The following is a 57,671-nucleotide window of genomic DNA, read 5'->3' as shown; positions in this document are numbered from 1 at the left end:
GCGTCACTGGTTGGTTCTTACGACGCCGGGCTGGCAGGCGTTTGCGGAATGACTTCGAGGAGGAAGTTTGCTTAGGGACACCCATGGGGGCTGGACGTACGGCAAGACGGGCATCTGGCTCATCGGCGCACGGGGATCGGTGGCAACTACCGCAGTGATGGGCCTGGCCGCCATCGCGGCCGGGCTGGCGAAACCGCTGGGATGCGTCACGGAACATGGTGATTTTCGCGGCGTGCACCTCCCGAACTACGCAGACCTTGTGGTCGGCGGGCACGACATCAGCGGTGTTTGCATGGCCAAGCGGGCGGAGAAACTTGTTGATGCCGGCATGGTCCCCGGCGAGCTTTTTGAATCAGTCCGGCCCCAGCTCCTTGACGCGGACAGCCGGGTGCGTCCCGGGTACGACCCCGTCGGAGGAACAGAGTCGCAGGCTGATGCTGCGCTTCGTCTGTCCGGCGACATCCTTGCGTTCCGGGAGATAAACAGCCTGCAGCGGGTCATCGTCTTGGACGTCGCCTCGACAGAGGCGCCGCCGGACCACCTCGACGAGTTCGACGACGTCGGCCTCCTGAAAGCGGCCCTGCAGGACCCCGCACGGTCCGTCCTGCCCGCCAGCTCGGTAGCGGCCTATGCAGCGGTTCTGGCGGGCTCGCCCTATATCTGCTTCACGCCGTCGACGGCGCTGAACATTCCTGCGCTGCACGAGCTTGCCGGAGCGGACGGGGTTCCGACAGCCGGACAGGATGGCAAGACCGGCCAGACCTGGCTGCGTTCGGTACTGGCTCCGGCCCTGTCCGCACGCGGGCTGCGGGTGCTCTCGTGGGCTGGAACGAATTTGCTGGGCGGCGGTGACGGCGCCACGCTTGCGGACAGCAGGGCAGTTTCCGCGAAGCTGCAGTCAAAGAACCGGGGGTTGAGGGAGCTCACTGGAGGTGCGGCAACTCCGCTGCACATTGACAACGTGCCGGACCTGGGCGAGACCAAAGTGGCCTGGGACCACATCCACGTCGAAGGCTTCCTGGGCTCCCGCCTGACGATCCAGACAACCTGGAGCGCCTATGACTCCATGCTGGCAGCTCCGATGGTGCTGGACCTCGCCCGGCTAATGGCACTCGCCGACGCCGCCGGAGAAACCGGGCATGTTGGTGCCCTGGGCTTCTTCTTCAAAGACCCCTGGGGCAGCGACGAGCATTCCTTCGCGCAGCAGACGAACAACCTGGTGCAGTGGGCGCATGGCGCCAGCGGCCGCCTTACTGCCAACACGGACGGTGATCAGCCGTGACCCGGTTCGGTGATTATCTCGAGCTGGTCCGGGCTCCTGCTGTTCTCACCGTCCTGGGCGACACCGTGGCAGGCGGCGCTGCTGCCGGCCGCGCCCTGAGCGGCCGGTGGATGTGGATGCCTCTGGCGAGCGCGTGCCTCTATGCCGGGGGAATGGCCCTGAACGACTACGCGGACCGCGACGTCGATGCCCGCGAACGACCGAAGCGCCCCATCCCGTCCGGAAGGGTAAGCGCCGGAAGTGCCCTGGCCGCGGCCTCTGCCCTCACCGTCGCGGGACTCGGGTTGTGTGCCGCGGCCGGTGGACGGAGCGCACTGGCTCTGGGGATCCCGCTCGCGGCGTCCATCTGGACGTATGACCTCATCGCGAAGGACCACGCGCTCATAGGAGCACTCTCGATGGGCAGCTGCCGGGCCCTGGACGTCCTGATGGGCGCGGGCGCAGGTCATGTGAGGCCGGCACTCGGGGCGGCGGGCATCATGGGCGGCCATACCGTCGCCGTGACGCTCCTTTCCCGCGGTGAAGTCGAAGGGACAGACGCCGTGATCGCTTCCGGCGCCGCCGCAACCACCGGACTGGTTGCCGCCGCAGTCGTGGCCGGCTCGTCCGGACCGCCGGCCAGGATGCTTGCCGTTCTCGCTGCCACTGCTGCCTATGCCGCAAGATGTGGGCCCGCCCAGATAAGGGCAGCGCGGAGTCCGGCGGCATCAAACGCCTTGGCCGCGACCCGGGCCGGCATCCGCGCGATGATTCCGCTCCAAGCAGCGCTCGCGGTTCGGTACGGACATCCGACGGCTGCAGGTGCACTGGTTGCAGTGGATGTCCTGGGCAAGATCCTCCGGTCCCGTCCCAACGGCAGGAAGGTGAGCGAGTCATGACCGTCACGCCATCGTCAGTTCCCTTCAGCATCGGGTACGGCACCAACGGCTTCATGGACCATCCCCTGCCCGACGTACTCGAGCTGCTGCACGAACTCGGCTACGGCTCGGTGGCCCTGACGCTCGGCCATCCCCACCTTGACCCGTTCGCCCCCGACCTGGAAGCCCGGCTGAGCTGGCTGCGCAGCCGTCTCGAAGAGCTGGAGCTTCGCCTGGTCATAGAGACGGGAACGCGTTTCCTGCTCAATCGCCGAGAGAAGCACCGCCCCGCTCTCGTTGACGAAGAGGCTGCAGCCCGTGTCGATTTCCTGCGCCGCGCGGTAGACATCGCGGCGGTGCTCAACGCCGAATGCGTCTCCTTCTTTTCGGGGATCCTGCCTCCGGGAGTCAGCACCGAGTCCGGTTGGCAGCGGCTGCAGACCCGGGTTGCTGAGGTCCTGGAGCATGCCGCCGAAAACGGGGTCGTGCTCGCCATTGAACCGGAACCCGGGATGCTCGTTGAGACGGTCGCTGATGCGCTCGAGCTTCGGACCCGGCTCGGCAATCCGGAAGGGCTCAGGGTGACCGTCGACATCGGACACTGCGTGGTGGTTGAGCCCGGAGGCGTGCGCGGTGCGCTGATGGAAGCTGGAGCGCTGCTGGCCAACGTCCAGCTCGACGACATGAGATCCGTGGCCCACGAACACCTTCCGTTCGGGGAAGGGGAGGTCAACGTTCCGCTGGCTCTGGCAACGCTGGCGGAGCTGGATTACCGCGGCGTGGCCGCCGTGGAGCTGCCCCGCCACTCCTTCGATGCTCCGAACCTGGCTGCCCGGAGCATGGCCGCTCTGCAGGGCGCCTGGCGGGAAGCGCAGGCCGGCAAGGCCGCGGAGGAGTGGCTGCTGGAGAGCACGGGCAGGATCGCCGAAGATCCCAGTGCCCTGCCGGGGATCTTCGCTGCAGCCGGTCGCAGGGTGGGCCGCAGCCCGGTGCATCCGGACACCGATCCCACGGGGGTTCTCCATGGCAGCAGCAGCGATTATGCCCGCGGTGAGCTCATTCGGCGCCTGCAGGAGTTCCTCCCGCCGGAAGACCTGGCCGGGACCGTCCTGTCGCTCTACGACCGGGGGGACTCCTCGGAACGGCGCGGAGTGCTTCGGGGGCTGGGGTCACTGGCAGCGCAGGATCCGGACCTGCCGGCTCCGGTCGTGGCAGCGGGCCTGCGGCTGACGGTCGAGGCGCTGCGGACCAACGAGACCGGCCTCGTCGCGGCCGCCGTCGGCCCCTTCGCCGCTGCCCACCTTGATCAGCACAACTGGCGCCACGCAGTCCTGAAACTGGTCTTCATGGGCGTCAGCCTTGCGGCCGTCACCGACCTGAACGATCGCGCCGACGCTGAACTGGCGCGCATGGCCGCCGATTTCGCCGCCGAACGGCAGGCAGCGGGACGTCCGGTACCTGACGACGTCGTTCTCCTGCTGAACCGTGCAGCCAGCCCCTCCGTCTCTCGCAAGGAGTCCTAGCCATGCGTATTTTCGACCCGCATATCCACATGACCAGCCGCACGACCGACGACTATGCCGCCCTCTACGCGGGCGGGGTGCGGGCACTGGTTGAGCCCGCCTTCTGGTTGGGGCAGCCCCGGACCAGCGTCGGATCGTTCATCGACTATTTTGATTCCCTGCTGGGGTGGGAACGGTTCCGGGCTTCCCAATTTGGTATTCGCCACCACGCCACGATCGCCCTTAACCCCAAGGAGGCAAACGATCCCAGATGCGTCCCCGTCCTGGACGAGATTCCCCGGTACCTGGCGAAAGAAGGCGTCGTTGCCGTCGGGGAGATCGGCTTTGATTCGATGACCCCGGCGGAGGATGAAGCCTTCATCCGCCAACTGGACCTGGCCCACGAGTTTTCCCTTCCTGCGCTGGTGCACACCCCGCACCGGGAGAAGCTCCTGGGCACGCGCCGGACACTGGACATCATTCGTGAGTCGGCGCTTGCTCCTTCGATGGTGGTGGTGGACCACCTCAATGAGACGAACGTGGGCATGGTGAAGGACGCCGGAGCCTGGATGGGGTTCTCCATCTATCCGGACACCAAGATGGACGAAAAACGCCTGGTCGCGATACTTCACGAGTACGGAACGGACAAGGTGCTGGTTAATTCTGCGGCGGACTGGGGCAAGTCCGACCCGCTCAAGACGGTGAGCACGGCGAAAGCCATGCTCACCGGTGGATTCACGGCGGACGACGTCGAACGGGTCCTGTGGCAGAATCCGGTCGACTTCTACGGCCAAAGCGGCCAGCTGATCCTCGATCCGATCCCCGGGTTTGACGGCGCGGAGCTGGGCGGAGCCGGGGCGACGTTCGAAGGCAACTCACTGCTGCGGGGTGTCCGCGCCTAATGCGGCTTTCCTACTGCACCAACGTGCATCCGGCGGAGGACCTTGACGGGGTAATCCGGCAGCTCCGCGACTACGCCGGCCCTGTCCGCCGCAGAGCAGGCCTGGACGTTCTCGGCGTCGGGCTGTGGCTGCCGGCAGGCCTCGCCAGCCGTCTGGCGGGAAGCGCCGGGGACATCGCGGTGCTTCGGGAGGTCCTCACCGAGCAGGGCCTGCACATCCACACCCTGAACGCCTTTCCCTACGGCGGCTTCCACAACGAGGTTGTGAAGACGGACGTCTACAAGCCCACCTGGGCACAGCGGGAGCGGCTGCAGTACACGCTGGAGTGCGCCGAGGTCCTCGCCGCCCTGTTGCCGGAAGACACCCCGGGGTCAATCTCCACGCTGCCTCTGGGCTGGCGTGATCCCTGGACGGCCGACGACGACGCCGCCGCCACCGTGGCGTTCGCTGAGCTGTGCGAAGGGTTGCGAACGCTGAAGGAGCGCACGGGAAAGACGGTCCGGATAGCTGTGGAACCGGAACCGGGCTGCGTGCTCGACACCGTCTCGGATGTTGCAGGATGGCTGGCGGCACGCATCCCGAGAGGCATCGACCCCGAGTACGTCGGCCTGTGCATAGACACGTGCCACCTGGCGGTGTCCTTCGCCGATCCGGCCGCCGCCGTCCGCAGCGTCGGGGCAGCAGGCCTGCGCATCGTCAAAGTCCAAGCTTCCGCCGCACTGCACGTGGCCGCGCCCTCGGACGAGGCCGCCCGCAGCGCGCTCGAGGCGTTCGCGGAACCGCGCTACCTGCACCAGGTCCGGGAGCTGGGACGCGACGGGACCGTGTTGATGGCAGACGACTTGCCGCAGGCGCTGAACGGGCTGCCGGGCAGAGGCCCCTGGCGAGTCCATTTCCACATGCCGCTGCACCTGGTGCCGGACCTTCCGCTGGAGACGACGGCGGAAGTGCTGGAAAGAACCGTGGCTGAAGTCAGCAGCCTGCCGTACGGGCACGAAGTGCACCTGGACATTGAAACCTACACGTGGAGTGTCCTGCCCGGGAAACAAACCGATCTCGTGGAAGGAATAGCAGGAGAAATCGCCTGGGCCCGGTCCCACCTGTTGGCCCCGGCGCCGTCCTGACGACAGCCATGCATGCCCCACTACATCTAAGGAGAACCCTTGAAACCGGTACTGCTGCTCGACGTCGTGGGGCTCACTGCCCTGTCACTGCGGCACATGCCCCGCCTGTCCAAACTCGCTGCCGCGGGGTGGTCCTCCGAACTGGCCACCGTCCTTCCGGCCGTCACCTGCACGGTCCAGTCCACCATGCTCACCGGCCTGGCGCCGTCGGAACACGGGATTGTCGGCAACGGCTGGTATTTCCGTGAACTTGGGGACGTCTTCTTTTGGCGCCAGCACAACAAGCTGGTCGCCGGAGAAAAGATCTGGGAAAGTGCCCGGCGCAAAGAACCGGATTACCGCGCCGGCAACATTTGCTGGTGGTACGCCATGGGCATGTCAACGGACCTGACAGTGACTCCCCGCCCGATCTATCACGCGGACGGAAGGAAATCGCCGGACGCCTACATCCGTCCGCCGGCGCTGCATGAGGACTTGGTGTCCCGGTACGGCGAGTTTCCGCTGTTCCAGTACTGGGGCCCGGGCGCAGGCATTCAATCCACGCAATGGATCGTTGAGTCGACCCGGCACGTTCTGCGAAGCCAGGCACCGGAGCTCCTCATGGCGTATCTTCCGCATCTCGATTATGACCTTCAGCGTTTCGGCCCCAACCACACCCAAGCCGCCACCGCCGCTGCCGAGCTTGATGCGGCACTGGCTCCCTTGCTGGACGAAGCCCAGGCCCGCGGGTACGCGGTCATCGCCGTAGCCGAGTACGGGATCGAAGACGCACATCTGCCCGTGGACATTAACCGAGTCCTGCGCAGGGAGGGCTTGCTGGAGGTCTATGTACAGGACGGGAAGGAGCAACTGGATACGTGGGCCTCCCGCGCCTTTGCCGTCGCAGACCACCAGGTGGCGCACGTTTACGTCCAGGATGCAGGCGACGTGGCCCGCACAGCGGATATTCTCAGGGCGACCCGGGGGATCGATGAAGTCCTGGACCGGAATGCCCAGGGGAAGTACGGGCTGGACCATGAGAGGTCCGGAGAACTCGTCGTTATTGCCGAGCCGGGCGCCTGGTTCACGTACTATTTCTGGCTCGACGATGCCCGTGCGCCCGAATATGCACGCGGCGTCGATATCCATAGAAAGCCGGGGTATGACCCGGGCGAACTCTTCTTCGACCCGGCTGACAAGCTGGCGAAGGCCAAGGCGGGCCTGAACCTGATCAGGAAAAAAGCCGGGCTGCGCTATGCCATGAGCACCGTGCCTTTGAACCCAGGGCACGTCCGCGGGACTCACGGGAGGCTTCCCGGCTCTCGAAACAGCACGCCGATGGTGATCTCTTCCGAAGAACGAATGCCGCCTTTTGCCGAAGAGCTGCTGCGCCGAGGGAAACCCGTCCCTGCTGCAGCGGTCAAGTCCCTCGTCCTCCAAACACAGGGACTGCCCGAATGACCAGCTGACTTTTGTTTGTCTAACAACAATCCCCGAAACTCGATTCCAACCCTACAGGGGCGCTCTTGTTGTGCCCGGGCGAGTGCGTGTGCCGGGAGCACATGAAAAATGAGTGACTTTGTTCTTTCAAACCACTAGCGATTCCAGAAGGCCTCCGTTAGCGTTCAACGAACCTGACTCGGGCTGGTCCGGGTCCCTCAATGGCGAGAAGAGAGAGCGATGACAGTCACAAGACGCGGGTTAGCTCAATCACCCGGGCATCCGACGGATGCCAGCAAAACTTCGGCCAAGCGTGCACGGCGCGGCAGCATGGCGCTGGCGCTGGCCGCGCTGATGGCCGTATCGCTTGCGGCAGCTCCGGCACAGGCGAAACCGCGGCCGGGGGCGCCCGAAGCGCCTCCGCCGGACTCGGCGTTCCAAAAAGTAACCCTGAACGACTTCCCGGGCGAACCCGTCGATCTCGCGGTGCTGCCCAATAAGGACGTCCTGCATACCACCCGCCAGGGTGAGGTATGGCTGAACGACGCCGCCACGGGCCTGAATACCCTGGCGGGGACCCTCGACGTCTATGAGCACGACGAAGAAGGTTTGCAGAGCATCGCGATTGATCCGAAGTTCGGGAAAAGAGGCCACAACTGGGTCTACATGTACTATTCCCCGCCCCTGGATACGCCGGTTGATGATCCGGCAACCCCGGGTGTCAACGAGGGCGATGCGCCTGCCACGGGTACGCCCGCGGATTTTGAGCCCTTCAAGGGATACCTCCAGCTGTCGAGGTTCCGGTTCGACGGCTCCACCATCAACCTGGCCAGCGAACAGCGGATGCTGGAGGTGCCCGTAGACCGCGGCCTCTGCTGCCATGTCGGGGGCGACATCGTTTTCGACGCCCAGGGGAACCTTTACCTCTCCACGGGTGACGACACCAATCCCTTCTCGTCCGGCGGCTACAGCCCGCTCGACGAACGGCCCGAAAGCAACCCGGCGTACGATGCCCAGCGGACCTCCGGCAACACAAACGACCTCCGCGGCAAGGTGCTGCGGATAACCCCCCAGAGAGACGGCGGATACACTATCCCCAAGGGAAACCTCTTTCGGCCAGGAACTCCTCTCACGCGTCCCGAAATCTACGTGATGGGGCTGCGTAACCCGTTCCGCATTGAACTGGACCGGAAGACCGGCGAGCTCTTCATCGCGGATTATTCACCCGACGCCGGCAGCGCCGACCCACTCCGGGGTCCGGCGGGAACCGGCAAATGGGCAGTTGTGACCAAGCCGTCCAACTACGGCTGGCCCTACTGCGCCACCGCAGAGCTCCCTTACGTGGACTACGACTTCGCCACCAATACCTCCGGTGCGGCGTTCAACTGCGCGGCACCCGTAAACGAGTCGCCCAACAACACGGGTCTGCGCAGGCTGCCCCCGGTGGCCCAGCCTGAGGTCTGGTATTCCTACGACGCTTCCGAGAACTTCCCGGAACTGGGCTCCGGCGGAATCGGCCCGATGGCCGGCCCGGTCTACGATTTCGACAAGAAGGCGAGCAAGGGACGGTCGTCCGTGGCCTGGCCGAAATACTACGACGGCAAGTCGTTCCTGTACGAGTGGACACGTGACTACATCAAGGCGATGACCATGAAGAGGGGCGAGCTCGCCTCGATCGAGGACGTCGTCAGCTCAATGGTGGTCGACAACCCCATGGATATGGAGTTCGGCCCTGACGGCGCGCTGTACGTACTGGAGTACGGTGACGGGTATTTCGGTGAGAACCCGGACGCCCAGCTCTCCCGCATCGACTACATCGGCGAGGGCGGGAACCACAGCCCGGTAGCCGTGGCTTCCGGTAATCCCACCGTGGGCCTGCCTCCCCTGACCGTCCAGTTCTCCAGCGCGGGCACCACGGACGCGGACGGCGACAGGCTGCGCTACGCATGGGACTTCAATTCCGATGGCGTGGTGGACTCGCGGAATCCCAATCCGACGCACACCTATGAAGAGATCGGAACCTACAGGGCAAGCCTCCAGGTGACCGATCAGGGTGGCAAGCACAGGGGCAAGTCCTCGTCCGCGGAGGTTGTTGTTGAAGTAGGCAACCAGGCGCCGGTGGTGGAGTTTGTGACGCCTGTCGCAGGTCAAACCTTCCAGTTCGGTGACACCGTCAGCTACGAAGTTGTCGTCACCGACGACCAGCCTGTGGATTGCTCTCAGGTCCAGGTCACCTACATTCTGGGTCACGACGCCCACGGTCACCCGCAAACGAGCACCACGGGCTGCACCGGGACCATCACCACCACCGTGCCTGAGGGGCATGATCCCGGCGTCGACAACCTGTCGGGCGTTTTCAGTGCTTCCTACACGGATGCGGGTGATGGTGGAACGGGTCCCTTGACCGGAACCGCCGAAGTTGTTCTGACTCCCACCAGCTAGCGTTGCTGCGGGACGAAGGAACTCGAGTCCCCGGAAAAGGAGCATAAGCAGGAAAGGACCCTGTGCCGGGAAACCGGCACAGGGTCCTTTCCCTTGACCCTGTTATTCGCCTGCCTGTGATTCGCCCGCCGGCCCCTGCAGGAAGCCTGCCGGGTCTGACAGCAAAGGTTCGAAAACCAGCTCCGCTGCTCCTATCAGGATGGGATCGTCCCCAAGCGGAGCAAGCTCAATTCTCACGTTCTCCCATGGCCCGCGGATGCCGGACCCGTGCAGCGCCTCGTCCAAGGCGCCCGGTGCTGCACGGACCAAGATGCGGAGGAACCCTCCCAAAACCACAACTGAGGGGTTGACGAGGCTGATCACTGTTTTCAATCCCACAGCGAGCAAGCCGACCTGCTGCTGGATCACCGACCGCACCTCATCACCCGCGGACCCGTCCTGAAGCTTCTCCATGAGGATTTCTTCGAGGTTCTCGGTCTCGCCGGGCGGCAGACCGATGGCTTTGATAAGCGCTTCCCTGGTGACCTCGGCCTCGAGGCAGCCACTGGAGCCACAGGTGCAGGCGGCACCATTTGTGCGCACATGGGTGTGGCCCAGCTGTCCGGCGAACCCGGTTGCGCCCCGCACCAAATGGCCGCCGCTCATGATTCCGCCGCCAATCCCGCTTGCCCCGCCGTAGAGGTACACCAGGTCCGGAACGTCCTGCCCGGCTCCGAAGGCAGCCTGCGCAATCGCCCCCACTACGGCGTCGTTGGCGCTGACTGTCCTCAGCTGGAGCGCGTCGCTGAGCAGGGCGGGAAGCGGCTCGTCACGCCAGCCGAGATGCGGTGCCTCTATGACTTTTCCGCCGCCGGGTTCCACCAGCCCGGGAATGGCGAGTCCGACACCCACGACACGGTGCCCGGGCGGCAGTGCAGTACGCATGCCTGAGTAGACCGCGGACACAATGTTTACCACTTCGACTGCTGACGGAGCCCTGACAGTGTGGAAACGGACTGCGTTGACGATGCGGCCGCCCAGCGAGACCAGGGCGACGCTGACGACGTCGACGTCCGGGTTGACGGACAAGGCCAGGGTGGCGGGGCTCGGCTCGATCATGATGCTCGGACGGCCGTGCTGCTGGGCCTGATCAATGTCGCTTTCGATCACCAGCCCCAGCTGTGAAAGCTCAGAGACCAGCGCCCCAATGGTGGAACGGTTGAGTCCTGTGGTCCGCGTGAGCTGGGCACGGGATACGCCGGCCGTGGAGTGCACGAGCTGCAGGACTGTGGACAGGTTGTGCTGGCGGCTCGAATCGCGATTGCTGCCGAGGTACGTGCGCGCGGTGTTCTTGCCCTGTGCCGCGGCAGTCATGCGGCAGGTGTTCGTGAGGTCGGATTCCAGGCCTGCATATTCTGCCCCCGTTGTAGGTCCCTCTGGCGGACGGCGCCAGAACCGGACTAGTTTCCCATAGTATTTCTGCTCGCAGGTACCAGCTCGGAAACACCACCTCCGCAAAGGAGGCTCAAAGCGAACGAAGACCGTCAACCACCGAAGACAGAAGTCCTTCCAAGGTCTCGCCGAGCCCAGCCGGCACTTCCTCTCCCAATTGCTTGAGGGCGGACTGGGCATGCTCGGATGCCAGTTGGACAGCGTGTTCCCGCGCCCCGCATTCCGTCAGCAGGGTACGGACTCTTTGCGCCTCCGCAGCCGTCATCCGGTCGGATCCTATGAGTTCCGCAATCCGCCCCCACTGAGGTTTCGTCGCCGCGTAGGAGAGCATGGCTGTCCGTTTGCCTTCCCTGAGGTCTCCCCAGTTCGTCTTTCCGGTGTGCTGTTCCTGCCCGAAAACCCCGAGGACGTCATCAGCAATCTGGTAGGCAATTCCGGCGTCGCGTCCGAAGGCTGCGAGTGTTGCTGCAACGGAGGCCGCGGCTCCCGCCAGCACCGCGCCGGCCTGAAGCGGGGCTTCAAAGGAGTAGACGGACGTTTTTCGGCGGGCCACCGTCCGGATCTCCTCCGGCGAGGGCATCTCCACGGCGCGGGCGAATTCGACATCCAGGAGTTCTCCGCCGATCGAGGAGAACACTGCGTAGTCCAGGATGCCGTCGAGTTTCTCCCGGACCTTGGCGCACGTTTCGACGCTTCCGTGGAGGCGGTAGGCCCCGGCAAGGACCAGGTCTCCGGCAAGGAGTCCGGATGTCATGCCGGCATGCTGGGCGGCCGAGGCCGAAGCGCCTGCGCGCCGGGCCTTGTTGCTGTAGTGCCCGGAGACGTTGGGAACGCCGTGCCTCATGATGTCCCTGTCGATGACGTCGTCATGGATGAGGAACGCATTGTGGAGGAGTTCATAGGCGGCTGCGAGCCTGGCCGCGGCGGCGGGCTCCGTTCCTCCCAGCTGGCGGTAGGCCAGCAGAAGAAGACGCGGGCGAAAGCGTTTTCCGCTGGCGGCGCTCCGTTCGATGGCTTCCCAAAGGCTGAGGTAGGCCGGATGGACGGAGACCGCGCGCAGCTTGGCGTCCGTGAAGAACCAGTCCAGCACTTCTTCAACCAGGTCCAGATCGGCATCCGTTTCCAGTGCGTACTCTGTGTTAAGGAAGTTCACTGCTGCGCCCCCTGCTTGTTCTTCGCTGCCTGCCGATGCCCGCTGCCGATGCCGTCGCTGCGTGCGTGAGACTAGCCTCCCCGCTTGGATGGCCGCCCGGCGGCGAAACGCTGCTGCAGGAGGACCGCGACCACGATGATCGAGCCTTTCACTATGGCTTGGACGGAGGTGTCCAGGTTGTTTTGCGTAAAGACGTTGGTGAGGGTGCTGAAGATGAGCACACCGAGGACCGTGCCCATAATGGTTCCGCGGCCGCCGATAAGCAGGGTTCCTCCTACGACGACGGCGGCAATCGCGTCGAGTTCGTAGAGCAGGCCGTGGGTTGAGGTGCCTGCCGTTGTTCGGCCGAGCATCATCACTGCGGCAATGCCGGCGCAGAGCCCGGAGAGAACGTAGAGCGTCACCAAGTGCCGTTTGACCTTTATGCCTGCGAGCCGGGACGCTTCGCGGTTTCCTCCAATCGCAACGGTCCTCCGGCCGAAGGTGGTGCGGTTCAGCAGGAACCAGCCCGTCGCAGCCGCCACGATGAAAATCCACACGAGAACCGGAACGCCGAGGAACTCGCCCCTCATGACCTTGAGGAAGTCCCGGTTCGTCACGATTTGGGTGCTCCGGCCTGAGATGAGTTCAGCCAGGCCTCGTGCCGCCACAAGCGTCGCGAGCGTGGCGATGAAGGCCACCACGTTTCCGTAGGCAATCACCACCCCGTTCAACAGCCCGACTCCCGCGCCGACCGCGAGTGGGACCAGGACCATGATCAGCCACGATGATTCGGTTGCCGCGAGCTGGACGCTCTTCAGGCTGGCGACCACCGTGGCCAGGCCCATGACGGACCCCACGGAAAGGTCGATGCCCCCGGCGGTAATGACGAAGGTGACGCCAATGCTGATGACGCCGATGACGGACGCAAGCCGCAGGATGGTGAGCAGGTTCTCCACATTCAGGAACCGGTCGCCACTGGTGACCGCGCCCACCACGAACAGCAGGGCCAGCGCAATGACCAGACCGAGGCTGCGACCCACGGAACCGCCAAGGGCACCTTTCAGCGGGTTCGTCCTGGCTGGGCTGGAGCCGCCGGGCGGGGTGTCAGCTGGATTAGCGACAGTGGTGTTTGGCTCGCTCACGCGGCACTTCCCTTCATAATCAGGTCGAGCACGCCGTGCTCGTCAATGTCGCTTGGGTTGGTTTCGGTGAGGACGTTGCCGTCATCGATGACGAGCACCGTATCCGCAAGCCCCAGCACTTCCTCGATCTCGCTGGAGATGACGATAATGGCTGTTCCGTCCGCGGCGAGCCGGCGGATCAGGCTGTAGATTTCCGCCCGCGCACCGACATCGACGCCACGGGTCGGTTCGTCGAGCAGTAATACCGGAGTCCCGTGCACCAGCCAGCGGGCAAGGAGGATCTTCTGCTGATTACCGCCGGAAAGGGTGCGGGTGGGGCGGTCCGGGTCGGCCGGCCGCAGTTCCAGGGCGCTGATTTGAGCTCGGGCAGCGTCCCGTTCGGCTTTCTCGTTGAGGTAGCCGGCACGTGCGAACCGTTCGAAGGTGGACAGCGTGACGTTCTTGAAAAGCGGCTCATCCAATATCAGCCCCTGGCTTTTCCGTTCTTCCGGGGAGAGCCCGATCCCGGCGTTGACGGCGGCGCTTACCGAGCCGGGGCGGATCCTCCGGCCTTTAACCGAGACCCTGCCCGACGTTGCTTTCCGGACCCCGCAGATGGTTTCCAGAATTTCGGAACGCTTGGATCCGACCAGTCCGGCGAAGCCCAGGATTTCACCCGCCCTTACCTGGAAGCTGACCTTCCGAAAGAGCCCCTGCAGCTCCAGGTCTTCCACGTCGAGCACGACCGGCGCGTCCGGATCCACCGGTTTCCGTTCGGGAAAGACGTTCTCGACGTCCCGTCCCGTCATGAGCCGAATCAGCTCGGATCTGGAGGTTTCCTCAACCTGAAGCCCGCTCGCAGTGCTCCTTCCGTCCTTGAGCACTGAAATCCGGTCACCGATCTGGCGGATCTCCTCCAGGCGATGGGAAATGTACACCACCGCGATCCCCTGGGTGGTGAGCTCCCGCACCACGCGGAAGAGGTTGGCCACCTCTCCCGAATCGAGGACGGCACTTGGTTCGTCCATGATGATCAGCTTGGTGTCGCGGGACAGTGCACGCGCCAGGCTGACGATTTGCTTGTTTGCGGCCGACAGCGTCCCCACCTCGACGGAGGGTGAGAGCCGGCCGTGTCCGAGCCGTTCCAGCAATGATCGAGTGAGGGCATTGACCCTCCTGACGTGGAGGATCCCTGCGCTGGCCTTTTCATGGCCGAGAAAAATGTTCTCGGCCACCGTCAGGCCGTCCACCACGTCCAGTTCCTGGTACATCGTTGCAATGCCCAGGCCCAGGGCCTCTGTGGGATGCGAAAGCGAGACCTCCCGGCCTTCCCAGAGGATCACGCCTCCCTCCGGCTGATGCACGCCGGAGAGCGTCTTGATCAATGTGGACTTCCCGGCACCGTTTTGGCCCATCACGCAGTGGACCTCTCCGGGGCGCACCTGCAGGTCCACGCCTTTGAGTACCTGTACTGCACCGAACCGCTTCGTGATGCCGCGCACCTCGAGCAAAGGGGGCTGGTCTCCATCGAACATGTGAGGAACCTAACACATTATGTCGGTGCTCGGTATAAGGTCGTCGATTATTTTCGATCTTCTGTTATTGTGATGCAGGTCACGCAAAGTTGCGGCTTCAGAGGTGGCCGTGTCCTTGGCGAAGACGCACCTACTCAATGAGGAGACACAGATGCCCGCAGTTCTTAAGAAACGGAAAATGCTCATCACCACCGGTGCCTTCCTGGCTGTAGGTTCGCTGGTCACCGGGTGCACAGCCGACGGCGATGAAGGTGACAGCCAGCCCACAAATGCATCGGTTGAAGGGAACCAGGCCGAGGGGGACACGGTAGTCATTGGATTCTCGGGACCGGCTGCCGACCACGGTTGGCTCGGTGCCATCAACAGCGCTGCTCTCGCGGCGGCAGAGGACCTGCCGGACGTGGACCTGAGAGTGGCCGAAGGCACCAACGATGCCAACCTCCAGATCAGCCAGGTGGAACAGTTCATCAACGACGGAGTTGATGCCATTGTGTTGCTGCCGACCGACGGTGCGGCCCTGACCCAGGTCGCAACGCAGGCCACCGAGGCCGGTATTCCGGTGATCAACGTTGACCGTGAGTTCTCCAGCCCTTCCGCAGCCCGCGCCACCGTCCTGGGGGACAACTACGGCATGGGCGTGAGCGCCGGGAACTATATTTGCGAGAAGCTCAGCGGGAACAGCGATGCCGTCGTCGCCGAAATCGCCGGCATTGACTCGCTGCCCCTGACGCAGGACCGCAGCCGGGGCTTCGCGGATGCCCTTGAGACCTGCGGGCTGGACGTGGACAACCGGGTCGCCTCGGACTTCACCGTCCAGGGCGGCGAAGCGACCACGTCGCAGCTGCTGTCCGCCGCCCCGGAAATTGACGCCATCTGGAACCACGACGACGATCAGGGCATCGGGGTCCTGGCGGCGATCGACAACGCCGGCCGGGATGAGTTCTTCATGGTGGGCGGTGCCGGATCAGCAAACGCCATGCGCGAGATCCAGTCCGGGGAAAGCGTCCTGGAAGCCACGGTGATCTATCCCTCCACGCAGGCGGCGGACGGAATTCGCCTGGCCAGGCTGATCGCCCAGGACAAGGCAATGAGCGACCTGGTGGAAGTCGAAGTCCCGAAGCGCATTGTCCTGAATGCTCCGGTGGTCACCCAGGAAAACGTCGACCAGTATCTGCCCACCGCCTTCGAATCCTAGGACCTGGAGGCGGGGCGCCCTTGTTGCGGGTGCCCCGCCGCCGATCCTGGTTCCTAACAGCCGCGGAATAAGAGGAAAAATGTTGAACGACGTACCGTCCCTGAGGGTTGCCATGATTGGCCACGGCTTCATGGGTGCGGCCCATTCGCAGGGGTGGCGGGTGGCGCCGCGGTTCCATGATCTGCCGGCCGCCCCGGAGATGGCCCTGTTGGTGGGGAGGAACAGCACAGCGGCTGAGTCCGCTGCCCGCAAATGGGGCTGGGCTGAGGTCGAAACGGACTGGCGTGCCGCCGTAGCGCGCGACGATATCGACGTCGTCGACATTGTCACCCCCGGTGCGTCCCATGCCGAGATTGCCATCGCTGCCCTCGAAGCCGGCAAGCACGTGCTGTGCGAGAAACCGCTTGCCAACACCCTTGAAGAGGCCGCCGCCATGGCGGCCGCTGCGGAGGCCGCGGGCGGCAGCGCGCTCGCCATGGTGGGCTTCACGTACCGCCGCGTGCCGGCGGCAGCGTTCGCCAGGGAACTGGTGCAGTCCGGGGCCGTCGGAGAGATTCGGCAGGTACGCGCCGCCTACCTGCAGGATTGGCTGGTTGACCCGGAAGCGCCGTTGACCTGGCGCCTTCAGAAGGACCAGGCAGGCTCCGGGGCCCTGGGCGACCTGGGCGCCCACGCCGTCGACCTCGCGCAGTTCATCACCGGCCAAAAGATCGCTGCCGTCAGCGGCACCCTCCACACCTTTGTCCATGAGCGGCCCTTGCTGGGCCGCGCTTCAGGGCTGGCCGGGACGGCAGCTGAGGAGAGGGGCGCCGTCACGGTGGATGACCTGGCGCTCTTTCACGGCCGGTTCGACGGCGGTGCCGTGGGCTCCTTCGAAGCGACCCGGATGTCCACCGGGCGCAAGAACGCACTCCGGATTGAAGTCGCCGGCTCGCGCGGCGCCATCAGCTTCGATCTGGAAAAGATGAACTCGCTGGGTTTCTATGACGCAACAGCTCCCGCGACGCGCCAGGGGTTCACCGACATCATGGTCACCGAGCCCGAACACCCGTATATGTCCGCGTGGTGGCCCACCGGACACATGCTCGGCTACGAGCATGGCTTCACGCATCAGGTCAAAGACTTCGTGGAAGCCATAGCAGCGGGGCGCCAGCCGGAGCCCTCGTTCGCCGACGGACTGCAGGTGCAACAGGTCCTCAGCGGAGTCGAACGCAGTGCGGCAGCCGAGAGCATCTGGACCAAGACGACCGAAATCTGACCAGGGCCGAACACCGACGTCCGGTCCAATACCCGAGGAGAAATTCCATGACACGCAATTTTACTCTGTTTACCGGACAGTGGGCGGACCTTCCGCTCGAGGAAGTGGCCAGGCTGGCCTCATCCTGGGGCTACGACGGGCTTGAGATCACCGTTGCCGGCGACCACCTCGACGCCTGGCGCTGGGACGACGAGGACTACGTTGCCGAAAAGCTGGAGCTGCTTGAGAAGTACAACCTCAAGGTCTGGACCATTTCCAACCACCTCAAGGGGCAGGCCGTCTGCGACGATCCCATCGACTTCCGCCACCAGGCGATCGTCGGATCGCGGGTCTGGGGCGATGGAGACCCGGAAGGCGTGCGGCAGCGTGCGGCGGAGGAACTGAAGAACACTGCTCGGCTGGCGCGTGCACTGGGCGCGGACACTGTTGTCGGCTTCACCGGCTCCTCCATTTGGCAGTTCGTGGCCATGTTCCCGCCGGTCCCGCAAAGCGTGATCGATGCCGGTTACCAGGACTTCGCGGACCGCTGGAACCCCATCCTTGACGTGTTCGATGAGTGCGGTGTCCGATTCGCGCACGAGGTCCATCCCTCGGAGATCGCCTACGACTACTGGACCACGGTCCGGGCCTTGGAGGCAGTGGACCACCGGCCGGCCTTCGGGCTGAACTGGGATCCGAGCCATTTCATGTGGCAGGGCATTGATCCAGTGGGCTTCATTCGGGACTTCAAGGACAGGATCTACCATGTGGACTGCAAGGACACCTTGCTGAACCTCAGCGGACAACGGACAGTGCTCGGGTCCCACCTGCCGTGGGGCGATCCGCGGCGCGGCTGGGACTTCGTCTCGGCCGGACGGGGGAGCGTCCCGTGGGAGGCCAGCTTCCGTGCCCTGGCCGCCATCGGCTACGACGGTCCGATCTCCGTGGAATGGGAAGACGCGTCGATGGACCGTTTGCACGGCGCACCCGAAGCGCTGGCGAAACTGCGCGCCTATGACTACCCGCCGCCGTCGGCCTCCTTCGACGCCGCGTTCGGCACCCAGGACTAGCGGCTCCGGCTCCGGCAGCGACACTGGTCCGGCTCGGCTACGCCGGACAACGGTGCGGGTCAGCGGTTCGAACCTGTCGGCAGGCAACAATGTCCGAAGGGTCCGATAGTGTCGGTTTCAGCGGGCATGAAGGCGTGCCGGTGAACCACAGACGGGTCGGAACGGGCTGGTCGGAACGGGGAGTCATGGAATCCAAGCAGACCGTGGAGCACCTGGACGTGCTGATTGTCGGTGCGGGACTGAGCGGGATTGGTGCCGCTTGCCGCCTGCGCACCGACCATCCCGGCCGTTCCATTGCGCTTTTCGAGTCGCGCGGCCGCTCCGGCGGCACCTGGGACCTCTTCCGCTATCCGGGAATCCGCTCCGACTCCGACCTCTACACCTTCGGTTATGATTTTCGGCCGTGGCGGGAGGAGAAGGCCATTGCCGATGGCCCGAGCATCCTTCGCTACCTTGAGGAAACCGCTGCGGAGTACGGCGTTGACGCGCTGATCCGCTACCACCACCGGGTCGTCTCGGCGGACTGGTCCGGCCGGGACGCGCACTGGAAGGTGCGCGTGGAACACACCAGGGTGCCGGGGACGCACCCGGACGGCACTGACCAGGAACCGGTGGGAACCGGGGAGTTCAGCAACTTCACCGCGGGCTGGATTTTCAATGCCGCCGGCTATTACCGCTACGACCGGGGCTACACTCCGGATCTCCCCGGAGCGGAGTTCTTTTCGGGTCCGATTGTGCACCCGCAGCACTGGCCCGAAGACCTGGACGTGGCCGGAAAACGCATAGCGGTAATCGGCAGCGGCGCCACCGCCGTCACCCTGGTGCCGGCACTTGCCGCCCGCGGGGCACAGGTAACGATGGTTCAGCGCACTCCCTCCTATATCGTCCCGGTCCCGGCGGAGGATCCCCTTGCGCGCCGACTGCGCGGCGTCGTCGGCCCGGACCGCACCGGGCGGATCATGGCCGAGGTCAGCGCCCGCCGGCAGCGGGCCATCTGGTCCTTCTGCCAGCGCTGGCCGCGCGCCTCCCGGAGGGTCATCCGAGCAATCCAGGGCAGGGTGGTTCCGCCGGGGTTTGATGTGGACGCGCATTTGAACCCGCCGTACGGTCCGTGGGACCAGCGGCTGTGCGCGGTGCCGGACGGCGATTTCTTCGCGGCCCTGCGCGGCGGTCGGACAGAAATGGTCACCGGCCAGGTTGCACGGTTCACCGGGCACGGGATCGAACTGGCGTCGGGGCAGGAAGTGGAGGCCGACGTCGTCGTGACCGCCACCGGGTTCACCATCCAGATCCTGGGCGGCATGGAACTGCGCATCGACGGTGTGCCGGTGGACCTTGCGGCGACGGTGGCGTACCGCGGAATCATGCTCAGCGGGGTGCCCAACATGGCCTTCGCCATCGGCTACACCAATGCTTCCTGGACGCTCAAGGTGGGGCTGCTGGCCCAATGGTTCGTGCGGCTGCTGACCCATATGGACCGGCACGGTTACACCGCCGCGGTTCCGGAGGCGCCCGCCGGCCTTCAGACGCGGCCGCTGCTGGACTTCGGCGCCAGCTACGTCCAACGCAGTCTGGGCACCCTGCCCCGGCAGGGGACCGAGGCGCCGTGGCTGATGAGCATGAACTTCCTGGCCGACCGCAGGGATCTGCAGCACGGTGCGCTGGTCGACAAGCATCTGCGTTTCACCGGGCCGGAGGGCTTTGATCCGCGGGAGGAACCTGCAGCGAGGAAAGCCGAAGCCGACCAGTTCGCCACTCTCGGAACCGGCGTGCGGCTGTGTTACCGGGTCAACGGGCCCGACGACGGCGAACCGGTGGTCCTCATCGCCGGCCTGGGCTTGGACCTGACCTCGTGGCCGGCCGCGTTCGTTGACGGCCTGGCCGCTGCCGGCTACCGCGTGATCCGGCCGGACAACCGCGACGGCGGCCGCTCCAGCCGGATGCGCACACCCGCTCCAACCCTGCTGGACCAGGTGTTGGCGCGTCCGGTGGCCGGCGCCTACCGCGTGGAAGACATGGCCGACGACGTCGTCGGGCTGCTTGACTGCCTGGGTCTGCCGCGCGCCCATCTCGTGGGAATGTCGTTGGGAGGAATGATTGCCCAGGCTGTGGCCGCCCACCATCCGGACCGGACCCTGACCCTGACCTCCGTTATTTCCACCACCGGAGCCCGCAAAACCGGTGCGGCAGCGCTGTCCACCAAGCGGCGCTTCGCGGCCCGGCCACCGGGGACCCGCGACCAGTTCATCCGTGCCCGGGTAAGCATGATGCGGCATCTGGCCGGGCGGACCCATCCGGCCGACCCGGCGGCCGAGGCCGAAATGGCGGGTCTGGCCTGGGACCGGGGTGCATTCCCGGACGGCGGATCTGCGCGGTCGCGGCAGCTCGGCGCCATCAACGCCTCGCAGGACCGCACGCGCGATCTGGCCCTGATCACCGCGCCCACCCTGGTAATCCACGGAGACCGGGATCCCATCGTGCACCCCAGCGGGGGAGTGGCCACTGCTGCTGCAATTTCCGGCTCACGCCGTGTGACGATTCCCGGAATGGGCCACTATCTCCATCCGGCCGTGCTGCCCGAGCTGCTGCGGCTGATCACCGGGCATCTGGCGGCAGAACGGCGGGTGGCAGCAAAAAGCTCACTGCAGCCGCGGCGGCAGTGAGCCAGTTACAGTCCGGCGGTCGAACCTACTGGCCCATGCCGGGGTGCACGGGAACGAAGTTGATCTTGTTGTTGTCCAGGACCCGCTTCTTCGCGATGCGGGTGAATCCCTTGGCATCCAGGTTGTTCTTGAGGCGGAAGTCCGCCAGGGCGGCGTCGTACGCCTTGTTGATCGTTGCACCGGAGATTTCCTCGGTGGTTCCGTCGGCGAAGGTGATGGTGACGGACGCCGACTGGGGGAAGTGGCGTTCCATGTGGATGAAGCCGTCGTTGTCCTGCTGAAGATTGATCAAGTGGTTCCACCTTTGGAGATTGCGAACCTCCAGTCTTCCCTATCTTGGTGCCTCCGCAGTACCAGACCCCCGACGGCCGATGGCGACTGTGGCATCAGTCTCCTCCCGGCGGACAATTTCGGGGCGGAAGTCCGCGGACGCCATGATCCCGGCCACTGCCTCCGACTGATGCTCGCTGCACTCCAGCAGCACACAGCCGTCCGGGCTCAGCCAATCGGGTGCCGCGGCTATGATCCGGCGGAGCAGGTCCAAGCCGTCGCTGCCGCCGTCGAGCGTTATCGCCGGCTCATGATCGCGGGCCTCCCGCGGCATGGTGCCCAGCTGCGCGGTGGGAATGTACGGAGCATTGGCGACGACGGCGTCGATCCGGCCTCGCAGTGCAGGGGGCAGGGGAGAGAACAGGTCACCCGCGTAGACGGTTGCCAGTCCGGTGAGCGTGACGCTGGCTCGTTGCACCGACGCCGGCTGGATGTCGACGGCATGCAGCTCGGGGGACGTGGTCGTGTGTGCTGCCATGGCCAGGCTGATGGCGCCGGAGCCGCAGCAGAGCTCCACCACCGCCGGACGGTCCCTGCTCGAGATGACGTCGACGGCGCGCTCCGCGAGCAGTTCTGTCCGGCGCCGCGGAACGAACACCCCTGGAGCCACAGGGACCCGCAGCCCGAAGAACTCTGACCACCCGAGGACTTGTTCCAGCGGCAGCCCGCTGATGCGGCGCCGGACCATCTGTTCCAGGGTTTCAGCGCTCGCCGCCTCGGTGATGAGGAGTGCCGCTTCCTCTTCGGCAAACACGCAGCCGGCCGCCCGGAGTCGTGCAACAAGCGGGGGCTCTGTGGAGGGGGAAGTGCTCACGGGATCCTGTGGAGGGAGAAGATGAACGGTGAGCCGGGTCCGCGGAGATCCATGGCACCGAGCAATGTGGTCGAATCGACCCTCCGGAAGGCGTCGTTGATCGGCAGAGCGTCGTAAATCATGGTGGCGGAACCGACACCGCGGTACTCCATCATGCGAAGCCGTGCCCGCGGCCGAGTAGTCCGGGCCAGCTGCAGCACCGGGCGGATGAGCCTGCCGACCGCCCGGCGGCGCAACAGCGGGGCAAGGTGCAGGGCCAGCTTCAAGGGAACCAGTCCCGGATTCACCTCGAAGAGCCGGCCACTTCGTGTTTCGAAAACCAGGGGATGGGCGGCTTCGACGCCGTCGAACCGCTTTCCATGCCAGCCCAAGCTGCCCAGGACGCCGTTCAATGGATGTCCTGTCGGTACCTCGGATCCGCGCCAGGAACCGGCTGCTTCGTCGAGGTGAAGCGGAGGGAGGGAATCGAAGAACGCCAGGGCTTCTGCTGCGGTGGTTCCCCCGCGTAAGAGTTGCAACCGTGCAGCGGCGGTGCGCTGGTCCTGGTTTGGTTGGTTCACTGGCGTTCCACCTCTGTCGTGTTGCTGACGCTGGTGCTGGCTCTGGCTCTGGCTCTGACTCTGCTGCTTGTCTGACGCTGGTGCTGGCTCAGGAATTGCTAAGGAACGATGCTGGCAGAAACACGATTCTCGGCCCATCGGCGGCAGGATGCAATGACGGCGGAAGCAACGGCTGTTCACGGAGCCGCGGGGCTTGCACGAACAAGGCGGGCGCTCGCAGCCAATCAACCTCAAGCTACATGGTGGCCCACCCCACTTCTGTCAGGGGCAGCGGGTGAAGTTGGACGCCGTGGGAGAGGCGGCGCGTAGGGCAGCGGCCGACAGCCCAGGAGCTTAGAGCGCCGACTCAGAAATAGGGTAATTAGGTGGACAACTCCAGTAATGCCAAACCTCTGAGAATGTGCCTTGCGCCACTAAAATAGAAGACATGTACTACTCCAGAGCTGCCAAAGACGACAGCCGAGCTCCCGGCCCCGACGCTTCCAACGCGTTGTCCAACGCGGTGAGCCCTGCGCCGTTGCCGGTGTCCGGGGCTGGTTCCGGTGCCCCCGCAGCCGGGGCTGCCCCCGCTGCCGGGACTACCGGGATTGTCCCCGCAGCCGGGATTGCCGAGGCTGCCGGGATTGGCTCCCGCCCTTCCACGATTGTGGAGGATCTGGAGGCTGCGGAGCGGGTCTGCCTGATCAACGAGATCCGGGCGTTGGAGGAATTGAAGTGCGTCATCGCCGCCGCCCAGGCCAAGGCCGCGGCGGCCTTTGACGCTTCCACCCGCCGCGCCCAGGCCCGGGCCGGTCTGAAGGCCGAGCAGCTGGGTCGGGGTGTGGCAGCGCAACTGGCCCTGGCGCGCCGGGACTCTCCGCATAACGGTGCCAAACTGCTGGGCCTGGCAAGGATCCTGACCACCGAAATGCCGCACACCCTGCACGCCCTCTCCACCGGGGTGATCAACGAGTGGCGGGCCACGCTCCTGGTCCGCGAGACCGCCTGCCTGACCCTGGCCGACCGGCAGAAAGTCGATGAACAGATCGCCGGGAACCCCGCGGAACTGGAACAGCTCGGAGACCGGAAGCTGATCGCCCGGATCAAGTCCCTGTCCTACGGCCTGGACCCGCATGCCGTGGTCAACCGTGCCGCGCATGCCGTTTCCGAACGGTATGTGTCCTGCCGTCCGGCCCCGGACACCATGACGTATCTGACCGCGTTGCTGCCGGTTGCCCAGGGCGTGGGCGTGTTCGCGGCGTTGACCCGGGACGCGGACCGGCTGCGGGCTGCCGGGGACCCGCGGACGAAGGGCCAGATCATGGCCGACACCCTCGTGGAACGCACCACCGGCCAGGCCAGGGCCGAGGACGTGCGGGTCGAGGTGCAGCTGATCATGACGGACCGGACCCTGCTGCACGGCATCCTGCCCCCAGACACAAACACAGACACAGACACAGACACAAACACAGGCACGGGCACGAATACGGACACGGACACGGGGACGGACACGAATACGGACACGGACACGGGGACGGACACGAATACGGACACGGGTGCGGACACGGGTGCGGAGCTGGGCGCTGTCAGGACATCTGCGGAGACCAAAGACCCCGGGACGGCGAGCTTTGGCGGGATAGCAGCTGGCCAACCGGTGGAATCCTTCGTGCCCGACGGAGCCGAACCGGCCGTGCTGGCCGGATACGGAATCGTTCCCGCGCAGTGGGCCCGGGACCTGATCCGCGGTCCCGACCCGGTTCCGGACGATGCCAGCCCGGACAGCCCGGACAGCCCGGACAGCCCGGACAACCCGGCTCCCGGGAACAGGGACCAGGCCCGAGGCCCCGCCCGTAATCCGGCCCGTGGTCCCGCACCTATTCCGGCCCGTGGTCCCACCCGTAACCCGGCCCGAGGCCCCGCCCGTGGTCCCGCCCGCGACCGGGGCAGCGCAACAGCCGGCTGGGGTACGGTGGCGCGGCGGCCGGATCCGCGCACCGAAGTCTGGCTCCGCCGGCTCTACGTCGCACCGAACTCCGGGCAGCTGACCGCGATGGATTCCCGGGCACGCCTCGTCCCCGGCGGCCTGGCCCGGCTGATCGCAGCCCGCGACCAGATCTGCCGGACCCCGTGGTGCGGAGCACCGATCCGGCACTACGACCACATCACCCCCGTCCGCGAGGGCGGACCAACCAGTGCCGAGAACATTCAGGGACTCTGCGAGGCCTGCAACCAAGCCAAGGAAGCACCAGGCTGGAGCGCACAAGCAGCCGACTCGCCGCCCACCGATCCACCGCCTGGCGGTTCAGGCGTCGGAAATCCCGCGGGTTCGCCCGGCCGGCACCGCGTGATGACCACGACCCCCACCGGACATGTCTATCAATCCATGGCTCCGCCACCTCCAGCCGTGCGCGGACCACATGCTCAGCACTGAGTGCGGACCAGATGCTCAGTACTGAAATCAAGGAAACGTATGAATACCGGGTTCTGGCAGCCGCCCGATCGGACGGCTTCCCTTGAAGCCGTCCGTGTGGCAGGGCTCCAATGATTCCCTGCCGGCACCGGGCTGGACGAGACAGCCGGGATCACGCGGGACAATGGAGTAGTGACAACGCCGATTGCCCCCATGGATCCTGCCCAACACCCCTTGCCTTTCGACCTGCAGGTCATTGGTGCGGGGCTGGTCTTCGCAGAGTCGCTGCAGGATCTCGCGGCCGCACTGACCCCGGCGGAAGCCGCACTGGATTCAGCAACCGGCAGGGCTTCGACGTTGCAGGCGGGACCCGCCGGAACCGCGGTGGTCCAGGCACCGCCGGGCACCGGAAAGACGACCCTGGTTCCGCCGCTGCTGGCTAATCTGCTGACCAGGCGTACTGCTTCCTCCGGCGCGATTCCGCGCATCGTGGTGACCCAGCCGCGCCGGGTTGCGGCCCGGTCCGCGGCCCGCCGCCTGGCTTCGTTGGACAGAAGCGCGGTGGGCGGCAGGATCGGCTACACCGTCCGGGGTGAGAGCCACACGGGCCCGGACACGGTGATCGAGTTTGTCACGCCGGGAATCCTGCTGCGCCGCCTGCTGGCCGATCCGGGACTGGAGGGCACCGCCGCCGTCGTGCTTGATGAGGTCCACGAACGCGGGCTGGAAACCGACCTGCTCCTGGGCATGCTCAACGAAGTCCGCCAGCTGCGGGAGGACCTCACCCTGGTGGCCATGTCCGCAACACTGGACGCTCCCCGCTTTGCCTCGCTGATCGGCAACAACGACGACGACGGCGGCCCGGCACCCGTCGTCGGCTGCCCCTCGGCGCTGCATCCGCTGGAGGTGCGCTGGACGCCGGGTTCTTCGCTGCGCATTGACGAACACGGGGTGACCCGCACCTTCCTGGCTCATGTCGCCGATACGGCCGCCGACGGACATGCGGAAATGCTGGCCGCCAATCCGCAGGCTGATGCCCTGGTCTTCGTCCCGGGTGCCTGGGAAGTGTCTTTCGTGGCGTCCCGGATCCGCAGCCGCGTCGCAGCCGGAACCGCAGCTGGAACCGCAGCCGGAACCGAGGTGCTGGAACTGCACGGGCAGGTCGATCCGCGGGAGCAGGACCGGGCAGTGTCGGGCCGTAGCCCCGGCGGCGCACCTCGGATCATCGTCTCCACCAGCCTCGCCGAGTCGTCGCTGACCGTTCCGGGCGTGCGCCTGGTGATCGATTCCGGTCTCGCCCGGGAACCCCGACGGGATGCAGTCCGCGGCATGTCGGGACTGGTCACGGTGTCCTGCTCACGGGCTTCGGCGGTGCAGCGGGCCGGACGAGCCGCCCGCCAGGGACCAGGCCGGGTTATCCGCTGCTATGACGAACGCACCTTTGGCGCCGCACCGGCGCACCAGACCCCCGAGATAGCCGTCGCGGACCTGACCGCCGCCGCACTGGTTCTGGCGTGCTGGGGAGCACCCGGCGGCGAAGGGCTGGCGCTGCCCGATGCCCCGCCGTCGGCCGCCCTGCAGGACGCATTGGCAGTCCTGCGCGACCTCGGTGCCATCGACGCCTCCGGCACCGTCACCGCCCTCGGCAAGACACTGGCCGGCATTCCAGCAGATCCCCGGCTGGCGCGCGCCCTGCTGGACGGAACCGCCGTCGTCGGCGCCCGTTCCGCCGCCGAAGCCGTGGCCCTGGTGTCGGGAGATCTCCGTGCCTCCGGTGCCGATCTTCCGCGTCTGCTGTCCGGCCTGCGCGCCGGCCGGGATCCGGGGGAGCGGCGCTGGTCCGAGGACGTGCGAAGGCTGCAGTCGCTGGCCCGGCGTGCGGATACCGGCGCCTCAAAGCCGGCTGCGGCAACCGTGCCAGACGCTGACGTCCTCGGTTTTGTGGTCGGGCTGGCTTTTCCGGACCGCATCGCCCGGCGGGTCCCGGGCGATGCCGGAACAGGGGAGCGATACCTGCTTTCGAGCGGAACCCGTGCCGGATTGCCGGCCGGCAGCGCACTGAGCGGACACGAGTGGCTCGCCGTTGCCGAAGTCTCCCGGGCCCAGGGCCGCGATGCTTCCGGCACCGGAGCCGTGATTCGATCGGCCGCCCCGCTGAGCCAGGACAGTGCGGAAGCCGCGGCCCGGCATCTGCTGACCGACACTGTGGAGGCGAAGTTCACCGCCGGCCGCGTAAAGGCCAGGCGTGAGCGCCGGCTGGGCGCGATCGTGCTGTCCTCCACACCGGTCCGCCCGTCAGCCGCCGAGGGCCGGGCCGCAGTGGCCCGCGCGCTGGCCCGGGAGGGGCTGGGGGTCATCGGATTCTCGCCGGCCGCTGACGCGCTGCGGCGCCGGTTGGCCCTGCTGCACCGCGAGCTGGGCGCGCCCTGGCCGGATGTTTCGGAGCCGGCCTTGCTGGCCCGGCTCGATGCCTGGCTGGCTCCGGAGCTGCAGGCGCTGGCCGCCGGGGCATCCGTAAACGCCATCGACCTGACCGACCCGCTGCGCCGGCTGCTTCCCTGGCCGGAAGCGTCGCGACTGGGAGAGCTGGCACCGGAACGCCTGCAGGTGCCCAGCGGCTCCCATGTGCGGATCAGCTATCCGGCCGCGGACGACGACGGCGGCCGGCCGGTGGTTGCGGTCAAGCTGCAGGAGTGCTTTGGCTGGGCGGATACCCCGCGGCTGGTCCAGGGACGGGTGCCGGTGCTGTTTCACCTGCTCTCCCCGGCGCGGGCGCCGCTCGCCGTGACCGATGATCTGGCCTCCTTCTGGTCCGGCCCCTATGTGCAGGTCCGGGCCCAGATGCGGGGCAAATATCCCAAGCATCCGTGGCCCGAGGATCCGTGGTCGGCGAAGGCTACGGCCAAGACCAAGGCGCGGATGTAACCGGTGCGGCACTTTCTCCATAGTTTCTTTTCTGTTCCCTCCGGCCGGGGCCACCGGATTCCCGCCGTCCGGGTTGCCGTGGGCCTGTTTATTCCGCTGCTGGTGCTCATCCTGCTGGGCCGGACCGACCTGACCCTGTGCGCCATCTTCGGCTCACTGACCGGCGTGTTCGGCCGCACCGAACCGCACTGGCGCCGGCTGCGGCACCAGGCGCAGTCCGGCGTGCTGATGTGCCTGACCGTCGTGGCGGGCGTGTCCATGTCGATCGCGGGACGCAGCGACTGGGAAATGGTTGCCGCCGCCACACTGGTGGCCGGCGGAATATCCGTTGCGGCCGACCGACTTCGGGTGCGTCCCGCGGGCCCGTTTACCTATATCTTCGCGTTCACTGCAACCGCCGCAGCACCGTTTGCCGGCTCGATCGGGGAAGCGGCGCTGGCCGTGGCCGGCAGTGCCCTGACCGCGGTGCTGCTCGGTGTCGCCGGCCGGCTTCATGCCCGGACGCACACGCCCCGGACGCACCTGCCCCGGCTTGAGCGGCAATCAGCCCCGGCCCCGGATTGGGCCGGCATCTTGGTGCACTCGGGACGGTATGTGGCCGCGGTAGCTGCGGCGGGTTCCTTGGCCCTGGTCCTCGGTCCCGGGCACAGCTACTGGGCGATGCTCGCCGCCTGTGCGCCGATTGCCGCAGCGGATGCGGCCGATGCCCCGGCCCGGGCCGGACACTTCATCCTCGGGACCTATGCCGGGGTGTTGCTGTCGGCCCTGCTGCTGCAGCCGGACTGGTCGCCCGTGCAGTTGGCGATTCTCCTGGCACTCCTGCAGCTCGGCGGTGAGATCTACGTGATCCGGCACTACGGCCTTGCCATGGTGTTCCTGACTCCGGTGGCCCTGCTGATGACGGGATTCGTCTCCACGCAGCCGGCGTGGGACCTGACCGTTGACCGGGCGGTGGAAACCACCATCGGAGCACTGGTTGCCGTCGTCGTGATCGCGCTGACCACCGGGAACGGTGCGAAGTGGATGACCCGAATGCGGCTGGCGGCAACCCGTTAGCTGAGCAACCATGTCTCTCGAGCAACCAAGTCTCTCGAGCAACCCGGTTCCCGGATGCCCGATCGTTGATTTGGCCCGCAGCGGGCCGAACCGGGTTCCGCAGCCGGGTGTTTCGATGGGACCGCGGCTAGACTTCCGGGATGACGGAGCCTCCCCGGATCCTAGTCGTGGAAGATGACCGCAGCCTGGCAGGCATGCTGGCGGAGCTCCTGAAGTCGGAGGGCTACCAGGTGACCCTGGCCTTTGACGGGCAGCGCGCCCTCCACGAGGGTCTGACACATTCCTTCGATGTCCTGCTGCTGGACCGAGGATTGCCCGGCGTTGAAGGCCTGGACGTCCTGACCCGGCTGCGCAGCCGCGGCGTGCTCACACCGGCACTGGTGCTTTCGGCGCTGGGAAATCCCGCCGACCGGGTGGAAGGGCTGGACCGGGGCGCCGAAGACTATCTCGCCAAACCCTTTGACGTCGATGAGCTGCTGGCGCGCCTGCGCGCGCTGCGGCGCAGGAGCGCGGCGCTGACCCCCGTCCTGCCGGTGCCTGGGGGAGTCCTGGACACCACCGGCCGCACCGTCACGACCGACACGGGCGAGGTGGTGGTGCTTTCGGACCGGGAGGGTGCACTGCTGGAGCACCTGGCCCGGCGCCCGGGACAGGTCTTTCCCCGCGTTGACCTCCTGGATGCTGTCTTTCCGGACGCGGATGACGACGGCGTCGTGGATACGTATGTGCATTATCTTCGGCGCAAGTTGGGCAAGGGAATCGTGCTGACCGTGCGCGGCATCGGTTACCGGCTCGGTGCCCGGACATGAAGCGGAGATGACGCGGACATGAGGTGGCCGTGAAAGGCGACCGGGCCGGTCGGGTCAGTCGGGCCGGCCAGACCAGCCGGGCCAGCCGGGAGCAAAGTGAATTAAGCCGGGCGTCCCTGCGTCTCGCCGTGCAGTTCACTGCGCTGGTCGTGGTGCTGCTGGGCCTGGCCGGCACCCTGGTCTACGGATTGGTGGCCACCCAGACGCGCGAGGCGGCGGAGCAGACCCTGGCATCAGCGGTGGAGTTTGATTCGCCCCGGGAGGCGCCGCTGGACGTGTTCCTCGCCGTGTACGACGACGGTCGGCTGGCCGTGTCCCGCAACATGCCCTCCGGGCTTCCGGACACGCAGTCGCTGGCCCAAGTGGCCGCTACCGGCCTGGATCGCAGGGACACGGTTGCGGCAGGGAGCCGCACCTATGAGGTCCTGACGGTCGAGCGCCGCGGAGACGTTGTCCAGGCTGCCGTTGACACACATGATGCCACCGAACAGCTGCGCCGCCTGGCCCTGGCACTGGCGGTTTCCGTCGCGGCGGCGGGCCTTGCGGCCGGAGCCGTCTCAGCGCTGGCTGCGCGAGCGGCGATGCGTCCAATGGCCGAGGCACTGGCCCTGCAGCGCCGGTTTGTCGCTGATGCCAGCCATGAACTGCGCACACCGCTGACGCTGCTGAGCACACGGACACAGTTGCTTCGGCGGCGGCTGGCGGCTGACCCGGCCGGCTCGGCGCCTGCCCCGGAGGCTCTGCAGGCAGCGGACGACGTCGTCGCCGACACCAAGGTGCTGACAGGCATCCTCGAAGACCTGCTGATGGCGGCAGATCCGCGGCAGTCCGGTCCGGCGGAACCCGTCAACCTGGTTGCACTGGCCCGGTCCGCCGTCGGCTCCCTGGAGCCGGAGGCGCGGAGGCGGAACCTGACGCTGGAGTTCGATGCGCCGGCCCCGGAAGTGACAGTCCTTGGCGGGCAGTTCGCCCTGCAGCGAGTCTTTACGGCGCTGGGGGCCAACGCTTTGGACTACGGCCGATCAGTCGTGCGGTTTTCGGTTCGGAGCGACAGCGGGGAGGCTGTGATTCGGGTGTCCGACGACGGCCCCGGTTTTCCGCCCGGCTTCAGCCGGCATGCCTTTGAGCGGTTTGCATCGGCGCGGAGCCGGGACCGGCAGGGAGCCGGCGATGATTCCGAAGGCTCAAAGGGCGGGGACGGCTCCTCAGCGCAGCCGCGGCACTATGGGCTCGGGCTGGCACTGGTTGCGGAGATTTCCGCCCGATACGGCGGCAGCGTCCGTGCTTTGCCGGCCGGCGCCGGTGAACGTGCCGGTAACGAAGCAGATTCCGGCGGCGTCGTGGAAGTCCGGCTGCCGCTCGATAACAGCATCCGCGGGCGGCGGACCAGGTGGGGGAGGCTGCGCGGACTGCGGGAGCGGAACTAAGAATCCTCGAAGAATCTGATCCGAGAATGGAAGCGTCAGCAAACCACTTTCGGAGGTGAAGATTACGATGGTTTTCCGGGACAAGACCACGGTTCTCCGGGACAAGGCCAGAGGGCCACTTGGGTGGATACTCGGCGTCGTCGGCGGTCTGGCGCTGCTGGTCGGCTCCTTTTTTGCCGGCGTGGCCACCGCGGATACCTCAGGGGACCAGGAACAGGCCTCGGTTACCGAGCAGGAAGTCCAGCGGGAGCAGGACACGGACAAACAGGGCGCCGAGGACCAGGACGCCGAGGACCGAAGCGCTGAGGACCAGGACACCCGGTCCGAGAGCCGTCCGCGACTCGACGACGAGGACGCAGACGCAGACGCCAACGCAGAGGCCGACGGCGAAGCCGAAACCGAAGCCGATACCGATGGGGACGGGCGCCCCCATAAGCATCACCACAGAGGCGACGACGGGATTCCGGGCGACGGAGACGAGCCTGGGAACGGTCCTGCCGAAGACGGAGACAAAATCCGAGGCGATGGCGACGGTCCTGCTGACGACGGCGACGGCCCCGCCGGCGATGATGCTTCCGGCAAGGAGCCGAAAACTCAGGACGACGCTGAAACTCAGGACAACACTGAGCAGGACGCCCCGACCACCTAAGGCAGTCCGACACGGGACACCGGAAACGGAACGTCCGGACGGAACGTCCGGACAGAACGTCTGGACAGAACACCCGGACACGCAAAAACACCCGGCCAAAGGGCCGGGTGTTTTTGGTGGAGCTGCCGGAGGACGAGCCGTTCACTTCCCGCCCTCCGGCGGGATTGCTACTGCGAAATTACGCTACGCGGTAGTAGACGGCGCCGGAGCCGACGTTAGCGCTCTGCTCAACGGTCTGGTTGCCGTTCCATCCGCTGTGGATGGCCTGTCCGTTGCCGGTGTAGATGGCAATGTGGGCAAAGCCCATGCCGCCGTCGGCGTAGAAGGCGATGTCGCCGGGCTGCGGGTCAGTGACCGGGGTTCCGTAGGCAGCAAGCTGCGCCGGGGACAGGTCGCCAACCGAGTGGCCGGCTGCCCGGAGGGCAACCTCAACCAGGACGGTGCAGTCCTGCATGGCGCCCATCTGGGACTGAGCGGATGCAAGCATGATCTGGTTGGTGCCGGTTACGGCAGCAGGAGTCACGGCGGACGCCTGGGTGCTGATGCTGCTGAAGTCGGCTGCAGCAGGCTCGGCCGCGGGGGCCGGAGCAGCGGCAACAACAGGAGCGGCAACAGGAGCAGCAACAGGAGCTGCGGCGGCGCCACCGGCGTAGGTGATGACATCACCGGGGTAGATGATGGAGTCCAGCGCAAGGCCGTTCTGCGCCAGGATGTCGTTCAGGTTGACGCCGTACGTTGCAGCAATCTTGCTGAGCGTATCGCCGGACTGAACCACGTGAGTGGATCCTGCAGATGCCGGGGCCTCAACGGGAGCGGTTACAGCGGCGGGTGCGGCTACAGGGGCCGGTGCGCTGTAGGACTCGGCTGAGTCGTTGGCGATGACGCCGGCCGAGGCCGGAGCGGCCATGCCGAGCAGCAGAGTGGAGCCTGCGGCCATGACGGTAGCGGCGCTGCCGATGGTGCGTGCTTTGCCGTTGGTGGCGTTGGCAACTGCGGCCAGGAGCCCGGCGTTGTTGGCACGGTGGCGTCCACGAGTGTTATTGAAAGACAATGAGTTACCTCTCCCGATACCTGCGAGGTGAGCTGTCGGATGCGGATGGGAGTCACCCGGTCAGCTAAAGAAACCTTCGGCTGACTTAACCCCAAGGATTCAAAGGAACCCGTTTATGGTTCCCCCGCCTCTGCCGAAGTGTTTATATCTGTGGACCTTGACCAGCGGCAGAGCTAGGTAACAAGCCAAGGGAGCCGCTTCAGATAACGGCACGACCACTACGCTACAAGACGATTACGCAAAGGTAACTATTTAGTAACGGAGCTCGCATTTTCACCTGGGTGCCGCCTCTTGGTAATTGCAGCCCGGAGCGGCCTGGACCGGAGGGATCAGGCGGGCGAATCGGTCTGGCGTACGACGTTGGCTGTCGCGAAGTTGCCAAAGCCCTGAACCAGTTCGCCGGGAGCCAGCCTCAGTCCGCGGGCGAGCCCCGTTCCCCTAAGGACAGCACCGCGCTTCTCCGCCGGATTTGAGCGGAAGTCTCCGCCGTCGGCGAGAACCACTGAATCCGCTTCGACGGCACCCATGATCTGTGAGCCGGTGCCAAGCACTGACCGGCCGGTCACCACGGGCCCGTTGGCCAGCCGTGCGCCGTCGCCCACTGCCACGGCATGGGTCCGGCCCGCCTTGAGCTGGACTCCGCCGGGCCCCAGCGTGATTTCGGAGCCCAGGAGGAGCATTCCACCGTGCTCGGCGGTGAGAAAGGTGCCTGGATGGAAAACATTCCGGTGTCCGATAACGCAGGAACTCTGGTCATCCACCTGGATAACCACTCCGGGATACAGCACATTGCCTTCGCCGAGCTGAGCTCTTCGTGAAATCAAGGTCGATGACGGGTCGAGTATCTGCTGGGTAGCGCACAGCTGCAGGACTTCCGCGACGGTGAGGAATCCTAAATCCTGGCGAATGCTGTCGGCATCGGTTCGCTGAGGCGCTGGCATAATTCTTCTCTTCTTTCGTGATCTGGCCGGATCGCAATATATCAACGCGCTGGGAGCACTCTTAGCCTACCGTCCTTGCCCGGGTGCTGCGGCGGCAGAACGCCCGGCGGCGCGGAAGTCGGCCGCTCGGCGGGCAGGTTCGGTGCCGACGGAAACAAAAGGCGTGAAAAGACACGAAAAATCATCCCCGGTGAAATGCAACCTGGTCCCGGCGAATTCATCAGGTGATGCTCCGGGACGGCAGGCGGGCTAGGACCGCAGATAGGCCAGGGCAGCCAGGACCCGACGGTGCCCGTTGTCCAGCGGCGAAAGTCCCAGCTTCGCGAAGATGTTGCCAATATGCTTGCTGACGGCGGTCTCTGAGACTGAAATTGCCTGCGCAATGGCGGCATTGCCGAGCCCCTCGGCCACCAGCCCCAGCACCTCGAATTCCCGCGGGGTCAGCGACCGAATGGGATCCTGGGTGCTGCGTCGGCTGAACAGCTGCGCAATGACCTCCGGGTCCATCACCGTTCCGCCGTCCAGCACCCGCTTTAGGCCGTCCACAAAGTCGCCGACCTTGCCCACACGTTCCTTGAGCAGGTAGCCCACGCCCTGCGCGCCGGAGGCAAGCAACCGCCCGGCGTAGCGGTCCTCCACATAGGCGGAGAGGACGAGCACGGGAAAATTGGGCACCCGGGAGCGGAGTTCCAAGGCCGCACGCAGGCCTTCATTGGTGTACGACGGCGGCATCCGCACGTCCAGCACCGCACCGTCGGCGCTCCCCGGCTCAAAGGCCGCAAGCAGGTCCTCGGCGTTGTCGGCGGAACCGACCACCTCGAATCCTTCGCCCTGCAGCAGCAGTTCCAAGCCCGCCCGCAGAAGGGCGTCGTCTTCGGCTATCAGAAGGCGCATGGCAGTTCTACCCTCACAACAGTGGGCCCTCCGTCGGGGCTGGCCAGGACCAGCTTGCCGCCGAAGGCCGCCGCCCGCCGGGCGATCCCGGCCAGTCCCGTGCCCGAGCGGCCGGCGGCCTCAGCCGACCCTGCGGTCTCAGGCGAACCTGCCCGCGCGCCGCCTCGGCCGTCGTCGTTCACTTGGATCACCAGAATGTCCTCCCGCGGCGATGATTCGGTTTGCAGAACCACGTCAATCCGTGACGCGTCGGCGTGCTTTGCCGCGTTGGTCAGGGCTTCAGCGAGGACAAAGTACGCTGCCGCCTCCACCGCGGCGGGAGCCCGCCGCAGGCCGCTGGTATTCAGGGAACACGGAACCGGTGACCGGCTGGTCAGCGAAGCGGCGGCCCCGCCCAGCCCCAGTTCGTCCAGGACCGGCGGATAAATATCGTGTACTGCCGCCCGCAGGCCGGCCAGGGCTTCGGCGGCGGCATCCTGCGCGCGCCCAAGAAAAGGCATTGCCGCCGCCGGATCCGTTTCGGCAGCCCGCTGTGCCAGCCCGAGCATCATGACGACGCCGACGAGGCGGTTCTGCGCGCCGTCGTGCAGTTCCCGCTCGATGCGCCGCAGTTCCGCCGCGTGGGCGGCGAGGGCATTGGCCCGGGCAGCGGACAGGTCGGAGATGCGCCGGGACAGCTCCGCGAACCGCCGGGGGGACAGAATGCCCAGGGTTGCGTCGCTGATCCGTCGCGCCATCCAGGGCAGCAGCAGCCAGGCGGCGACGGCGTAGCCCAGTCCCAGCAGGATCATCAGGAGGGCGTCGGTCCAACTTGTGACGGCGACTGTCAGCTCCAGCGGCGCTTCCGGCGGAAACAGGGGCCAGAAGGGGGCGGCCACCACGTACAGCACCGCACCAACGGGCAGCGCGAGAGCGAGGGCGGCGGCCGGCACGGCAAACGCGCAGTGGAACAGAAGCCAGGCCACATCACGGCGAGTCTCCGGAGAGCTGAGCAGGGCGGCCAGCTCAGTGAAGGAGTGCCGGCCGGTGAGGCGGCGCCGGTCAAACGGAAGAACCGCGGAAGAGAATCCGGCTGCGCGTCCCTGCGCCCGGGCGGCCACCCGGTTGAGCATTTCCAGGAGGCTCGGAACGGCGTACAGGCCCACGCCCAGGGCGACGAACGGAAGCAACACGATGCCGGCGAGCAGGATGCCCAGCGACGCCAGCCAATACCCGCCCTCGCACACCAGGAACCGCAAATCCCGGGCACGGGTCTCCAGACTGGTTCTGCTCGGGAAGCTCACCCGTTGAATTATGCCCGACGCCGAAACGGCTGTCGGTATAGCCAGCTATACCCCGGATTGGGGTGCTGGCTGTATCGGACCTCGGGTTCGTCCTCCGTAGCGTCGAAGGCAGCACCTGCACCGCGGATCACAACCTCCGTTGAAGACCTCCACCGCCGATAAGAACCGCCGACCAAGGGATGAACCCATGTTTTCCGATGCCGCAGAATTCTCCGGCCCCGCTGCCCTGCAGCTGCAGGGCGTGTCCAAAAGCTACCGTTCCGGCACCGCGGGCGTGCCGGCCCTGCGGGAGGTGTCGCTGGCCGTTCCGGCCGGAACCTTCACCGCGGTCATGGGGCCCTCCGGGTCCGGCAAAAGCACGCTGCTGCAGTGCGCCGCCGGTCTGGACACGCCGGACAGCGGCCGTGTCCTGCTGGGCACCACCGAGATTTCGCGCCTGGGCAGCAAGGCACTGACCCGCTTCCGCCGGGATCATGTCGGCTTCGTGTTCCAGTCCTACAACCTGCTGCCCCAACTGTCAGTGGTCCGGAACGTCACGCTGCCGCTGCTGCTGGCCGGGCGCGGCACCGACTCCGCCTGGCTCGACTACGTTATGGACGCCGTGGGTCTGGCCGGGCTGGGGGAGCGGAAGCCGCAGGAACTCTCCGGCGGGCAGCAGCAGAGGGCGGCGATCGCGCGGGCGCTGATTACCCGCCCGGACGCTGTTTTCGCCGACGAACCCACCGGCGCTTTGGACTCCGGCACGGCACGCCAGGTGCTGGACCTGCTGCGGCACACCGTCTCGGTCCTGGGACAGACGGTTGTCATGGTCACCCATGATCCGGTGGCGGCCGGCTCTGCTGACACAGTCATTTTCCTCGCCGACGGACGCCTCGACGGCAGCATGAGCGGTGCCACCGCCCGCGACGTCACCGAACGCATGGCCTACCTGGGGGAGCGCTGACATGTTTGCTCTTGCCAAAGCATCCATCCGGCACCACCGCGGCGGATTCGCCGGGGTTTTTGTGGCCGTGTTCCTGTGCGCCGGGCTCATCACGGCCATGGGCGTCCTCATCGAAACCGGGCTTCGCGGCGGCACGGCCCCGCAGCGGCTGCAGGGCGCCGACGTCGTAGTGGGCGCCCCGCAGGCGCTGCCGGTGGTGGAGGACATGGACGCCCCCTTCGCCGAACGCGTCCTGCTTCCCTCCGGTGCGGTCGCTGACATACGCGCCGTTCCCGGGGTGGAACGGGCGGTGGGCACCATCGAGCTTCCGCTGGCCACCACGGACGGTACGGCGGTTTCCGCGGCTGCCTGGGAATCGGCTGCCCTGGCACCGTACAGGCTGTCCTCCGGGAAGCCTCCGCAGCAGGCCACCGACGTGGTGGTGGACGGCTCCTTTGAAGCGGTTCCGGGCAGCCGGCTCGTCCTTGCCCACGGCGGCGTTCCAACGGAATACACGGTGTCCGGCATCGCCGCCCCGGAGGCGGGGGATACCGGCTCGGCGTCCCCCGCCGTCTTCTTCAGCTCCGCGGGCGCGGCGGCCCTGTGGCCGCACGGCGAGACGGTGGCGACGGTGGGCGTGATAACCGAGCCCGGCGTCGAGCCGAAACAGCTCGCGGCTGCCATCGAGGCGCAGGTGACGGGCGTCGTGGGCTACATCGGCGACCGGCGCGGTGACGTGGAGAACCTCGGCGGATCGGCTGCCCGGTCCGCGCTGCTGCTGTTCAGCGGCTCGTTGGCCGGGGTGGCCCTGATGACCGCGGTCTTTGTCACCGCGGGCACCCTCTCGCTGTCCGTCCTGGGGCGCCGGCGGGAGTTCGCGATGCTGCGGGCCGTCGGGGCCGGGGCAAACCAGACACTGGGCATCGTGGTCCGTGAAGTCCTGCTGGTTTCCGGCGCCGCTGCCGTCCTGGGTGCGGTTCCCGGCTACTGGCTTGCCGGTTTCCTGGGGGAGCGGTTCACTGCGGCCGACGTCCTTCCGGAATACTTCCAGCTGGCCTTCAGTCCGCTTCCGGCGCTCGCCGCTGTCCTGATCAGCATCGCCGCAGCGGTCGCTGCCTCGCTCGTCGCCGCCCGCGGAACGGTCCGCGCGGCACCCACAACAGCGCTGCGTGAGGCGGTAACGGAGAAATCCTCTCTGGGCCGTGGGCGCGTCATCACCGGCCTGACCCTGCTGGGCGGGGGTTTGTTCGCGTCAGCGGTGCCGGTTGCCGTTCCGGGCGCCGCAGGATTGGCCGCGGCGGCCTCCGGCATCCTGCTCCTGGTGATCGGCGCCGGCGTCCTCGGCCCCTGGCTGGTGACCGGCGCGCTGAAACTGGTGCAACCACTAATGCGCCGCCACGCCTCCGCTTCCCTGGTCCTGGCGGAGGCCGCTGCCAGCGCTTTCCCGCGCCGACTCGCCGCAGGGATCGTTCCCCTGACGCTGGCGATTGCGCTCGGATCGGTGCAGTTCTTTATGCCGGCCACGATTGAAACGGAGGCCAAGCGGCAGTCCGGCGACGGAATGGTGGCCGGGTACCTGGTCAGCGCACCGGGTTCGGGGATCTCCAACGAGCTCGCCGAAACGGTGGCTGCGGTCCCCGGGGTGGGAACCGTCTCACCGGTGGCCCGTTCCGCCATCCTCGCCGAAACCCGGTTCCTGGGAATGGAGGACGGCATGCAGTCCTACGCCGTTCAGGGCCTGACGCCGCAGGATCTGCACGGTGCCCTGGACCTCGATGTGCGGGAGGGGTCCCTGGACCGGCTGGCCGATCCGGGAACCGTAGCCCTGAGCGCGGACCTGGCCCGGGAATCCGGCACGGCGCCGGGCGGGGAGTTTTCCTTCCACTACGGCGACGGAACCAAGGCGACCGCCGTCGTCGTCGCCACCTACGAGCGGGGACTGGGGTTCGGCGACGTCGCGGTGGCCAATGACACGCTGCGCAGCCACATCACCACTGGCCTGAACGACTACTTGCTGGTCACCGCTGAGCCGGGAACGGATCCCGGGGGACTGAACGCCGCGGTCAGCGATCTTGGCCTGACAATCCTGGACCGGGAGGAGCTCGGCGCTGCCGGAGCCGCGGAGCGGAACGCCGAGTCGTGGGTTTCCATTCTGGCGATGCTGGTCCTGCTGGGATATCTGGGCGTGTCAGTGGTCAACACTCTGGTGATGGCAACGGCCCGGCGCCGGCCCGAGATGCTGCTGCTGCGCACCTTAGGGGCCTCGGACGCGCAGCTGCGCCGGATGACCGGGCTGGAATCGGTTGCGGTGGCGGGAATCGCCGTCGTGCTGGGAACGGCGCTCGCAGTGCCGCCGCTGATGGGCATTGCGGTCAGTGTCTCCGGGCAGCCGTTGCCGACCATTCCGCCGCTGGCCTATCTGCTGCTCATTGGCGCAACGGCGGTCCTGGGGACGGGATCCATCGCGGTGGCCACGCGTGCCGCGCTGCGGCCGGAGCGGGCCGGCTGATTTTGGCCGGTACGATCAGGAGCGGTGCCACCGCCGGTACCGTCGAAACCCTGAACCTGGTGCTCGACGACGTCGTCCCGCAGCCACAGACGGCCGTTAGCACGCTCTCCCAGAAAGAATTACGCTGCTCCGGAGCCCGGCAGGCCGCCGGTTTCCGGAGCAGGCCACTGTCATGACCTTCCAAACTTCTCCCGCCGCAGCCACGTCAGCAGCCGCCGCAGCAGCCACCTCCGGGCGGCAGCTGCTGCGCGCGGGCCTGCGCCGCAACCGCCGACGCCTCGTCCTTTCCTCACTGCTGATCATGGGGCACCAAACCTGCGAAGCGCTGGTCCCCGTGGCAATCGGCTGGACGGTGGACCTGGCGGTCGTGAGCCGGAACCCCGGAGTGCTGGTGCTCTGCCTGGCGGCGCTGACCGCGTTGTTCCTCACCCTGACCATGTGCTGGCGCTGGGCCGCGCGGTACGCCTACGGCGCCGCCCAGGACGAAGCGCACACGCTCCGTTCCGAGCTGGCCGGGCACTTCCTCCGGCACCGGCCGCGGGGAGCTTCCCGGCCCCGGGGCGAACTGCTGTCCATCTCCACGTCCGACGCCGATGTGGCCTCCCAGGCGGTTGCCTATGTCTCCGGACTCTGGGGCGCGGCCGCCGCCCTGGCTGTCAGCTGCGGCGTCCTGCTCAGCATCGACGTCCGGCTGGGGCTGCTGCTGGTGGGAGTCGCCGTGGGAATTACCGTCGGGCTGAACCTCGTCTCTCCGCTGCTGTCCCGGCGCACCGCCGCACAGCAGGAAAGCCTGGCCGCCACGTCCGCGCTGGCCGCTGACCTGCTCGGCGGGCTGCGCGCGCTGCACGGCCTCGGCGCGCAGCAGCAGGCGGCCGCCAGATACCGGAACGTGAGCCGCCGGGCGCTGGCGGACGGCATCCGCTCCGGCAATACCCGGGCCGTCCAGCTGGCCGCGACCGCGCTGGGCAGCACCCTGGTTCTTGCGGTGGCCGTGGCTGCAGCCGGCCTGCTGGCCCTGCGCGGAGAGATCTCGCTGGGCGGCTTCATCGCTGCGGTTGGCGCGGCGCAGTTCATTGCCGAACCGCTCGGCCACGTGGGGATGTTCCTGCAGCAGCGGGCCGCCGCACATGCCGGTGCCGACCGGATCGCCGCAGTGCATGCCGAGCCCGACGCCGAGCCTTCCAGCGGCTCGGACCAGCCGTTCCGTGACCAGCTCGTTCCGGATCTCTCCATCCGCACCGCTGACGGCCGGGAGCTGCTGCACCTGAAACCGGGTGAAATGGTGGGCCTGGTTGCCGATGCGCAGAGCGTTGAGCTGCTCTACGGTCTGATCGGCTCCGCGGTGCCCACATCCCGAGTCCATCTGGAGCCCCACCACTGCGACCTCTTCGCCGGAACTGTTGCGTCGAACCTGGCCCTCGCGGGGACGGGCGCGGGGACAGGCGCCGGGTCAGACACCTTCGCCGCCGAAACACGCCGGATGGCGGCAGCCCTGGCAGCCGCCCACGCCCACGACGTGGTGGCTGCCCTCGACGACGGTCTGGACTCACGCGTCACCGAGCGGGGGCTTTCCTTCTCCGGGGGCCAGCGGCAGCGCCTGGCACTGGCCCGGGCGCTTCACGCCGATCCGCCGCTGCTGGTGCTGAGCGATCCCACCAGTGCCGTGGATTCCGTCACGGAGCAGAGCATTGCCCGCGGCATTCGAAGCCTGCGCCACGGCCGGGACGGCGGAAGGGTCACCGTGGTGGCAACCGCCAGTCCGGCCCTGCTGGCGCTGACCGACCGTGTCGTCCTGCTGCGCGGCGGACACGTGGTTGCCGCCGGCACCCACCTTGAACTGCTGGATGGCAGCTCCGACTACCGAAAGGCGGTGCTGCGATGACCGCCGGACCGGACGCCCTGAATTCCGACCTGAAGTCCGTGCCGGACACCCATCCCGGTGCCATGGACCCCGGCGCCCGCACGGGGCAGGGAGCAGCCGTTCCGCTGCCGATCGCCGGACGGCGGCAGACGCTGGCGATGCTGGACGGGCAGTTGCGCTCGATGCCTGTCCTCGCCGCCGCCGCGCTGCTGCTGTGCCTGGCTGCCGCGGGCTGCGGCCTGGCGGCGCCCTGGCTTATCGGGGCGATCACCAACACCGTTCTGGAGGCGATGACGGCGGGCCCGGACGCTGCGGGTGCGGCGGAAGACCGGCTGATCGGGCTGGTGGCCGTCCTGGTCGCCGCCGGCGTGGCCGCGGCGGGACTGACCGCCGTGAGCGCCGCCTGTGTGTCCCGGCTGGGGCAACGCCTGCTGGCCGGCATGCGCGAAACGGCCCTCACCCGGGCGTTGGAACTGCCCGGGGAAACCGTGGAAGCGAGCGGCCACGGTGACGTGCTGAGCCGGGTGGGCGACGACGTCGCCGTCGTCAGCCAGGCCGTGACCGCGCTGCTGGCACCCTGGATCGGCGCCGTCCTCACCGTGGTGCTCACTGTTGCCGGGCTGGCCGCGCTCGACCCCAGACTGGCGCTGGCCGGGTTGTGCGCCGTTCCGGTCTACTACTTTGCGCTGCGCTGGTACCTGCCGCGCGCGGCACCCCGCTATGCCGCCGAGCGGGTCGCCTTTGCCGAACGCGCCGAGGTGGTCACGGCCTCGCTGGCCGGGGTGGCCACTCTGCAGGCCTACAGGGCGGAGGAGGCATACGCAGGAAAGATCAGCACCGCCTCGGCAAAGGCCCGCGACATTTCCCGCGGCGCTCTCTGGTTCTACACGGGCTGGAGCAAGTGGCTGAACATTGCGGAGCTTACCGGGCTGGGAATGATCCTGCTCACCGGCTTCCTGCTCTCCTCGGCCGAGATCGTCACCGTGGGAGCCGTAACGGCGGCCGCCCTGTACTTCCACCGGCTGTTCAACCCGCTGGGGATCATCATTTCCAGCTTCGACGAAATTCAGTCCGCAGCGGCCAGCCTGGCGCGCATTGCCGGCCTGGCCGGAGCGGAGGCCGGACCGGGCACAGCCAAGCGCAAGCCTGCCGGAGCACCTCAGCCTGCCGGCTCCGGGGGAGGGACGGCAACAGCGGACCTGACGGCAGCCGGGGAAGTGGCGGTGGAGAACCTCACGCACCGGTACGGCAGCACCACGGTCCTGGACAACGTCTCGCTGACCATTGCCGATCGGGAGCACATCGCCCTGGTGGGGCCCAGCGGTGCCGGGAAATCCACGCTGGCAGCCCTGATCGCCGGGGTGCTGACCCCGGCGGAAGGGGCCATCCGGCGCGGCCCGGCAGTCCCGAGCGGGCCGACCGGCCCGGACACAACGGCCCGGGAAACGCCGCGGACAGTGCTTGTGGCGCAGGAACCCCATGTTTTCGCCGGACCGCTGATCGACGATCTGCGGCTGGCCCGGCCGGACGCGACCGCCGCCGACGTCGACCGCGCCCTGGAACTGGTGGGCGCAGCACCCTGGGTGGCGGCCCTGGAGAGAGGAACGGCAACGGTTATCGGCGAGTCGGGCCACGCCCTGACTCCCGGGCAGGCCGCGCAGCTGGCGCTGGCCCGCGCGTGGCTGGCGGATCCGGCGGTGCTGATCCTGGATGAGGCCACGGCGGAAGCGGGCAGCGCCGAGGCCGGAGTGCTGGAAGCGGCAGCCACCGCCGTCATGCGGGGACGGACAGCAGTGGTGGTCGCACACCGCCTCACCCAGGCCGCCGCCGCCGACCGCGTGATCATGATGGACGCCGGCAGAATTCTCGAGCAGGGCAGCCACGCCGAGCTCCTGGCGCACCGCGGCGCCTACGCCGGGCTCTGGGCGGCGTGGCAGCGCTAGCAGATGGAACACCCGCCGGGCGGGATGCGCCCGCCGTCTTTGGGGTCCGGATAGGATTGCAGCTCGGGCAAGACCCGGCCCCATCCACATCCCACCGTGAACAGGATTTCTCTCTTTTGAGCCAAAACCCGCCTTCCGCCGTCTCCTCGGAACCGCTGCCGCCGGAGCCGCAGCCCCCGTCCCACGCGGCGTCAGCCACGAAAACAACCGGGACAGCAGCCGGCAAAACACGCCGCGCCGGACGCGTTCCCGCCCCCGATGCACTGGATTCGCGGACCAAGACAGTGATCGCGCTCCTGCTGGTCTCGTCCTTCGTGGTCATCCTGAACGAAACCATCATGAGCGTGGCCCTGCCGCGGCTCATGGCTGACCTGAACATCACCGCCGGCACCGCCCAGTGGCTGACCACCGGTTTCATGCTCACCATGGCCGTGGTCATTCCCGCCACCGGTTTCCTGCTGCAGCGCTTCTCCATGCGGGGCCTGTTCATGACTGCCATGTCCCTGTTCAGCACCGGAACCCTGCTGGCCGCACTGGCTCCGGGATTCGGCACGCTGCTGGCCGGCCGCGTCATCCAGGCAGGTGGAACCGCCATCATGCTGCCCCTGCTGATGACGACGGTCCTGAACGCCGTCCCCGCCCACCGGCGCGGACGCATGATGGGCACAATTTCAATCGTCATCGGGGTGGCCCCGGCCATCGGCCCCACGGTCTCGGGCATCATCCTCAGCGTTCTGGACTGGCGCTGGATGTTCTGGCTGGTCCTGCCGATCGCCCTGCTCTCCCTCGTGGTGGGCGCGCTGAAGGTCCAGAACCTCACTGAAACCAAACGGGTGCCGTTCGACGTGCTTTCGATCGTGCTGTCCACCTTCGCGTTCGGTGGGCTGATCTTCGGCCTGAGCAGCATCGGCGAAGCCGCCGAGGGCAAGGCACTGATGCCGCTGTGGATTCCGATTACCGTCGGTGCCTTGGCGATGGCCGGATTCATCTCCCGGCAGCTGGTGCTTCAGCGCACCGACCGGGCGCTGATGGACCTGCGCACCTTTGCCAGCAAGCCCTTCGTCGTCGCCATTGTCCTGTTTGTGGTCAGCATGATGGCCCTGTTCGGCTGCCTGATTGTCCTGCCGCTGTACCTCCAGAACGTGCTGGGCCTGAGCACCCTGAACACCGGCCTGCTGCTTCTGCCGGGCGGCGCCGTGATGGCGATTCTCTCGCCGATCGTCGGCGGGCTCTTCGACAGGTTCGGTCCCCGTCCGCTGGTCATTCCCGGCGCCGTGGTCCTTAGCGCCGCCCTGTGGGGCATGACGACGCTGGACGAAGGCAGCCCCGTCGTAGTCGTGATCGTCCTTCATTGCCTGCTGAACACCGGCCTCGGGTTCATTTTCACCCCGCTCTTCACTTCGGCGCTGGGCTCACTGCATAAGTCGCTCTACTCCCACGGCAGCGCGATCATCAACACCGTGCAGCAGCTGGCCGGAGCCATCGGCACCGCGGTCTTCATCACCCTGATGACCACGGGCACCACGGCGGCACTGAGCGACGGCGTCGCTGCTGTCCCGGCCGCGGCCGCCGGCGTGCACACCGCCTTCTTCTGGGGCGCAGTCATCTCCCTGGTGGCCGTGGCAGCGTCATTCCTGGTCCGCCGGCCCACCAATGAACTGCCCGACGGCGTGGCCATCCACTAAGGCGGTCACTGCCTCCGGCGGCCGGTGATTTCGGGCAGCAGTGCCCGCAGTGACCGGCCCCGGAGCGCGCCCAGCCACACTCCCGCACCGTAGGCCAGATCGTCGAGGCGTCGGGCGGCGGCAAAGCGGAGGAGGTCCAGGTCCGCTCCGGTGCGCAGATATTCGACGGTGGTGTCAGCCAGCGCTGCCGCCAGCACCGCCCGCCGGAGGCGGCGTGAAAGCAGGCAGCCCGCGGCGGCCAGCGGCCACCAGTGCCGCAGCAGCAGCGCCGAGGTCTGCCCCAGCGCGGCGACGGCGCCCCGCCCCGCGAGCGAAACGCCGAGAAGAATCGGATGCGGGCTGCGCCGCAGTTTGCCGGCCAGGCGAAGCGCCGTAAAGGCGGTCAGTGCTGCTGCAGCGGGCAGCGACCAGCGCCGCTGCGCCAAAAGCGCCGCAACCAGAGCGGCACTCCACGGCGAGAGAACCGCCGGAGCCACGTTGGATCCGTGCCGGAGGGCCAATTCGTGGGCTCCCGTGCCGTAAAACGCCTTCCGCACCAGCCACGGCAGCAGTTCCCTGCGGTGCTCATGCCGCGCCGCGACGGAGGCCTCGTAGCGAACGCGCCAACCCCCGGCAACCAAGTTCCAGACCAGATCCACGTCCTCGGCGACCCGGAGTTCCGGGCTGAAGCCGGATCCCAGCGCGTCCACCCGTCCCACCAGGCAAGCGGCTGGCAACCACGACACGGGTGAGCGGGGATGAACCAGCGAGGAACGGGTTCCCAGATCCAGCGAGGAGCGTGAATCCTCGTACCGGCAGATCCAGCCGGCGTCCGGCCCCGCGTTCCAGCCCAAGATGCGCGGCGCGGCCAGCGCCACCTGCGGATCGGCGAAGTGGCGCAGCAGCATCGGCACCGTCTGCGGATCCAGCACCATGTCCGAGTCAGCAAACACCACAAAAGGCGTCAGAACCCGGCGCAGCCCAGCATTGCGGGCGACGGCGGGTCCGCCGTTCACGGCCAACGGAACATACTGCGCACCGTGGGCGGCCGCCGTGACGGCGACGGCGTCAGCGTCCAGGGAGGCGTCGTCGACCACTATCACCGCCTTGCCCGACCCGATGCTTTGCAGCAGTCGGTCCAGGGCTTCGGGCCGGTCCCGCACCGGCACCACATACGTCACTAGCTCAGGATCCACATCCGGCAGCGATGCCAGTACAGGCTCCGCCATGCCAAAACCGAGCAGCTTGTCCACCAATGCCCGGGAACGCCGGTCCACCACCGTCAACTCCCGGTCCGCCAGCAGCGTCTGGGCCGCAGGGCCCAAAAACAGCACCCGGAGCGGGGCGCCTCCAGTCAGGACGGTTCCCCGGCCGCTGACCCGGACACCCCCGGCCAGCCGCACCCGGAACCCCGGCGGCAGCGCGGTCATATGGCCGCTCCGGCGGACTGCAGGCAGCCGTGCCGGTCCGCCGCTCCCGCCATCCGCGCCAGCACCGAGGCCACGGCACCATGCAGCAGGTCGGCGCCCTCCGCCGCGGAGGCGCCCTCGGGATTGCCCAGGATCCCCGACGCTGACACCGCAGCCACCCCGCCGGCGGCCATGGCCGGCATTAGGTCGGCGAGGGCTGCGGTATTGCCCCGGACAGCCCTTCCGGTGTCCACGGACTCCGGAACCAGATGCAGCATCAGCGAGGTCTCGGTCCGTCCGGCGTGCGCGTCGACGGCGCCGGCCAGGCAGGGAACCCAGCTGACAGTGTGCCCTTCTCCGGTCAGCCGGGTAACGGCGCGGGCCAGGGCGGTGGTGTTGCCGCCGTGCGCATTCACGAAAATGATGCGCCCGGCCCAAGTGGACAGTGACCGCACCAGCTCAATCACCACGCTTTGCAGGGCGTCAGTGCCCAACGACACAGTGCCGGGAAACTGCTGGTGCTCGCCACTGGCGCCGTAGGGCAGGGCAGGAGCGACGACGACGCGGCCCTGGCGCTTCTGCCCGCCCAGTTCGGCGGCCACGCCCCGGGCCACGGCTGCCGCAATGACGGTGTCGGTATCCAGCGGCAGATGCGGGCCGTGCTGCTCGGTGGACCCCGCCGGAATCAGCACCGTGGCGCCACCGGGCACATCCGGCCAGGGCAGCGCCGCCAGCTCTTCCGGAAGATGGACCTCCTGCATTCAGGGCTCCCGGACCGGCAGCGACATCCCCAATGCGCGGGTGAACCCCGGCGGGATGACCAAGTCCCGGGTGCTGAGTTCGTGGATCGAGGAATGGCCCAGCCCGCGCAGCGCAGAATCCAGCCCGCCGTGCAGGATTTCCAGGACATTCTCCACGCCGATTTGCCCGTTCGCAGCCAGCCCCCAGAGGTAAGCGCGGCCAATCATCACGGCCCGCGCGCCCAGGGCCAGAGCCTTGGCGACGTCGGACCCGCGCCGGATTCCGCCGTCGAGCAGTACCTCCACTTGGTCGCCGACAGCCTCGGCGACCGAGGGAAGGAGCCGGATCGTCGCCGGAGTGCCGTCGAGGTTGTTGCCTCCGTGGTTGGACACGGAGAGCGCGCTGACGCCGATATCCACGGCCCGGCGCGCGTCATCAACCCGGGAGACGCCCTTGAGCATGAACGGTCCGCCCCACGCCTCCCGCAGCCAGGCGACATCCTCCCATGTGGGAGGGGGAGTCTGCATCCACTCGCCGTAGGCGCCGAAAAATGTGGGTGCCGCACCCCCGGGCGGTGTGACGTTCGGCGCGGTAAGGTCCGGTACCCGGCCTGATTTGGCGAAGTCCAGCAGCCAGCGTGGATGGGGCAGGACTTCAGGAGCGAGCCGTGCCATTGCCTTAACGGTCATCTTCTCTGGGATAACCGGGCTGCCCCAGTCGCGTCCGTTGGAGAAGGACCAGTCCAGGGTGGAAATCAGGCCGGTGGCACCGGCGGCCCTGGCCCGTTCCATCCGCTGCAGCATCACCTCCCGCGTGCCGCTCCAATACATCTGGAAGAACAGCTGCGAACCGGCGGCAGCCACCTCCTCCACCGGTTTGCTGGCAAAAGAACTGAGGCTCATGACGGTGCCCCGGGCGGCGGCGGCCCGTGCCACCGCCACCTCGCCGTCCGGATGCACCGCCTGCACACCGGTGGGGGAGATAATCACCGGCAGGGAGATTTGGTGGCCCATGACCGTGGTGGAGAGGTCTCGCTTGGCGGTCTGGCCGACCACATGCGGAGCGAACCCCAGTTCGGAGTAAGCGGCAATGTTGTCATCAACGGTCACCCCGCGTTCGGACCCGGCCACCAGGGCACCGTAAACGGACTTTGGGAGCCTTCTTTTGGCGCGCCGCTGCGCTTCGGCAACAGTTTCAAACCATGGGTTCCTGAACATGGCATTTCCTTCCTTCGGTGAGACTGGGCAGGGCTGGGGCGGAACTGGGCAGGGCAGGGGCGCCGCGGGAAACGGGTTCCGTGGCTCTCATGTGCGGAACACCGCGCTGATGGCGGGGGCAATGTCCCGGTAGTTGCGGATGGTGCGGGGGGTACCGCGGCCCGCCTGGGCCAGTTCCCGGCCCAGAGCGACGTCCGTCTCGGCGCTGATGTCGATCAGCACGTCAAGCCGTGGCAGCCGGGTTGCGGCCAGTCGCGGATCGGGGCCGGCATTGTGGACGCAATCCGAGAGCAGCAGTACACGAGCGTCCCGGACCGGTTGCCGGGCCAGTTCCCGATGTGCGAGCTCGAGCGGAAAACTGACGTTCGTCAGTCCCCGCGCCGGCATCCGCAGCAGGGTATCCACCAGCTCCAGAGGCTTCAGTTCACCGCCCAAGGGCAGCAGCAATGCGGCATCGGACCAGAAAGCAATCACGGCCAGCGCATCCCGGTGCAGCTCGGACGCCAGCGCACCGACGGCGGCAGCCATCGTCTGCAGCCGCTCACCTTTCATTGAGCCGGACACATCGACCGCCAGCACCACGCTGCGGCGGGTCCGGATCCGGTCCCGGACCACAATGTCTTCATCCTCCGGCACTGGCCGTTCCGCCAGCACCTCCAGGGTCCGGTCCAGATCGATCTCGTCGGTGCCGCCGCGGTAGGGCAGGCTGGCCAGCACCCCGCCGCCCCGGTGCCTTGTGGAGGTACGACGCGGCCGAGGCACCGACAAAAGCGCGGCGATCTGCCGTACCCGTGCACGCACTGCCGGATCCACCGGAGCGTCCGAAATCCCGGCTGCCACCAGGGCGGCCGACTCATCGGTAAAGCCCGGGCGTGACGTCCCCGGCGGAGGAGCAGCGCCCGGAACCCGACGGCGGGAAGAGGCCGGGCGGATGACGACACCGCTGCCGCCGCTGGGCGCCGGTTCAAACACGGTGGGCTCCTCGGTCAGCTGCTTCGGCGTCCGGCGCAGCGGAGTGCGGCTTTGAGACTGCCGGGAGGTGCGCCGGACCACCGGCGAATCGGCTGCCACTTCTCTTCATCCGGGTGCTGCCGCTGCCGGGTTGAGGATGAAGTGGTCCTCCCAGATCTCCCGGAGTACGCGTTCCGGTGTGCTGTCGGCGGCTTCGTCCAGATGGATCCGGCCGGAGAGCGAGACAACCATGGCGTCGTAAACCATGCTTTGGTAGCCCTCGGTCCCGGCACCCGGGACTCCGCGCAGGCTTGCCAGCTGCAGGGCTACCAGCACGCAGTCGATGGCTCCACGCACGCTGGAGCCCTGCCGGACATCCGGATGCACGCGCGTGGCCCGGGTGACGGCCACTGCGTCAGTGGTCAATGCACGGCCCAGCGGCCCGTTCGCCTCGGTACGCAGCGCAACAATGCCGCGCTCGGCGTCGTCGTCCTGGTAGCCGATGGAAAGTCGGTTCAGGCGGTCATGCACCGAGGTGGACAGCCGGGTGGTGCCCATGTTGTCGTAGGGGTTCATAGAGGCGATCACGCGGAAGGTTGGGCGCGCGGTGATGCTGCCCACCCGCGGAACCGCTATGGAGCGGTCGGCCATCGCGGTCAGCAGGGTGTTCAGAGTGTCCTCCGGGGCACGGTTGAACTCCTCGATGTAGAGGAACCCGCCTGTCTGCATGGCTTCCACCAACGGTCCGGCGACAAAGTTGTCGGCGCTGTAGTCCTCGCGGAGCACCCGTGCGGGGTTGTGGTGGCCCACTAGTTTGGCGGGGGTGAGGTCGGCGTTGCCCTCGACGAAAAGCAGCGGAATGCCCCATTCCCGGGTGATGGCCCGGAGCATGGTGGTCTTGCTGGTTCCCGGGGGGCCCTCCAACACGATGTCCCGGCCGGCTGCGACGGCCGCGAGGGTCAATTCCAGCTCCCGCTCGCGGCCGACGAGGTGCGCGGCGATCCGGTCCCGGGTGTCGGAGATTTCCATTGCTTGCACTGGGAGTTCCTTTCGCTCCGGCTGCTTTAGCGGACGGCCCCGCCGGCGTCGACGGGGATTTGGCCACCGGTGACGTAGAAGGACTGGTCGGAAGCCAGCCATGCGACGGCGTTGGACACATGTTCGGGCTCGATCCAGGCCTTGCCCATCGGATTGGTGCCGGCGAAGGCCGCCTCGGCATCCGCAGCCTGCGGATCGTCCAACTCGGGCCGGAACAGCTGGTAGGTCTTCCGGTTCTTCACCATCAGGGTGTCGACGGAGTTCGGATGGATGGTGTTGACCCGGATTCCCAGCGGGCCGAGCTCGTTGGCCAGCGACTTCATCAGGCCCACCACGGCGTGCTTGGTGGTGGTGTATGCGGCAACGTTTGCCAGTCCCTTGAACCCGGCGAGGGATGAAATGATGACCACCGATCCGCCGGCGCCCGAAGCGATCAGGTGTTCGGCGGCGGCCTTGTAGGTGTGCCAGACGCCGGTGACGTTGATGTCCATGAGGTCCTGCCAGGACTGCTCGTCAACCTTGTGCGTGTCAGGGCCGAAGGTAAAAATCCCGGCGTTGGCCACTACGATGTCCAGCCGGCCCAGCTGCGCCACTCCCTGATTGACTGCCGCCGTCAGCGCCTCGATGTCCCGGACATCCGCTTCCATTGCCACGATCCGGCGGTCCAGGGCCTCGACCTGCCGGACGGTCTCCTTCAGGTCCTCCGGAGTGGCCGGCGGATAGAAATCGGTGACGCTGTCCACCGGGCCGCAGAGATCGACGGCGATGATGTCGGCGCCCTCCCGGGCCAGCCGGAGCGCGTGGCTGCGGCCCTGCCCGCGGGCAGCACCGGTGATGAATGCGACTTTTCCTTCAAGGGTTCCCATGGTGTTTCCTTTCCTGGTGCTGGTGCTGGTGCTGGTGCTGGTGCTGGTGCTGGTGCGGCCTGGTTGGCGCGGTGATCATTTGAGCAGGACGCCGGCGTCAATCGGGAACGTTACTCCGGTGATGTAGCGGGCCTCGTCTGAAGCAAGGAACAGCAGCGCGTTGCTGATGTCCCGTGCGTCAAGCAACGCGACGGGCAGGGGATTTACGGCAGCGAACGCTGCCATGACATCTTCCTTTTGCGGGTTTTCCAGATCCGGCCGGAACAGACGGTATGTGGGCTCGTTCAGGACCATGTCCGTGGCCACCGTGGATGGATGGAGTGAGTTCACCCGGATCATGTCCGGTGCCAGTTCCAAGGCCAGGGTTCTCATCAGACCAATCACACCGGTTTTGGCTGCCACATAATGGCCAATGTTCTGGGACGCTTTGATGCCGGCCCCTGAGCTGGTCAGGATGATGGATCCGCCGTTGCCCCCGGCCTTCAGATGGGGAATGGCTGCTTTGGCTGTATGCCACACGCCGGTGAGGTTGATGTCCATCATGTCCTGCCAGGATTCTTCGCTGATCTCCTCCATGCGGCCCATCGAGAAAATTCCGGCGTTCGCACTGACGATGTCCAACCGTCCCAGTTCCGCAACGCCCTCGTCCAGCGCTGCCTTCAAGGCGGTGTAGTCGCGAACATCGGCTTCGATGGCGACGATCCTCCGGTCGAGGGCTTCGACGTCTTTGACTGTCTGTTCCAGATCCTGGGTGGTCGCCATGCTGTAGGGCACAGAGCTGACCTGCCCGCAGATGTCGATCGCAATGATGTCTGCGCCCTCTTCAGCCAGGCGAATGGCGTGGGAGCGGCCCTGCCCCCGTGCCGCACCGGTAATAAAAGCGACTTTTCCTTCTACACGTCCCATTTGGTGCTCCAATCGGTTGATGGTGCGGATTAGTACTGGGTGTTTCCGGCGTCGACGGTCATTGTTAGTGAGGTGACATAGCGGGCCTCATCGGAGGCCAGGAAGAGGACGGCGTTGCTGATGTCCACCGGCTGGGTGATGTCCACGGGCAGCAGGTTGGTCATCATGCCAGCGACGCGCGGATGGTCGGTGAGCATCCCGCCCATGGCGGCCATGCCGTCGCCTGAGGCCATCGGGGTGTCCACGCCGGTTGGGTGGACGGAATTGACCCGGATGTGGTGTTCGGCGAGTTCGGTGGCGAAGGCATGCATCAGTCCGACAACGCCGTGCTTGGCAGCGACGTACGGGGTCAGGAACGGCAGTCCCTTCAGGCCCGCCGCGGAACTGGTGAGGACGACGGCTCCGCCGCCGGCCCGAACCAGATGCGGGGCCGCCAGCTGCACGGTGTTCCACACACCGGTGAGGTTGGTGCCGACAGTTTCCTCCCAGATTTCCGGGGTCACCTCATCCCACGGCTTCATGATGCAGATCCCGGCGTTGGCCACGACAATGTCCAGCCGGCCCAGCTCTGCCACCCCGGTGTCGATCGCCCGCTGCAGGGCGGCCCGGTCACGGACGTCGGCCTTGGTGGCGATGATCCGCCGGTCCAGGGCTTCCACTTCCTTCACCGTTTGGGCCAGGTCCTCCTCGGTGGAAGAGGGATATCCGATGCCCGGGATGGTGTCGCAGAGATCGACGGCGATGATGTCAGCGCCCTCCTGCGCGAGCCGGATCGCGTGGCTGCGGCCCTGCCCCCGGGCTACTCCGGTAATGAATGCGACCTTTCCTTCTACACGCCCCATCGCGTGCTCCTTTCGGGTGGTTGTGTCGGCTGATGCTGCGGAACCGGAAGTGTGGAACTAGTACTGAGTGACGCCGGCGTCGACGGTCATAGCCAGTGATGTGACGTAGCGGGCCTCGTCAGAGGCCAGGAAGAGGACGGCATTGGCAATGTCCTCGGGCTGAACCAGTTCCACCGGCAGGAGATTGGTCAACATGCCGCCGACACGCGGATGTGCTGCGAACATCGCGTTCATGGCGGCCAGTCCGTCCCCGGCCGACATGGGAGTGTCCACGCCGGCTGGGTGAACGGAGTTGACCCGGATGTGGTGTTCGGCGAGCTCGGTGGCGAAGGCGTGCATCAGTCCGACGACGCCGTGCTTCGAGGCAACGTAGTGGGAGAGGAACGGAAGCCCCTTCAAGCCCGCGGAGGAGCTGGTGAGGATGATGGACCCGCCGCCGGCCTGCACCAGATACGGCGCCGCCAGCTGTACGGTGTTCCACGCGCCGGTGAGGTTGGTGCTGATGGTGTCCTGCCAGATTTCCGGAGTCACCTCGTCCCACTGCCTCATGATCATGATTCCTGCGTTGGCCACCACTACGTCGAGGTGGCCGAATTCGGACACCCCCGCGTCCAGAGCCTGCTGCAAAGCGACTCGGTCCCGGACGTCGGCCTTGGCTGCAATGATCCGCCGGCCCAAGGCCTCCACCTCCTTAACCGTTTGCTCCAGGTCCTCCTCCGTCGCTGAGGGATATGCGATGTCCGGAATGGCGTCGCAGAGATCAACGGCGATGATGTCAGCGCCCTCCTGCGCCAGTCGGACGGCATGGCTGCGGCCCTGTCCCCGGGCTGCTCCGGTAATGAAAGCGACTTTTCCTTCTACACGCCCCATGGCATGTCTCCTTTGGTAATGGTGTTCACAATGGTTACTCGGGTTCAGAATGGTTATTTGGCTGTGGCTCCGGCATCGACGGGCAGGGTCACGCCGGTGATGTACCGGGCTTCGTCCGAGGCGAGGAACAGCACGGCGTTGGAAATGTCCACAGGTTCCACCCAGGGTATGGGCAGCACGTTAAGTGGCTGGAAACGTTCGGCGATCTGCTCGCGCGTCGGGTCTGCCAGATCCGGGGCGAAGAGCTTATAGATGACCTGGTTCTGGATCATGTCCGTGTCCACCCCCGTGGGGTGGACGGTGTTCACCCGGATCATGTCCGGTGCGAGCTCGAGCGCCAGGGCGCGCATCAGGCCCACCACCCCGTGCTTGGCTGCCACATAGTGTGCCGAGTTTTCGATGCCCATCAGGCCTGCGGTGGAGCTGGTCAGGATAATCGATCCGCCGTTGCCTCCCGCTTTCAGATGCGGAATGGCAGCTTTGGCGGTGTGCCAGACGCCGGTGAGGTTGACGTCCATCATGTCGCCCCACTCTGCATCGGAAAGCTCCTCCGCCCGGGCGAAACCGGCTATTCCCGCGTTGCCGCAGACGATGTCCAGCCGGCCCAGCTCGGCCACCCCCTCATCCACCGCAGCCTTCAGCGCTGCAAAGTCCCGCACATCGGCTTCAATGGCCACGATCCGCCGGTCCAGCGCTTCAACGTCCTTGACTGTCTGCTGCAGGTCCTCAGCGGTTGCCATCGGGTAGTGCACGGTGTCCATTTGCCGGCAGATATCGACGGCGATGATGTCCGCGCCCTCCTGGGCCAGCCGGATGGCATGGCTGCGTCCCTGCCCCCGGGCGGCACCGGTGACAAACGCTACTTTTCCCTCGACACGTCCCATTGCTGGTCCTCTTTTCTTCGTCGGTGCTCCGTGGTGTTAATGCGCGTGTTTCTTGCGTGCGTGGAATCAGCCGCAGCCGCACTTGTCGCCGCAGCCGCCGTTTCCTGCCGGATCCGCCGGCCCCGGGACGAATCCGGCGAGCGGATTTTCGGCGCAGGCACTCACCGGAGGCTGCTCCACCCGGCGCCGGGAAATGGTGACCGGAACCGGGCCGGTGCGTGGCCGGGGAGGGGAGGTCCGGTGGGAATGGTCGACGCCGGAGCGCGGCGCGGTTTCCGCCGTCCGGGCCTCCAGTGCTTCGGCGCCCAGTCCGCGGACACATTCCGGATCGGGACCGTCCAGCGGCAGGCCGGTGAAGAATTTGGCCGCCATGCAGCCGCCGCGGCAGGAATCATAGAAGGAACACGAGGCACACGCGCCGCCGGTCTGCGGGCTGCGCAACTCGGTGAAGAGCTCAGAGTGCCGCCAGACTTCAGTAAAGCCTCCCGGCGCGCGGACGTTGCCGGCCAGGAACTGGTCGTGGATGGCGAACGGACAGGCGTAGACGTCACCGACCGGATCAATCAAGCAAACCACCCGCCCGGCGCCGCACATGTTTAGTCCCGGCAGCGCACCGCCGTAGGCGGACAAGTGGAAGAAGGAGTCGCCGGTCAGCACGTCCTCGCCGTGGGCCACGAGCCAGTCGTAGAGTTCACGCTGCTGCTCCGCCGTGGGATGCAGCTCATCCCACACATCGGCGCCGCGGCCGGAGGGTCGCAGACGAGTCAGGCGCAGTTGGGCGTTGTACCTGTCGGCGATGGCCTTGAATTCGTCCAACTGCGGAATGTTCTGTCGGGTGCAGACCACGGAAATTTTGAAGCCGGTAAATCCGGCATCCGCCATGTTTTGCATGGCCCGCAGAGCCGTGTCGTAGGATCCTGGCCCGCGCACGTGGTCATTGACTTCGGCGGTGGCTCCGTCCAGGGAAATCTGTACGTCCACGTAGTCGCTGCCTGCCAGCCGCGCGGCAACCTCCGGGGTAACCTTCACACCGTTGGTGGAGAATTTCACCCCAACCTGGTGAGCTGTGGCGTAGTCCACAAGCTCCCAGAAATCGGGGCGCACCGTTGGCTCACCGCCGCCAATGTTCACATAAAAGACTTGCATGCGCTGAAGCTCGTCGATGATCCCCTTGCACTCCGCGGTGCTCAGCTCGCGGGGATCGCGGCGGCCTGAGCTGGACAGGCAGTGTACGCAGGAGAGATTGCAGGCATAGGTCAGCTCCCAGGTCAGGCAAATCGGGGCGTCCAGGCCGGTCTCAAACAGGTCAACGAGGGTAGTGGGCCGGGGCGGCGCATCCGGGAGCAGGGTCATGGCTGCCTCTCAATGAGCATTGCGGAAGTGGCCAGGGTGCAGAGTGCCTGCTGGTACCGGGTTAGATCGCCGTTGCCGACGCCAACTGCGGCACAGGCCGAGCGGGCCGTGGGTTCCTCGGCAAGCTGCCGCACCAGGGCCAGCAGCGTCCGGTCCTTTAGGAAGGAGAGCCGTCGGGTTCCGAAATGATAAAGGAGGGCACCGAAGGGTTCAGGGCGGACGGAAACCTGGGGATGAAGCTGCCAGGCGCTGTTGAGGTCAAACGTCTGCATGTGCGGCGTGCCCCTAGTACACGCCGCACATGCCGTCGATGGAGACTTCCTCCACCAACAGGTCCTCGGAGAATTCCGGATCCTGGGCAGCCGAGTCGGATGCGGATTTTTCAGTGGCAGCGGTGTTCGAGATCATTTTGTGCTCCTTGCGTCAGAAACCGGCGTCGATGGCGATACTCTGTGTGCGCAGAACAGTAACGGCACCCAGTGCCATTGGGAAGAGGTAATTTCTTGGACATTTCAGCTGCTGCGGAGCCGATCCGATCCGGCCGCAAGCCGGTGACGACAAAGGAGGAGCTCAGCCATGTGGCGCTTGCCCTGTTCAATCACCGTGGATTCGACCGGGTCACCGTTGATGACATCGCTGCCGCCGCCGGCATTGGCCGCCGCACGTTTTTCCGCTATTTCGCGTCCAAGAATGATCTTCCCTGGGGAGATTTCGAGGCGCTGCTGGAGCGGATGGCTGAGTATCTGCGGTCGCTGCCGGCGGAGCAGCCACTGATTGCCGGATTGTGCAGTGCCGTTATTGAGTTCAACCGTTTTCCACCGGAGGAAGCCCCATTTCACCGGCAGCGGATGGAACTGCTGCTGCATGTGCCGACGCTGCTGGCACACTCCACCCTGCGCTACGCGGCCTGGCGCCAGGTGGTCGCAGAGCACGTGGCCCAGCGGCTGGACGTACCGGAAGATAGCCTGAAACCGCAGGCTATCGCGTGGGGGCTGCTGGGGCTGTGCCTGGCGGCATACGAACAGTGGCTTCGCTCCGATGCCTCGGACCTGACGCAGCTGCTTCGGGAATCCCTCAAACTTGTAGATGGCGTTGGGGACCGACCCTAGCCGGGTCTCTGGTCCTTCCCCTTGCCGGCCAGTACCCCGAACAGGACACGCGCTCCGCAGCCGGCCGCCGCTGGTTTAAGGGAAGAGACGCCATGTCCGAACCCGTAAACGACGGTACGCTCGAGCACAACCGTGTCCGGACCCTGGTTCCGCTCGCCGTTCCGGCGATCCTGATCGGTGTGGTGTCGGCACTGGTGCTCTTTGCCCTTGATGAACTCAGCCTGTTGCTGCAGCACCTGCTGTGGGACAACCTGCCCGCCGCCGTCGGTGCCGATCCGCAGGGCGGCTGGTGGATTTTCGGCACCCTGACCCTCACCGGACTCGGCGTTGGCCTCATTGCGCGGTTCGTGCCCGGACACGCCGGCCCGGATTCCGCGGAGTCGGAACTGGCCGAATCGGCCCTGCCGATCAGCGTGGTGCCCAGCCTGGCGGCCGCGGCGGTTCTGGGGCTGGCAGGCGGCGTCAGCCTGGGCTCGGAAAACCCGATCATCGCCATCAATGCTGCAATCCTGACGGTGCTGGTCGGACGCCTGTTTCGGTGTG

48 protein-coding genes and 1 riboswitch (1 of these 49 running past the window's edge) are annotated in these 57,671 nt (G+C 66.7%); of the genes, 24 read left to right on the top strand and 24 right to left on the bottom strand.

Annotated features, from left to right (window positions below):
- Positions 1–67: 67 nt before the first annotated feature.
- From QNN99_RS08555 to QNN99_RS08525, 7 genes are all read left to right on the top strand, one after another.
- Positions 68–1,282, top strand: a complete 1,215-nt coding sequence (locus QNN99_RS08555) for an inositol-3-phosphate synthase (RefSeq protein ID WP_229966039.1) — start codon at positions 68–70, stop codon at positions 1,280–1,282.
- Entirely contained in the window at positions 1,279–2,160 is an 882-nt protein-coding gene (locus QNN99_RS08550) for an SCO3242 family prenyltransferase (RefSeq protein WP_229966038.1), read from the top strand. Before QNN99_RS08555 ends, QNN99_RS08550 begins: the two co-directional genes overlap by 4 nt.
- Positions 2,157–3,662: an EboA domain-containing protein gene (locus tag QNN99_RS08545; RefSeq protein WP_229966037.1), complete on the top strand. Its 1,506-nt coding sequence runs from the start codon at positions 2,157–2,159 to the stop codon at positions 3,660–3,662. Before QNN99_RS08550 ends, QNN99_RS08545 begins: the two co-directional genes overlap by 4 nt.
- 2 nt (positions 3,663–3,664) lie before the next feature.
- The gene (locus tag QNN99_RS08540) at positions 3,665–4,543 is read left to right on the top strand and encodes a TatD family hydrolase (RefSeq protein WP_229966036.1); all 879 of its coding nucleotides are present in this window, start codon (positions 3,665–3,667) and stop codon (positions 4,541–4,543) included.
- Positions 4,543–5,667, top strand: a complete 1,125-nt coding sequence (gene eboE / locus QNN99_RS08535) for a metabolite traffic protein EboE (RefSeq protein ID WP_229966035.1) — start codon at positions 4,543–4,545, stop codon at positions 5,665–5,667. The genes QNN99_RS08540 and eboE overlap by 1 nt, the downstream gene beginning before the upstream one ends.
- Positions 5,668–5,706: 39 nt before the next feature.
- The gene (locus QNN99_RS08530; protein ID WP_229966034.1) at positions 5,707–7,107 is read left to right on the top strand and encodes an alkaline phosphatase family protein; all 1,401 of its coding nucleotides are present in this window, start codon (positions 5,707–5,709) and stop codon (positions 7,105–7,107) included.
- A 219-nt stretch (positions 7,108–7,326) separates the two neighbouring features.
- Complete coding sequence (locus QNN99_RS08525) at positions 7,327–9,528, top strand: PQQ-dependent sugar dehydrogenase (protein WP_229966033.1); 2,202 nt, start codon at positions 7,327–7,329, stop codon at positions 9,526–9,528.
- 102 nt (positions 9,529–9,630) lie between these two features.
- Here QNN99_RS08525 and QNN99_RS08520 read toward each other — a convergent pair whose 3' ends face one another.
- The 4 genes from QNN99_RS08520 to QNN99_RS08505 form a co-directional block, all read right to left on the bottom strand.
- On the bottom strand, positions 9,631–10,881 hold the full coding sequence (locus QNN99_RS08520) for an ROK family protein (protein WP_229966032.1): 1,251 nt from the start codon (positions 10,879–10,881) through the stop codon (positions 9,631–9,633).
- Between the two features lie 151 nt (positions 10,882–11,032).
- Complete coding sequence (locus QNN99_RS08515) at positions 11,033–12,112, bottom strand: polyprenyl synthetase family protein (RefSeq protein WP_229966031.1); 1,080 nt, start codon at positions 12,110–12,112, stop codon at positions 11,033–11,035.
- Positions 12,113–12,183: 71 nt separating this feature from the next.
- The gene (locus QNN99_RS08510; RefSeq protein WP_442860497.1) at positions 12,184–13,236 is read right to left on the bottom strand and encodes an ABC transporter permease; all 1,053 of its coding nucleotides are present in this window, start codon (positions 13,234–13,236) and stop codon (positions 12,184–12,186) included.
- Positions 13,233–14,750 carry a sugar ABC transporter ATP-binding protein gene (locus QNN99_RS08505; RefSeq protein WP_229966030.1) on the bottom strand — a complete coding sequence of 506 codons (1,518 nt, stop codon included), beginning with the start codon at positions 14,748–14,750 and terminating at the stop codon, positions 13,233–13,235. Before QNN99_RS08505 ends, QNN99_RS08510 begins: the two co-directional genes overlap by 4 nt.
- Positions 14,751–14,901: 151 nt before the next feature.
- Here QNN99_RS08505 and QNN99_RS08500 point away from each other — a divergent pair, with 151 nt between their 5' ends.
- The 4 genes from QNN99_RS08500 to QNN99_RS08485 all read left to right on the top strand — a co-directional run bounded on the left by QNN99_RS08500 (position 14,902) and on the right by QNN99_RS08485 (position 20,915).
- Positions 14,902–15,945 carry a substrate-binding domain-containing protein gene (locus tag QNN99_RS08500; RefSeq protein ID WP_229966029.1) on the top strand — a complete coding sequence of 348 codons (1,044 nt, stop codon included), beginning with the start codon at positions 14,902–14,904 and terminating at the stop codon, positions 15,943–15,945.
- A gap of 79 nt (positions 15,946–16,024) precedes the next feature.
- Positions 16,025–17,203, top strand: a complete 1,179-nt coding sequence (locus tag QNN99_RS08495; RefSeq protein WP_229966028.1) for a Gfo/Idh/MocA family protein — start codon at positions 16,025–16,027, stop codon at positions 17,201–17,203.
- 47 nt (positions 17,204–17,250) lie between these two features.
- Entirely contained in the window at positions 17,251–18,252 is a 1,002-nt protein-coding gene (locus tag QNN99_RS08490) for a sugar phosphate isomerase/epimerase family protein (RefSeq protein ID WP_229966027.1), read from the top strand.
- A gap of 185 nt (positions 18,253–18,437) precedes the next feature.
- On the top strand, positions 18,438–20,915 hold the full coding sequence (locus tag QNN99_RS08485) for an alpha/beta fold hydrolase (protein WP_229966026.1): 2,478 nt from the start codon (positions 18,438–18,440) through the stop codon (positions 20,913–20,915).
- 25 nt (positions 20,916–20,940) lie between these two features.
- Here QNN99_RS08485 and QNN99_RS08480 read toward each other — a convergent pair whose 3' ends face one another.
- From QNN99_RS08480 to QNN99_RS08470, 3 genes are read right to left on the bottom strand one after another with little or no spacing between them, the layout of a single operon-like run.
- Entirely contained in the window at positions 20,941–21,207 is a 267-nt protein-coding gene (locus QNN99_RS08480; protein ID WP_229966025.1) for a hypothetical protein, read from the bottom strand.
- A 39-nt stretch (positions 21,208–21,246) separates the two neighbouring features.
- Entirely contained in the window at positions 21,247–22,059 is an 813-nt protein-coding gene (locus tag QNN99_RS08475) for a putative protein N(5)-glutamine methyltransferase (protein WP_229966024.1), read from the bottom strand.
- Positions 22,056–22,619, bottom strand: coding sequence for a DUF4334 domain-containing protein (locus QNN99_RS08470; RefSeq protein ID WP_229966023.1), 564 nt, complete (start codon positions 22,617–22,619; stop codon positions 22,056–22,058). Before QNN99_RS08470 ends, QNN99_RS08475 begins: the two co-directional genes overlap by 4 nt.
- Positions 22,620–23,046: 427 nt before the next feature.
- On the opposite strand from QNN99_RS08470, the gene QNN99_RS08465 reads away from it, so the two are divergent.
- The 6 genes from QNN99_RS08465 to QNN99_RS08440 all read left to right on the top strand — a co-directional run bounded on the left by QNN99_RS08465 (position 23,047) and on the right by QNN99_RS08440 (position 31,874).
- Positions 23,047–25,029 (top strand): HNH endonuclease, encoded by a 1,983-nt coding sequence (locus QNN99_RS08465; RefSeq protein ID WP_229966022.1) that lies wholly within the window; start codon positions 23,047–23,049, stop codon positions 25,027–25,029.
- A 192-nt stretch (positions 25,030–25,221) separates the two neighbouring features.
- On the top strand, positions 25,222–27,933 hold the full coding sequence (gene hrpB / locus QNN99_RS08460) for an ATP-dependent helicase HrpB (protein ID WP_229966100.1): 2,712 nt from the start codon (positions 25,222–25,224) through the stop codon (positions 27,931–27,933).
- A 78-nt stretch (positions 27,934–28,011) separates the two neighbouring features.
- Positions 28,012–28,989 carry an FUSC family protein gene (locus QNN99_RS08455; RefSeq protein ID WP_229966021.1) on the top strand — a complete coding sequence of 326 codons (978 nt, stop codon included), beginning with the start codon at positions 28,012–28,014 and terminating at the stop codon, positions 28,987–28,989.
- Positions 28,990–29,129: 140 nt separating this feature from the next.
- Complete coding sequence (locus QNN99_RS08450; RefSeq protein ID WP_229966020.1) at positions 29,130–29,798, top strand: response regulator transcription factor; 669 nt, start codon at positions 29,130–29,132, stop codon at positions 29,796–29,798.
- Positions 29,799–29,926: 128 nt separating this feature from the next.
- Positions 29,927–31,225, top strand: coding sequence for a sensor histidine kinase (locus tag QNN99_RS08445; RefSeq protein ID WP_229966019.1), 1,299 nt, complete (start codon positions 29,927–29,929; stop codon positions 31,223–31,225).
- Between the two features lie 55 nt (positions 31,226–31,280).
- On the top strand, positions 31,281–31,874 hold the full coding sequence (locus tag QNN99_RS08440) for a hypothetical protein (protein ID WP_229966018.1): 594 nt from the start codon (positions 31,281–31,283) through the stop codon (positions 31,872–31,874).
- A gap of 178 nt (positions 31,875–32,052) precedes the next feature.
- Here the strand turns inward: QNN99_RS08440 and QNN99_RS08435 are convergent, their stop codons facing one another.
- The 4 genes from QNN99_RS08435 to QNN99_RS08420 all read right to left on the bottom strand — a co-directional run bounded on the left by QNN99_RS08435 (position 32,053) and on the right by QNN99_RS08420 (position 36,043).
- Positions 32,053–32,925: a C40 family peptidase gene (locus QNN99_RS08435; RefSeq protein ID WP_229966017.1), complete on the bottom strand. Its 873-nt coding sequence runs from the start codon at positions 32,923–32,925 to the stop codon at positions 32,053–32,055.
- Between the two features lie 3 nt (positions 32,926–32,928).
- Positions 32,929–33,075: riboswitch (cyclic di-AMP (ydaO/yuaA leader) on the bottom strand.
- Positions 33,076–33,254: 179 nt separating this feature from the next.
- Entirely contained in the window at positions 33,255–33,866 is a 612-nt protein-coding gene (locus QNN99_RS08430; RefSeq protein ID WP_229966016.1) for an LbetaH domain-containing protein, read from the bottom strand.
- A gap of 249 nt (positions 33,867–34,115) precedes the next feature.
- Entirely contained in the window at positions 34,116–34,760 is a 645-nt protein-coding gene (locus QNN99_RS08425; RefSeq protein WP_229966015.1) for a response regulator, read from the bottom strand.
- On the bottom strand, positions 34,748–36,043 hold the full coding sequence (locus QNN99_RS08420) for a sensor histidine kinase (protein ID WP_229966014.1): 1,296 nt from the start codon (positions 36,041–36,043) through the stop codon (positions 34,748–34,750). Before QNN99_RS08420 ends, QNN99_RS08425 begins: the two co-directional genes overlap by 13 nt.
- Positions 36,044–36,230: 187 nt before the next feature.
- On the opposite strand from QNN99_RS08420, the gene QNN99_RS08415 reads away from it, so the two are divergent.
- The 5 genes from QNN99_RS08415 to QNN99_RS08395 all read left to right on the top strand — a co-directional run bounded on the left by QNN99_RS08415 (position 36,231) and on the right by QNN99_RS08395 (position 44,963).
- On the top strand, positions 36,231–36,986 hold the full coding sequence (locus QNN99_RS08415; RefSeq protein WP_229966013.1) for an ABC transporter ATP-binding protein: 756 nt from the start codon (positions 36,231–36,233) through the stop codon (positions 36,984–36,986).
- 1 nt (position 36,987) lies between these two features.
- Entirely contained in the window at positions 36,988–39,474 is a 2,487-nt protein-coding gene (locus tag QNN99_RS08410) for an FtsX-like permease family protein (RefSeq protein WP_229966012.1), read from the top strand.
- Between the two features lie 172 nt (positions 39,475–39,646).
- Complete coding sequence (locus tag QNN99_RS08405; RefSeq protein WP_229966011.1) at positions 39,647–41,356, top strand: ABC transporter transmembrane domain-containing protein; 1,710 nt, start codon at positions 39,647–39,649, stop codon at positions 41,354–41,356.
- Positions 41,353–43,278 carry an ABC transporter ATP-binding protein gene (locus tag QNN99_RS08400; protein ID WP_229966010.1) on the top strand — a complete coding sequence of 642 codons (1,926 nt, stop codon included), beginning with the start codon at positions 41,353–41,355 and terminating at the stop codon, positions 43,276–43,278. The genes QNN99_RS08405 and QNN99_RS08400 overlap by 4 nt, the downstream gene beginning before the upstream one ends.
- A 116-nt stretch (positions 43,279–43,394) precedes the next feature.
- On the top strand, positions 43,395–44,963 hold the full coding sequence (locus tag QNN99_RS08395; RefSeq protein WP_442860496.1) for an MDR family MFS transporter: 1,569 nt from the start codon (positions 43,395–43,397) through the stop codon (positions 44,961–44,963).
- A gap of 5 nt (positions 44,964–44,968) precedes the next feature.
- Here the strand turns inward: QNN99_RS08395 and mftF are convergent, their stop codons facing one another.
- The 13 genes from mftF to mftA all read right to left on the bottom strand — a co-directional run bounded on the left by mftF (position 44,969) and on the right by mftA (position 56,427).
- Complete coding sequence (mftF, locus tag QNN99_RS08390) at positions 44,969–46,372, bottom strand: mycofactocin biosynthesis glycosyltransferase MftF (protein ID WP_229966009.1); 1,404 nt, start codon at positions 46,370–46,372, stop codon at positions 44,969–44,971.
- On the bottom strand, positions 46,369–47,112 hold the full coding sequence (mftE, locus tag QNN99_RS08385) for a mycofactocin biosynthesis peptidyl-dipeptidase MftE (protein ID WP_229966008.1): 744 nt from the start codon (positions 47,110–47,112) through the stop codon (positions 46,369–46,371). Before mftE ends, mftF begins: the two co-directional genes overlap by 4 nt.
- Positions 47,113–48,309, bottom strand: a complete 1,197-nt coding sequence (gene mftD, locus QNN99_RS08380) for a pre-mycofactocin synthase MftD (protein ID WP_229966007.1) — start codon at positions 48,307–48,309, stop codon at positions 47,113–47,115.
- Between the two features lie 87 nt (positions 48,310–48,396).
- The gene (locus QNN99_RS08375; protein ID WP_229966006.1) at positions 48,397–49,380 is read right to left on the bottom strand and encodes a vWA domain-containing protein; all 984 of its coding nucleotides are present in this window, start codon (positions 49,378–49,380) and stop codon (positions 48,397–48,399) included.
- Between the two features lie 6 nt (positions 49,381–49,386).
- The gene (locus tag QNN99_RS08370) at positions 49,387–50,289 is read right to left on the bottom strand and encodes an AAA family ATPase (RefSeq protein ID WP_229966098.1); all 903 of its coding nucleotides are present in this window, start codon (positions 50,287–50,289) and stop codon (positions 49,387–49,389) included.
- Between the two features lie 35 nt (positions 50,290–50,324).
- Positions 50,325–51,164, bottom strand: coding sequence for a mycofactocin-coupled SDR family oxidoreductase (locus QNN99_RS08365; protein WP_229966005.1), 840 nt, complete (start codon positions 51,162–51,164; stop codon positions 50,325–50,327).
- Positions 51,165–51,239: 75 nt separating this feature from the next.
- On the bottom strand, positions 51,240–52,070 hold the full coding sequence (locus QNN99_RS08360) for a mycofactocin-coupled SDR family oxidoreductase (RefSeq protein ID WP_229966004.1): 831 nt from the start codon (positions 52,068–52,070) through the stop codon (positions 51,240–51,242).
- A 29-nt stretch (positions 52,071–52,099) separates the two neighbouring features.
- On the bottom strand, positions 52,100–52,912 hold the full coding sequence (locus tag QNN99_RS08355) for a mycofactocin-coupled SDR family oxidoreductase (protein WP_229966003.1): 813 nt from the start codon (positions 52,910–52,912) through the stop codon (positions 52,100–52,102).
- Between the two features lie 57 nt (positions 52,913–52,969).
- A complete protein-coding gene (locus QNN99_RS08350) occupies positions 52,970–53,782 on the bottom strand; it encodes a mycofactocin-coupled SDR family oxidoreductase (RefSeq protein ID WP_229966002.1) in 813 nt (270 codons plus the stop codon).
- A 53-nt stretch (positions 53,783–53,835) separates the two neighbouring features.
- On the bottom strand, positions 53,836–54,666 hold the full coding sequence (locus QNN99_RS08345) for a mycofactocin-coupled SDR family oxidoreductase (RefSeq protein ID WP_229966001.1): 831 nt from the start codon (positions 54,664–54,666) through the stop codon (positions 53,836–53,838).
- A 66-nt stretch (positions 54,667–54,732) separates the two neighbouring features.
- Complete coding sequence (gene mftC / locus QNN99_RS08340; RefSeq protein ID WP_229966000.1) at positions 54,733–56,019, bottom strand: mycofactocin radical SAM maturase; 1,287 nt, start codon at positions 56,017–56,019, stop codon at positions 54,733–54,735.
- Positions 56,016–56,291, bottom strand: a complete 276-nt coding sequence (gene mftB, locus QNN99_RS08335; protein ID WP_229965999.1) for a mycofactocin biosynthesis chaperone MftB — start codon at positions 56,289–56,291, stop codon at positions 56,016–56,018. The genes mftC and mftB overlap by 4 nt, the downstream gene beginning before the upstream one ends.
- Before the next feature lie 13 nt (positions 56,292–56,304).
- Positions 56,305–56,427 (bottom strand): mycofactocin precursor MftA, encoded by a 123-nt coding sequence (gene mftA / locus QNN99_RS08330; RefSeq protein ID WP_229965998.1) that lies wholly within the window; start codon positions 56,425–56,427, stop codon positions 56,305–56,307.
- A gap of 95 nt (positions 56,428–56,522) precedes the next feature.
- Between mftA and mftR the strand changes: the two genes are divergently transcribed.
- Entirely contained in the window at positions 56,523–57,128 is a 606-nt protein-coding gene (gene mftR / locus QNN99_RS08325) for a mycofactocin system transcriptional regulator MftR (protein ID WP_229965997.1), read from the top strand.
- Between the two features lie 92 nt (positions 57,129–57,220).
- Positions 57,221–57,671, top strand: partial view of a chloride channel protein gene (locus QNN99_RS08320; protein WP_284015818.1) — the 5' portion only. 380 nt of this gene lie beyond the right edge of the window; only the first 451 of its 831 coding nucleotides appear in the window; the start codon lies at positions 57,221–57,223; its stop codon lies off the right edge, out of view.

The sequence above is a fragment of the Arthrobacter sp. zg.Y820 genome, assembly GCF_030125555.1.
Lineage (GTDB): Bacteria > Actinomycetota > Actinomycetes > Actinomycetales > Micrococcaceae > Arthrobacter_B.
This window is presented reverse-complemented; position numbering and strand designations above follow the sequence as displayed.

Coding starts and splice junctions, on each gene's coding strand:
- QNN99_RS08545 (WP_229966037.1), top strand. CDS start 2,157: ATGACCGTCACGCCATCGTCAGTTCCCTTCAGCATCGGGTACGGCACC.
- QNN99_RS08540 (WP_229966036.1), top strand. CDS start 3,665: ATGCGTATTTTCGACCCGCATATCCACATGACCAGCCGCACGACCGAC.
- eboE (WP_229966035.1), top strand. CDS start 4,543: ATGCGGCTTTCCTACTGCACCAACGTGCATCCGGCGGAGGACCTTGAC.
- QNN99_RS08525 (WP_229966033.1), top strand. CDS start 7,327: ATGACAGTCACAAGACGCGGGTTAGCTCAATCACCCGGGCATCCGACG.
- QNN99_RS08520 (WP_229966032.1), bottom strand. CDS start 10,881: ATGACTGCCGCGGCACAGGGCAAGAACACCGCGCGCACGTACCTCGGC.
- QNN99_RS08505 (WP_229966030.1), bottom strand. CDS start 14,750: ATGTTCGATGGAGACCAGCCCCCTTTGCTCGAGGTGCGCGGCATCACG.
- QNN99_RS08500 (WP_229966029.1), top strand. CDS start 14,902: ATGCCCGCAGTTCTTAAGAAACGGAAAATGCTCATCACCACCGGTGCC.
- QNN99_RS08495 (WP_229966028.1), top strand. CDS start 16,025: ATGTTGAACGACGTACCGTCCCTGAGGGTTGCCATGATTGGCCACGGC.
- QNN99_RS08490 (WP_229966027.1), top strand. CDS start 17,251: ATGACACGCAATTTTACTCTGTTTACCGGACAGTGGGCGGACCTTCCG.
- QNN99_RS08485 (WP_229966026.1), top strand. CDS start 18,438: ATGGAATCCAAGCAGACCGTGGAGCACCTGGACGTGCTGATTGTCGGT.
- QNN99_RS08465 (WP_229966022.1), top strand. CDS start 23,047: ATGTACTACTCCAGAGCTGCCAAAGACGACAGCCGAGCTCCCGGCCCC.
- hrpB (WP_229966100.1), top strand. CDS start 25,222: ATGGATCCTGCCCAACACCCCTTGCCTTTCGACCTGCAGGTCATTGGT.
- QNN99_RS08450 (WP_229966020.1), top strand. CDS start 29,130: ATGACGGAGCCTCCCCGGATCCTAGTCGTGGAAGATGACCGCAGCCTG.
- QNN99_RS08430 (WP_229966016.1), bottom strand. CDS start 33,866: ATGCCAGCGCCTCAGCGAACCGATGCCGACAGCATTCGCCAGGATTTA.
- QNN99_RS08425 (WP_229966015.1), bottom strand. CDS start 34,760: ATGCGCCTTCTGATAGCCGAAGACGACGCCCTTCTGCGGGCGGGCTTG.
- QNN99_RS08415 (WP_229966013.1), top strand. CDS start 36,231: ATGTTTTCCGATGCCGCAGAATTCTCCGGCCCCGCTGCCCTGCAGCTG.
- QNN99_RS08410 (WP_229966012.1), top strand. CDS start 36,988: ATGTTTGCTCTTGCCAAAGCATCCATCCGGCACCACCGCGGCGGATTC.
- QNN99_RS08405 (WP_229966011.1), top strand. CDS start 39,647: ATGACCTTCCAAACTTCTCCCGCCGCAGCCACGTCAGCAGCCGCCGCA.
- QNN99_RS08400 (WP_229966010.1), top strand. CDS start 41,353: ATGACCGCCGGACCGGACGCCCTGAATTCCGACCTGAAGTCCGTGCCG.
- mftF (WP_229966009.1), bottom strand. CDS start 46,372: ATGACCGCGCTGCCGCCGGGGTTCCGGGTGCGGCTGGCCGGGGGTGTC.
- mftE (WP_229966008.1), bottom strand. CDS start 47,112: ATGCAGGAGGTCCATCTTCCGGAAGAGCTGGCGGCGCTGCCCTGGCCG.
- mftD (WP_229966007.1), bottom strand. CDS start 48,309: ATGTTCAGGAACCCATGGTTTGAAACTGTTGCCGAAGCGCAGCGGCGC.
- QNN99_RS08370 (WP_229966098.1), bottom strand. CDS start 50,289: ATGGAAATCTCCGACACCCGGGACCGGATCGCCGCGCACCTCGTCGGC.
- QNN99_RS08365 (WP_229966005.1), bottom strand. CDS start 51,164: ATGGGAACCCTTGAAGGAAAAGTCGCATTCATCACCGGTGCTGCCCGC.
- QNN99_RS08360 (WP_229966004.1), bottom strand. CDS start 52,070: ATGGGACGTGTAGAAGGAAAAGTCGCTTTTATTACCGGTGCGGCACGG.
- QNN99_RS08355 (WP_229966003.1), bottom strand. CDS start 52,912: ATGGGGCGTGTAGAAGGAAAGGTCGCATTCATTACCGGAGTAGCCCGG.
- QNN99_RS08350 (WP_229966002.1), bottom strand. CDS start 53,782: ATGGGGCGTGTAGAAGGAAAAGTCGCTTTCATTACCGGAGCAGCCCGG.
- QNN99_RS08345 (WP_229966001.1), bottom strand. CDS start 54,666: ATGGGACGTGTCGAGGGAAAAGTAGCGTTTGTCACCGGTGCCGCCCGG.
- mftC (WP_229966000.1), bottom strand. CDS start 56,019: ATGACCCTGCTCCCGGATGCGCCGCCCCGGCCCACTACCCTCGTTGAC.
- mftB (WP_229965999.1), bottom strand. CDS start 56,291: ATGCAGACGTTTGACCTCAACAGCGCCTGGCAGCTTCATCCCCAGGTT.
- mftA (WP_229965998.1), bottom strand. CDS start 56,427: ATGATCTCGAACACCGCTGCCACTGAAAAATCCGCATCCGACTCGGCT.